The sequence below is a fragment of the Arthrobacter sp. MMS24-T111 genome, from assembly GCF_054888995.1.
In genome coordinates this window covers 2,790,449-2,848,119 of sequence record NZ_JBTZRO010000001.1, presented here as the reverse complement: position 1 = coordinate 2,848,119, position 57,671 = coordinate 2,790,449, and the positions used below count along the sequence as shown (strand labels likewise).

The 57,671-nt window shown below is 67.7% G+C and carries 44 protein-coding genes, 2 tRNA genes, 6 pseudogenes and 1 riboswitch (1 of these 53 cut by a window edge); of the genes and pseudogenes, 17 read left to right on the top strand and 35 right to left on the bottom strand.

Features of this window, described 5'->3' with window-relative positions:
* Positions 1–24: 24 nt before the first annotated feature.
* Together ACX5I6_RS13315 and ACX5I6_RS13310 are read right to left on the bottom strand one after the other, a co-directional pair.
* Positions 25–899 (bottom strand): annotated as a pseudogene (locus tag ACX5I6_RS13315) (VOC family protein).
* 100 nt (positions 900–999) lie between these two features.
* Positions 1,000–2,082, bottom strand: a complete 1,083-nt coding sequence (locus ACX5I6_RS13310) for an amidohydrolase family protein (protein ID WP_461840772.1) — start codon at positions 2,080–2,082, stop codon at positions 1,000–1,002.
* An 80-nt stretch (positions 2,083–2,162) separates the two neighbouring features.
* Positions 2,163–2,270: riboswitch (TPP riboswitch) on the top strand.
* Between ACX5I6_RS13310 and thiC the strand changes: the two genes are divergently transcribed.
* A complete protein-coding gene (gene thiC / locus ACX5I6_RS13305) occupies positions 2,266–4,116 on the top strand; it encodes a phosphomethylpyrimidine synthase ThiC (protein ID WP_461840771.1) in 1,851 nt (616 codons plus the stop codon). It overlaps the preceding riboswitch by 5 nt.
* Here thiC and ACX5I6_RS13300 read toward each other — a convergent pair.
* Both ACX5I6_RS13300 and ffh read right to left on the bottom strand, forming a co-directional pair.
* Positions 4,113–4,847, bottom strand: coding sequence for an alpha/beta fold hydrolase (locus tag ACX5I6_RS13300; protein WP_461840770.1), 735 nt, complete (start codon positions 4,845–4,847; stop codon positions 4,113–4,115). The two genes, thiC and ACX5I6_RS13300, sit on opposite strands and share 4 nt — an antisense overlap.
* A gap of 42 nt (positions 4,848–4,889) precedes the next feature.
* Entirely contained in the window at positions 4,890–6,473 is a 1,584-nt protein-coding gene (gene ffh / locus ACX5I6_RS13295; protein ID WP_285247651.1) for a signal recognition particle protein, read from the bottom strand.
* A gap of 84 nt (positions 6,474–6,557) precedes the next feature.
* Between ffh and ACX5I6_RS13290 the strand changes: the two genes are divergently transcribed.
* Complete coding sequence (locus ACX5I6_RS13290; protein WP_461840769.1) at positions 6,558–7,976, top strand: glucose-6-phosphate dehydrogenase; 1,419 nt, start codon at positions 6,558–6,560, stop codon at positions 7,974–7,976.
* A 112-nt stretch (positions 7,977–8,088) separates the two neighbouring features.
* Here ACX5I6_RS13290 and ACX5I6_RS13285 read toward each other — a convergent pair whose 3' ends face one another.
* On the bottom strand, positions 8,089–8,427 hold the full coding sequence (locus ACX5I6_RS13285) for a P-II family nitrogen regulator (RefSeq protein ID WP_018760008.1): 339 nt from the start codon (positions 8,425–8,427) through the stop codon (positions 8,089–8,091).
* On the bottom strand, positions 8,424–9,779 hold the full coding sequence (locus tag ACX5I6_RS13280) for an ammonium transporter (RefSeq protein ID WP_285247649.1): 1,356 nt from the start codon (positions 9,777–9,779) through the stop codon (positions 8,424–8,426). The genes ACX5I6_RS13285 and ACX5I6_RS13280 overlap by 4 nt, the downstream gene beginning before the upstream one ends.
* 224 nt (positions 9,780–10,003) lie before the next feature.
* Between ACX5I6_RS13280 and ACX5I6_RS13275 the strand changes: the two genes are divergently transcribed.
* Positions 10,004–11,266 carry an MFS transporter gene (locus ACX5I6_RS13275; protein WP_461840768.1) on the top strand — a complete coding sequence of 421 codons (1,263 nt, stop codon included), beginning with the start codon at positions 10,004–10,006 and terminating at the stop codon, positions 11,264–11,266.
* 42 nt (positions 11,267–11,308) lie between these two features.
* Here the strand turns inward: ACX5I6_RS13275 and ftsY are convergent, their stop codons facing one another.
* Positions 11,309–12,514 carry a signal recognition particle-docking protein FtsY gene (gene ftsY, locus ACX5I6_RS13270; RefSeq protein ID WP_461840767.1) on the bottom strand — a complete coding sequence of 402 codons (1,206 nt, stop codon included), beginning with the start codon at positions 12,512–12,514 and terminating at the stop codon, positions 11,309–11,311.
* An 82-nt stretch (positions 12,515–12,596) separates the two neighbouring features.
* A pseudogene (gene smc / locus ACX5I6_RS13265) lies at positions 12,597–16,183 on the bottom strand (chromosome segregation protein SMC).
* A gap of 226 nt (positions 16,184–16,409) precedes the next feature.
* Between smc and ACX5I6_RS13260 the strand changes: the two are divergent.
* From ACX5I6_RS13260 to ACX5I6_RS13250, 3 genes are read left to right on the top strand one after another with little or no spacing between them, the layout of a single operon-like run.
* Positions 16,410–17,432 carry a 3-oxoacyl-ACP synthase III gene (locus ACX5I6_RS13260; RefSeq protein WP_285247645.1) on the top strand — a complete coding sequence of 341 codons (1,023 nt, stop codon included), beginning with the start codon at positions 16,410–16,412 and terminating at the stop codon, positions 17,430–17,432.
* On the top strand, positions 17,426–20,134 hold the full coding sequence (locus ACX5I6_RS13255) for an alpha/beta fold hydrolase (protein ID WP_461840766.1): 2,709 nt from the start codon (positions 17,426–17,428) through the stop codon (positions 20,132–20,134). Before ACX5I6_RS13260 ends, ACX5I6_RS13255 begins: the two co-directional genes overlap by 7 nt.
* Entirely contained in the window at positions 20,131–21,126 is a 996-nt protein-coding gene (locus ACX5I6_RS13250; protein ID WP_461840765.1) for an NAD-dependent epimerase/dehydratase family protein, read from the top strand. Before ACX5I6_RS13255 ends, ACX5I6_RS13250 begins: the two co-directional genes overlap by 4 nt.
* Positions 21,127–21,145: 19 nt before the next feature.
* Here the strand turns inward: ACX5I6_RS13250 and ACX5I6_RS13245 are convergent, their stop codons facing one another.
* From ACX5I6_RS13245 to coaD, 8 genes are all read right to left on the bottom strand, one after another.
* Positions 21,146–21,565 (bottom strand): TolB family protein, encoded by a 420-nt coding sequence (locus ACX5I6_RS13245; protein WP_461840764.1) that lies wholly within the window; start codon positions 21,563–21,565, stop codon positions 21,146–21,148.
* Positions 21,566–21,644: 79 nt separating this feature from the next.
* On the bottom strand, positions 21,645–22,082 hold the full coding sequence (locus tag ACX5I6_RS13240) for an MFS transporter (RefSeq protein WP_461840763.1): 438 nt from the start codon (positions 22,080–22,082) through the stop codon (positions 21,645–21,647).
* 70 nt (positions 22,083–22,152) lie between these two features.
* Positions 22,153–22,353 carry a hypothetical protein gene (locus ACX5I6_RS13235; RefSeq protein WP_461840762.1) on the bottom strand — a complete coding sequence of 67 codons (201 nt, stop codon included), beginning with the start codon at positions 22,351–22,353 and terminating at the stop codon, positions 22,153–22,155.
* A 183-nt stretch (positions 22,354–22,536) separates the two neighbouring features.
* Positions 22,537–23,505, bottom strand: a complete 969-nt coding sequence (gene mutM, locus ACX5I6_RS13230; protein ID WP_461840761.1) for a bifunctional DNA-formamidopyrimidine glycosylase/DNA-(apurinic or apyrimidinic site) lyase — start codon at positions 23,503–23,505, stop codon at positions 22,537–22,539.
* A 5-nt stretch (positions 23,506–23,510) separates the two neighbouring features.
* Positions 23,511–24,239, bottom strand: coding sequence for a ribonuclease III (gene rnc / locus ACX5I6_RS13225; protein ID WP_461840760.1), 729 nt, complete (start codon positions 24,237–24,239; stop codon positions 23,511–23,513).
* A gap of 20 nt (positions 24,240–24,259) precedes the next feature.
* Complete coding sequence (rpmF, locus tag ACX5I6_RS13220) at positions 24,260–24,463, bottom strand: 50S ribosomal protein L32 (RefSeq protein ID WP_009356569.1); 204 nt, start codon at positions 24,461–24,463, stop codon at positions 24,260–24,262.
* Between the two features lie 36 nt (positions 24,464–24,499).
* Complete coding sequence (locus tag ACX5I6_RS13215; protein WP_081624091.1) at positions 24,500–25,024, bottom strand: YceD family protein; 525 nt, start codon at positions 25,022–25,024, stop codon at positions 24,500–24,502.
* A 122-nt stretch (positions 25,025–25,146) separates the two neighbouring features.
* A complete protein-coding gene (gene coaD / locus ACX5I6_RS13210; protein ID WP_461840759.1) occupies positions 25,147–25,647 on the bottom strand; it encodes a pantetheine-phosphate adenylyltransferase in 501 nt (166 codons plus the stop codon).
* Between the two features lie 43 nt (positions 25,648–25,690).
* Between coaD and ACX5I6_RS13205 the strand changes: the two genes are divergently transcribed.
* Together ACX5I6_RS13205 and ACX5I6_RS13200 are read left to right on the top strand one after the other, a co-directional pair.
* Positions 25,691–26,920 (top strand): aminotransferase class I/II-fold pyridoxal phosphate-dependent enzyme, encoded by a 1,230-nt coding sequence (locus tag ACX5I6_RS13205; RefSeq protein ID WP_461840758.1) that lies wholly within the window; start codon positions 25,691–25,693, stop codon positions 26,918–26,920.
* A complete protein-coding gene (locus ACX5I6_RS13200) occupies positions 26,920–27,708 on the top strand; it encodes a spermidine synthase (protein WP_461840757.1) in 789 nt (262 codons plus the stop codon). Before ACX5I6_RS13205 ends, ACX5I6_RS13200 begins: the two co-directional genes overlap by 1 nt.
* Positions 27,709–27,716: 8 nt before the next feature.
* Here ACX5I6_RS13200 and rsmD read toward each other — a convergent pair whose 3' ends face one another.
* From rsmD to thiL, 4 genes and pseudogenes are all read right to left on the bottom strand, one after another.
* Positions 27,717–28,331, bottom strand: coding sequence for a 16S rRNA (guanine(966)-N(2))-methyltransferase RsmD (gene rsmD / locus ACX5I6_RS13195; protein WP_461840756.1), 615 nt, complete (start codon positions 28,329–28,331; stop codon positions 27,717–27,719).
* A 42-nt stretch (positions 28,332–28,373) separates the two neighbouring features.
* Positions 28,374–30,641, bottom strand: a pseudogene (locus tag ACX5I6_RS13190) (ATP-dependent DNA helicase RecG).
* Positions 30,631–31,616 (bottom strand): annotated as a pseudogene (locus tag ACX5I6_RS13185) (DAK2 domain-containing protein). The pseudogenes ACX5I6_RS13190 and ACX5I6_RS13185 overlap by 11 nt, the downstream one beginning before the upstream one ends.
* A 22-nt stretch (positions 31,617–31,638) precedes the next feature.
* Positions 31,639–32,685, bottom strand: coding sequence for a thiamine-phosphate kinase (gene thiL / locus ACX5I6_RS13180; RefSeq protein ID WP_133830857.1), 1,047 nt, complete (start codon positions 32,683–32,685; stop codon positions 31,639–31,641).
* A gap of 69 nt (positions 32,686–32,754) precedes the next feature.
* Between thiL and ACX5I6_RS13175 the strand changes: the two genes are divergently transcribed.
* The gene (locus ACX5I6_RS13175) at positions 32,755–33,258 is read left to right on the top strand and encodes a DUF3515 domain-containing protein (protein ID WP_461840755.1); all 504 of its coding nucleotides are present in this window, start codon (positions 32,755–32,757) and stop codon (positions 33,256–33,258) included.
* Between the two features lie 49 nt (positions 33,259–33,307).
* Here the strand turns inward: ACX5I6_RS13175 and ACX5I6_RS13170 are convergent.
* The 6 genes and pseudogenes from ACX5I6_RS13170 to leuC form a co-directional block, all read right to left on the bottom strand.
* A pseudogene (locus ACX5I6_RS13170) lies at positions 33,308–34,455 on the bottom strand (D-alanine--D-alanine ligase family protein).
* 2 nt (positions 34,456–34,457) lie between these two features.
* Positions 34,458–35,507: an NAD(P)H-dependent glycerol-3-phosphate dehydrogenase gene (locus tag ACX5I6_RS13165; protein WP_461840754.1), complete on the bottom strand. Its 1,050-nt coding sequence runs from the start codon at positions 35,505–35,507 to the stop codon at positions 34,458–34,460.
* Positions 35,504–36,274 (bottom strand): lysophospholipid acyltransferase family protein, encoded by a 771-nt coding sequence (locus ACX5I6_RS13160; RefSeq protein ID WP_461840753.1) that lies wholly within the window; start codon positions 36,272–36,274, stop codon positions 35,504–35,506. Before ACX5I6_RS13160 ends, ACX5I6_RS13165 begins: the two co-directional genes overlap by 4 nt.
* Positions 36,275–36,283: 9 nt before the next feature.
* Positions 36,284–37,610 (bottom strand): annotated as a pseudogene (gene murA / locus ACX5I6_RS13155) (UDP-N-acetylglucosamine 1-carboxyvinyltransferase).
* Between the two features lie 147 nt (positions 37,611–37,757).
* The gene (gene leuD, locus ACX5I6_RS13150) at positions 37,758–38,360 is read right to left on the bottom strand and encodes a 3-isopropylmalate dehydratase small subunit (RefSeq protein ID WP_018760034.1); all 603 of its coding nucleotides are present in this window, start codon (positions 38,358–38,360) and stop codon (positions 37,758–37,760) included.
* 9 nt (positions 38,361–38,369) lie between these two features.
* Positions 38,370–39,842 carry a 3-isopropylmalate dehydratase large subunit gene (gene leuC / locus ACX5I6_RS13145; protein WP_461840752.1) on the bottom strand — a complete coding sequence of 491 codons (1,473 nt, stop codon included), beginning with the start codon at positions 39,840–39,842 and terminating at the stop codon, positions 38,370–38,372.
* A gap of 113 nt (positions 39,843–39,955) precedes the next feature.
* Here leuC and ACX5I6_RS13140 point away from each other — a divergent pair, with 113 nt between their 5' ends.
* Positions 39,956–40,675 carry an IclR family transcriptional regulator gene (locus ACX5I6_RS13140; RefSeq protein ID WP_285243965.1) on the top strand — a complete coding sequence of 240 codons (720 nt, stop codon included), beginning with the start codon at positions 39,956–39,958 and terminating at the stop codon, positions 40,673–40,675.
* Between the two features lie 55 nt (positions 40,676–40,730).
* Positions 40,731–41,279 carry a DUF1697 domain-containing protein gene (locus ACX5I6_RS13135; RefSeq protein ID WP_285247628.1) on the top strand — a complete coding sequence of 183 codons (549 nt, stop codon included), beginning with the start codon at positions 40,731–40,733 and terminating at the stop codon, positions 41,277–41,279.
* A 141-nt stretch (positions 41,280–41,420) separates the two neighbouring features.
* Here the strand turns inward: ACX5I6_RS13135 and ACX5I6_RS13130 are convergent.
* Positions 41,421–41,496 (bottom strand) — tRNA-Glu (locus tag ACX5I6_RS13130).
* 128 nt (positions 41,497–41,624) lie between these two features.
* Positions 41,625–41,696, bottom strand: a tRNA-Gln gene (locus ACX5I6_RS13125).
* 308 nt (positions 41,697–42,004) lie between these two features.
* On the opposite strand from ACX5I6_RS13125, the gene ACX5I6_RS13120 reads away from it, so the two are divergent.
* Positions 42,005–43,555, top strand: coding sequence for a hypothetical protein (locus ACX5I6_RS13120; protein WP_461840751.1), 1,551 nt, complete (start codon positions 42,005–42,007; stop codon positions 43,553–43,555).
* Positions 43,556–43,577: 22 nt separating this feature from the next.
* Here ACX5I6_RS13120 and ACX5I6_RS13115 read toward each other — a convergent pair whose 3' ends face one another.
* Genes ACX5I6_RS13115 through ACX5I6_RS13100 form a run of 4 tightly spaced genes read right to left on the bottom strand, consistent with a single transcriptional unit; the run spans position 43,578 to position 47,505 of the window.
* On the bottom strand, positions 43,578–44,324 hold the full coding sequence (locus ACX5I6_RS13115; protein WP_461840750.1) for an HAD family hydrolase: 747 nt from the start codon (positions 44,322–44,324) through the stop codon (positions 43,578–43,580).
* Entirely contained in the window at positions 44,324–45,838 is a 1,515-nt protein-coding gene (gltX, locus tag ACX5I6_RS13110) for a glutamate--tRNA ligase (protein ID WP_285247625.1), read from the bottom strand. The genes ACX5I6_RS13115 and gltX overlap by 1 nt, the downstream gene beginning before the upstream one ends.
* Positions 45,839–45,895: 57 nt before the next feature.
* Entirely contained in the window at positions 45,896–46,672 is a 777-nt protein-coding gene (locus ACX5I6_RS13105) for a fumarylacetoacetate hydrolase family protein (protein ID WP_285247624.1), read from the bottom strand.
* Positions 46,673–46,677: 5 nt separating this feature from the next.
* A complete protein-coding gene (locus ACX5I6_RS13100; RefSeq protein WP_461840749.1) occupies positions 46,678–47,505 on the bottom strand; it encodes an MBL fold metallo-hydrolase in 828 nt (275 codons plus the stop codon).
* Between the two features lie 138 nt (positions 47,506–47,643).
* Between ACX5I6_RS13100 and ACX5I6_RS13095 the strand changes: the two genes are divergently transcribed.
* The gene (locus tag ACX5I6_RS13095; protein WP_461840748.1) at positions 47,644–48,237 is read left to right on the top strand and encodes a hypothetical protein; all 594 of its coding nucleotides are present in this window, start codon (positions 47,644–47,646) and stop codon (positions 48,235–48,237) included.
* Between the two features lie 76 nt (positions 48,238–48,313).
* Here ACX5I6_RS13095 and ACX5I6_RS13090 read toward each other — a convergent pair whose 3' ends face one another.
* The gene (locus tag ACX5I6_RS13090; RefSeq protein WP_285247621.1) at positions 48,314–49,426 is read right to left on the bottom strand and encodes a branched-chain amino acid aminotransferase; all 1,113 of its coding nucleotides are present in this window, start codon (positions 49,424–49,426) and stop codon (positions 48,314–48,316) included.
* Between the two features lie 104 nt (positions 49,427–49,530).
* Positions 49,531–50,583: a 3-isopropylmalate dehydrogenase gene (locus ACX5I6_RS13085; RefSeq protein ID WP_461840747.1), complete on the bottom strand. Its 1,053-nt coding sequence runs from the start codon at positions 50,581–50,583 to the stop codon at positions 49,531–49,533.
* A 151-nt stretch (positions 50,584–50,734) separates the two neighbouring features.
* Here ACX5I6_RS13085 and ACX5I6_RS13080 point away from each other — a divergent pair, with 151 nt between their 5' ends.
* The 4 genes from ACX5I6_RS13080 (at position 50,735) to ACX5I6_RS13065 (ending at position 56,068) form a co-directional block, all read left to right on the top strand.
* The gene (locus tag ACX5I6_RS13080) at positions 50,735–51,928 is read left to right on the top strand and encodes a sensor histidine kinase (protein WP_461840746.1); all 1,194 of its coding nucleotides are present in this window, start codon (positions 50,735–50,737) and stop codon (positions 51,926–51,928) included.
* A 2-nt stretch (positions 51,929–51,930) separates the two neighbouring features.
* Positions 51,931–52,659, top strand: a complete 729-nt coding sequence (locus ACX5I6_RS13075; protein WP_285247618.1) for a response regulator — start codon at positions 51,931–51,933, stop codon at positions 52,657–52,659.
* Positions 52,660–52,760: 101 nt separating this feature from the next.
* Entirely contained in the window at positions 52,761–53,537 is a 777-nt protein-coding gene (locus tag ACX5I6_RS13070) for an ABC transporter ATP-binding protein (RefSeq protein WP_026264225.1), read from the top strand.
* 2 nt (positions 53,538–53,539) lie between these two features.
* Positions 53,540–56,068: an FtsX-like permease family protein gene (locus ACX5I6_RS13065; RefSeq protein ID WP_461840745.1), complete on the top strand. Its 2,529-nt coding sequence runs from the start codon at positions 53,540–53,542 to the stop codon at positions 56,066–56,068.
* Positions 56,069–56,154: 86 nt separating this feature from the next.
* On the opposite strand, the gene metG is transcribed toward ACX5I6_RS13065, so the two are convergent.
* On the bottom strand, positions 56,155–57,671 hold the 3' portion of the coding sequence (gene metG, locus ACX5I6_RS13060; protein ID WP_461840744.1) for a methionine--tRNA ligase. It continues 43 nt past the right edge of the window; 1,517 of the gene's 1,560 nt are visible here — the last part of the coding sequence; its start codon lies off the right edge, out of view; its stop codon occupies positions 56,155–56,157.

Here is a 57,671-nt window from a genome sequence, read left to right as displayed (position 1 = left end):
GCCGGTCTCCGCCGGCGGCGCAGCTCAGCGGACGGCCACCCGCAGCCGGTTGCGCCACGGATCCTCGAACCGGAGTTCGGCACCGGTGTGGTGCGCGGTCACTCCGGCGACCTTGAGGCGGTCAGCCAAGGCGCCGACGTCGTCCCCTGACGGAACTTCGATGAGGACTTCGCCCAGCCCAAGGGTGTCCTTGCGGGGGCCGGCCCCGCGGCTGTTCCAGACGTTCATGGCCATGTGGTGGTGGTACCGCCCGGCGGAAACGAACAAGGCCTGCCCGTGCCAGCCCGCCGTCTTTTCGAAACCGAGCGTGCCCACGTAGAAGTCGCGCGCCGTCTGGACATCTCCCACCTGGAGGTGGACGTGTCCCACGCCTGCGGCCGTCACGCGCTGGCCTTCGAGCGATTCCTCGGTGAGGTGCTGCTCCAGGTATCGCTGCGGGGGCAGCGCGAGGCTGTCCATCACCACGTCCGTCCCGTTCCAGGACCAGTTGCTGCGTGGCCGGTCCCAGTACAGTTCGATGCCGTTGCCTTCCGGATCGGTGAAGTAGAAGGCTTCGCTGACCAGGTGGTCGGCGCTGCCGGTGAAGGACATCGGCTCGTATTGTGCGGCGGTGGCGATGGTGGCGGCAAGGGAAGCCTGGTCTTCAAACAGCAGCGCGGTGTGGAAGAGTCCGGCCTCCCCCTTCCGGGCAGGTTCAGCCCGGGGGCCGGGGCCAGATGCACCAGGGGACGGCCAAGGCGGCCCAGGTACAGTCCGCCGTCCTGCTCGGCCACCACCTCCAGGCCCAGTGCGCGCTGGTAGTAGTCGGTCATGACCTTCATGTCCCCCACCTTGAGCATCACCGTGCCCATGGCGAGGTCGGCAGGAAGCAGGTCCTGGCTGTTGGCTGATGCGGTCATTGGAGGCTCCTTGGATTGGCGGCCGTCCCGATGGCGGCCTGTCACTTCTTAAAATTACTTGAAGCTTCAATTTATTCCAAGTCCCGGGCGCCACTTTGGGTCACCGGATAATGCGGCCGCCGAGCACGACGTGTTCCAACCCCGCGATGGTCTCCGGGACCGCCCGTGGATCCTCCCGGCACACGATCACATCGGCGCGTGCCCCTTCTTCCAGGCCGTCCGCTCCGAGCCAGCGGCGGGCTGCCCAGCACGCTGCATCCAGTGCTGCAGTCATCGGCAGCCCCGCACCATGCAGGGCTAGTATTTCGTCCGCGATGCGTCCGTGGCCGATGACGCTGCCGGCGTCTGTTCCGGCGAAGATGCGCACCCCCGCGGCGTGGGCCTCGGCCACGCGCTCCAGCCTCCGCTCCCAGAGGGACCGCATGTGGGCTGCGTACCGCGGAAACTTCGGCTCCGCTTGGGCGGCGATGTCCGGGAACGTGGCGATGTTGATGAGGGTGGGCACAATCGGCACGCCCCGCTCGGCGAACCGGGGCAGGTGCCGTGGCAGCAGCCCGGTGGCGTGCTCGATGCAGTCGATGCCGGCGTCAAGCATCTGGTCCAGGGTGTCTTCGGCGAAGCAGTGGGCTGTCACCCGGGCACCTTCGTCGTGTGCAGCCTGGACCGCGTCGCGGACGACGGCGGCCGGAAAGGACGGCGCCAGGTCACCGGCGCCGCGGTCGATCCAGTCCCCCACCAGTTTGACCCAGCCGTCCCCGTCCCGGGCCTGCTTGCGCACGGCCTCTACCAGGTCCTCGGGTTCGACCTCATGGGCGAAGCCGCGCAGGTAGCGCCGGGTCCGGGCTATGTGCCGGCCTGCGCGGATCAGCACCGGGAAGTCCTTGCCGCCCTGCATCCAGCGGGTATCGGCCGGCGAGCCCGCATCGCGGACCAGGAGGGTTCCGGAATTGAGGTCCGCAAGCGCCTGTTCCTGCGCTACGGCGGCCTCGACCGGACCAGCCGGGCCCAGCCCGATGTGGCAGTGTGCGTCCACGAAGCCCGGCAGTACCCAGCCGTCAAGTACCTGATCAGGTGCCGGTGCGGGCCGGTGGAAAGTGAGCTTGCCGTGCACCGACCAGAGTCCGTGGCGCACCCGGTCCGGCGCAGCCAGGACGGGTCCGCGGAAATGAATGATTCCTGCCATCCGGGCATCCTTTCGTTGCCCGGTCAGGCTAGCATCCTCGATTGTTACAACGGGCTTCCGGACGGCTGTGGTAGCTTCGTTGCTGACCACACGGGTGCCCTTGCAGGGGCTGAGATCGGGCTGACGCAGCCTGCGACCGTTGAACCTGTCCGGGTAATGCCGGCGAAGGAAGTGAGTATTCCCTTGAGTACGCAAAACACCCAGTTGAACCCTGCCCTTGTGCCGTCCGGTTCCGATGCGGCCAACGGTCCCGGCACCGGGTCCAGTGCCGAATCCCACGTCCCGGTAACGCAGTCGCTGAAGTCGCATTCACTGGCTTACATCGACGACGCCGATGCCGGAATCCGGGTCCCGGTGACCGAGATCGCGCTGGAGCCATCACCCAACGGGCAGCCGAACGCACCTTTCCGGACTTACCGGACGGCCGGGCCGGGCAGCGACCCCGTCCTTGGGCTGGAGCCCTTCCGCGCCGAATGGATCGTGGCGCGCGGGGACACCGAGGCCTACACCGGCAGGGAACGCAACCTGCTCGACGACGGCCGCTCGGCCGTGCGCCGCGGTGCGGCCTCGGCGGAGTGGAAGGGCGCCCGGCCGGTGCCCCGCCGCGCCGTCGACGGCCATACCGTGACCCAGATGCACTACGCCCGGCAGGGCACCATCACGCAGGAAATGCGCTTCGTGGCGCTGCGGGAGAACTGCGACGTTGAACTGGTCAGGAGCGAGGTGGCCGCCGGGCGGGCCATCATCCCGAACAACATCAACCACCCTGAATCCGAGCCGATGATCATCGGCAAGGCGTTCCTGGTGAAAATCAACGCCAACATCGGTAATTCTGCCGTGACAAGCTCCATCGCCGAGGAGGTGGACAAGCTGCAGTGGGCCACCCAATGGGGTGCCGACACGGTGATGGACCTGTCCACGGGGGACGACATCCACACCACCAGGGAATGGATCATCCGCAACTCCCCTGTCCCGATCGGAACGGTTCCGATCTACCAGGCACTGGAAAAGGTCAACGGCGAGGCCAACGCGCTGACCTGGGAAATCTTCCGGGACACCGTCATTGAGCAGTGCGAGCAAGGTGTGGACTACATGACCATCCACGCCGGTGTCCTGCTGCGGTATGTCCCGCTCACGGCCAACCGGGTGACGGGCATCGTCTCGCGCGGTGGTTCCATCATGGCCGGCTGGTGCCTGGCCCACCACCAGGAGAACTTCCTGTACACGCATTTTGACGAACTTTGCGAAATCTTCGCGAAATACGACGTCGCGTTCTCCCTGGGGGACGGGTTGCGGCCCGGCTCCACGGCGGACGCCAACGACGCGGCGCAGTTCGCTGAACTGGATACGCTGGCCGAGCTGACGCAGCGCGCCTGGGAGTACGACGTCCAGGTGATGGTCGAAGGCCCCGGCCACGTGCCGTTCCACCTGGTCCGGGAAAACGTGGAGCGTCAGCAGGAGCTGTGCAAGGGTGCGCCGTTCTACACGCTCGGTCCGCTGGTGACCGATGTCGCGCCCGGCTACGACCACATCACCTCGGCAATCGGGGCCACTGAAATCGCACGGTACGGCACCGCCATGCTCTGCTACGTCACGCCCAAGGAACACCTGGGCCTGCCCAACAAAGACGACGTGAAGACCGGCGTCATCACGTACAAGATTGCGGCCCATGCAGCGGACCTGGCCAAGGGCCACCCGGGGGCGCGCGAGCGGGACGATGCTTTGTCCAAGGCACGGTTCGAATTCCGCTGGCGCGACCAGTTCGCACTTTCGCTGGACCCTGTGACGGCGGAATCGTTCCACGACGAGACGTTGCCGGCCGAACCCGCCAAGACAGCGCACTTCTGCTCCATGTGCGGACCCAAGTTCTGCTCGATGCGGATCAGCCAGGACATCCGGGATGAATACGGCTCGGCTGAGGCGCAGGCGGCGCTCACCGAGGCAGCGTCGGGGATGCGGGCGAAGAGCCAGGAGTTCCTGGCTGCCGGCGGCAAGGTCTACCTTCCGGAGTTGCAGGTGCCCGCCGGCAGCTAAGAGGCCCGGGCCGGCTCGCTGCGGCTGACCTCGCCGATGAACTGCCTGATGGTCCGGTCGCCTTCCACCGAATCATGGGGCCGGTGCCCGCCCGCGGCAACGCGGTGCAGGGCACCGGTCTCCCGCAGGTAACCGGCAATCTCCTCGTACAGCGGCTCCCAGCCCCCGGTCAGGACCAGGGTGGGGACGCCGGGAACAATATGCAGGGGCGCTTCCCACGACGGGACCTGGAGCCGCAGCCGGCGCGCGGACCGTTTCTCCTCCGTGGTGGCAGGCTGCTGCAGGTCCGTGGCATAAACCCGCCGGACGAACTCCCGTTGGAAGTCCTCGTCACTGAGCTGGTGGCGGACCTCGAGGAGCGGCTTCATCAGGCTGATGTGTGCCGCCGTGGCCGGCAGCTCCGCGGTCAGGGAGAGGCACGCCGGTTCCACCAGGGTCAGGGAGTAGACGAGGTCGGGGCGTTCGACGGCGGCCATCATGGCAGGAATGGCTCCCTGGGAGTGCGCCACCACGTGTCCGCCGGCGGCGCCGCGGCCATCATCGGCCAGGGACCGCAGCACAATGGCAGTGTCTTCGGCAAATGATGATTCAACCGGCTCCGCGACGGCGTCATAGCCCTGCCGGCGAAGGAACAGGGCGTCGAAGGACAGCGCCATGCCGTGCTGGCGGGGCCACGCGGCGGCGCCGAAAGAACCGGCGCCGTGCACGAAAACTACCCGCTGCTTGAACATGACCCAACCCTATTCCACGGCACCGACATCCGTGGGGAACTGCTACTTGCCCAGGAACTTGTCGAAGCCCTTGGGGAGGTTCAACTGCGACGGATCGAAGTCGCCGCCCTGCTGGCCGAACGCGGCACCGGTGGGCAGCGCCTTGCCTGCATTGGCTCGCCGGGCCTCGGCATCCTTGCGTTCCTGCGCAGCCTTGGCCGGGTTGCCGGACTTCGCCTTCTTCTTGGGCGCGTTCTTGGCGTTCTTCCGCGCACCCCCACCGGCACCGGGCATACCCGGCATCCCGGGCATTCCCGGCATGCCGCCCTGGGCCATCTTCTTCATCATCTTCTGGGCCTGCGCAAAGCGTTCCAGCAGGCCGTTGACCTCGGAGACGTGGACGCCGGAGCCGCGGGCGATGCGCGCCCGGCGGGATCCGTTGATGATCTTCGGGGCGAGGCGCTCGTGCGGCGTCATGGACCGGACAATTGCCTCGACGCGGTCGATTTCGCGCTCATCGAACTGCTCCAGCTGCTGCCGGATGTTCTGCGCGCCCGGCATCATCATGAGCATCTTCTTCATGGAGCCCATGTTGCGGATCTGCTGCATTTGGGCGAGGAAGTCCTCGAGGGTGAAGTCTTCCTGGTCGGCGAACTTCTTCGCCATCCGGGCTGCTTCGTCCTTGTCCCAGGACTTCTCGGCCTGCTCGATGAGGGTGAGGATGTCGCCCATGTCCAGGATGCGCGAGGCCATCCGGTCCGGGTGGAAGAGCTCGAAGTCGTCCAGGCCTTCGCCGGTGGAGGCGAACATGACCGGCTTGCCGGTCACCGAAGCGACCGACAACGCGGCACCGCCACGGGCGTCGCCGTCGAGCTTGGACAGCACGATGCCGGTGAAGTTGACGCCCTCATCGAAGGCGAGGGCCGTGTTGACCGCGTCCTGGCCGATCATGGAGTCGATCACGAAGAGGACTTCGTTCGGGACGATGGCGCGGCGGATCTGGCGGGCCTGCTCCATCATGTCCGCGTCGACGCCCAGGCGGCCTGCGGTGTCCACGATCACGACGTCGTGCAGGGTGCGCTTGGCTTCCTCGACGCCGGCACGGGCGACGGCGACCGGGTCACCGGCAGGGTGGTCCAGCTCGGTGGACGTGGCGCCGGGGTGCGGGGCGAAGACCGGCACGTTGGCGCGCTGGCCCACCACCTGGAGCTGGGTGACGGCGTTGGGGCGCTGGAGGTCGCAGGCCACCAGCATCGGGCTGTGGCCCTGGGCCTTCAGCCACTTGGACAGCTTGCCCGCCAGGGTGGTCTTGCCTGCACCCTGGAGGCCGGCCAGCATGATGATGGTGGGTCCGCTCTTGGCAAGCCGGATCCTGCGGGTTTCGCCGCCAAGGATCTCCACGAGTTCCTCGTTGACGATCTTGACGATCTGCTGGCTGGGATTCAGGGCGGCCGAGACCTCGGCGCCGAGCGCACGTTCGCGGACCTTCCCGGTGAACTCGCGGACCACCGGAACGGCGACGTCTGCGTCCAGCAGGGCACGGCGGATCTCGCGGACCGTGGCATCGACATCGGCCTCGGTGAGGCGGCCCTTGCCGCGGAGATTTTTGAAGGTTGCTGTCAACCGGTCAGAGAGTGAATTGAACACGCGCCGTGAACTTCTTTCAAGAGATGATCGGGACTCGACTACCTAGGGTATCAAGTCAGCCGCGTCAGGTGGCATGCTGGCAAAATGACGAGCCAAACATCTGTGCAGACCTTGCTCATCCTCGGCGCCTCAGGCGACCTCACCGGCCGGCTCCTCCTTCCCGGCCTTGCCCGGCTGGCGGCGGCAGGCCGGGCGGAAGGACTCCGGCTGGTAGGTGCCGGGTCGGATCCATGGACCAAGGAACAGTGGCAAGACCGGGTCCGCTCGTCGTTCACCGCCGCAGCCGGTGCGGCGGACGGCCCGGGGAATGAAGCCCTCGAAGCACTGCAGAAGGAAACGGCCTACCACCAGGTGGATGTCACGGCCAAGGGTGCCCTGGCGTCCCTGCTCGCAGGGCTCAAGGGCCCGGTGGCCGTCTATTTTGCGCTTCCGCCCCGCATCAGCCAGCAGGCCTGCGAGACACTCCAGCCGGAGGAAGTTCCCGTGGGCACCCGGCTGGTCATGGAGAAGCCGTTCGGTTCCAGCGAGGAGTCGGCGCGCTCCTTGAACCGTACGCTGGCCCGCCTGGTTCCCGAGGACCACATCCACCGCGTTGACCACTTCCTGGGCAAGGCGACGGTGCTTAACATCCTGGGCCTGCGGTTTGCCAACAACTTCCTGGAGCCGGTCTGGAACCGGCAGCACGTGGAGAAAGTGGAGATCTTCTTCGACGAGGACCTGGCCCTTGAGGGCCGGGCCCGCTACTACGACAGTGCCGGCGCACTCCGCGACATGATCCAGAGCCACTTGCTGGAGGTCATGGCCCTCATGGCCATCGAACCTCCGGCCACCATCGGCGAGCGCGACCTCCGCGACGCGGTATCCAGCGTGCTCCGGGCCAGCAGCGTCCGTGCACCGTTCACCGCCACTACCCGCCGGGCGCGGTACACGGCGGGATCGATTGCGGGCAAGGCCGTCCCCGACTACGCAAAGGAGGAAGGGGTGGATGCCGCCCGCGGAACGGAGACCCTTGCGGAGATCCAGGTGGATATCGACAACTGGCGCTGGCAGGGCGTGCCGTTCATCCTGCGCTCCGGGAAGGCGCTGGGCGACAAGCGCAAGGAAGCGGTGGTCACCTTCCTTCCCGTGCCCCACCTGCCGCGGGGATTCACGGGGGTGGACTCCCCCAACCAGCTGCGGATCGGGTTTGGTCCGGACACGCTGGAGTTCGACGTCGACGTCAACGGCCCGGGGAACATATTCAGCCTGGGCCGGGTCACCTTGGAGGCGGAGTTGAGTGCCTCCGACCTGCTGCCGTACGGGGAGGTGCTGGAGGGCGTCCTGACCGGAGACCCGTTGCTGTCTGTCCGCGGCGATACCGCGGAAGACTGCTGGCGGATTGTGGAGCCGGTGCTCACGGCGTGGGCGAAGGATGAAGTCCCGTTGGAGGAGTACGACGCCGGTTCGGCCGGCCCGGCTTCGTGGCCCACCAACCGCGAAACGGGCGCGGGCGGCGGCGACTGACCAGGGAAGGGCACCAGGGCAGGAAACAGCACAGCGGGCGGGAACCTTTCGGTTCCCGCCCGCTGTGCTGTTGCGTTCTGTCGTTCCTGGCCCCGGGACCGGTGTGTCCTGCCTAGATGGCGGCCACTCCGCGTTCCCCGGTCCGGACGCGCACTGCTTCATGGACGTCGATGGTCCAGACCTTGCCGTCCCCGGCCCGGCCGGTGTTGGAGCTGGCGATGATCACGTCCAGGATGTCGTCTGACTGTTCGTCGGTGGCCAGGACCTCAACGCGGATCTTGGGAAGCAGGTCCACGTTGTATTCGGCTCCGCGGTACACCTCGGTGTAGCCGCGCTGGCGTCCGTAGCCGCTGGCCGCGCTGACGGTGAGTCCTTGGACGCCGTAGGCTTCCAGTCCTTCCCGGATGGTTTCGAGCTTTTCCGGCCTGACGATTGCAGTGATCAGTTTCATGCCCCCACGCTTTCCTTGCCTGCTGCCGGCTGTGCCTGCTGTGCTCCGGTTGCGGATTCCCGGTTTTCCGCCTGGGTCTTGCCCGTCACCATGTCGTGCAGCGGCTGGAAGCTGCCGCCGTGGCCGCCGACGCCGAACTCGTAGGCGGTCTCGGCGTGCAGGCTGAGGTCTGCGCCGGCGATTTCCTGGTGCTCGGAGATGCGGAAGCCCATGGTCTTGTGGATGGGGTAAGCGATGATCAGGGTCATCACCGCGGTGAAGGCGATGGAGAGCAGCGCTGCCAGGACCTGTGCCACCAGCTGGGTGGCGCCGCCGCCGTAGAACAGGCCGGCAGCACCCTGGTCCGGGGTGGCGAGGAAGCCGATGGCGACGGTGCCGATGACACCTGCGACGAGGTGGACGCCCACAACATCCAGGGAGTCGTCATAACCGAGCTTGAACTTCAGGCCGACTGCCAGGGCAGAGGCGATACCGGCGACGACGCCCAGGGCAATCGCGCCGAGCGGGGAGACGTTGGCGCAGGCCGGGGTGATGGCTACGAGGCCGGCCACCACGCCTGAAGCGGCGCCGAGCGAGGTGGGGTGTCCGTCCCGGATGCGTTCCACAGCGAGCCAGCCCAGCATCGCGGCGGCCGGGGCTGCCAGGGTGTTGATCCAGATCAGGCCGGCCTGTTCCACGGTGGCGGCGGCGCCGGCGTTGAAGCCGAACCAGCCGAACCACAGGATGGCTGCGCCGAGCATGACGAACGGGATGTTGTGCGGGCGGTGGTTCGGGTCCTTGCCGAAGCCCTTCCGGTTACCAATGATCAGGACCAGCACCAGGCCGGCAACACCGGCGTTGATGTGCACCACGGTGCCTCCGGCGAAGTCGATGACCGGAGCGAAGGTCTGGCCGAACCAGCCGTCCTTGGAGAACAGGCCGCCGCCCCACACCATGAAGGCCAGCGGCGCGTAGACCAGCGTGGCCCAGATCGGCGTGAAGATCACCCAGGCCGAGAACTTTGCGCGGTCCGCGACGGCACCGGAGATCAGGGCGACGGTGATGATCGCGAACGTTGCCGCGTAGCCCACCTTCAGCAGGTCCGCCGGATCCGTGAAGTTGTGCAGGCCAAAGTGGCTGAACGGGTTGGCGAAGATCTGGAAGAAGTTGTCCTCGTTGCTCGTGGACATCGAGGCGCCCCACAACACCCACGTGATGCCGACCGTACCGATGGCGACGAAGCTCATCATCATCATGTTCAGTGCCGACTTGGCGCGCGTCATGCCGCCATAAAAGAATGCCAGGCCCGGGGTCATGAACAGCACGAGTGCTGCCGCAACCAGGAGCCAAACGAGACCTGCGGTGAGTTCCATGGTCTACGTCCTCTCTTGCTTTCGGTGCGGACTTGTCCGCCTGCCAACGCCTTTTGCGTCCTGTAATGAGTTTGTGGGTGGCGTGTTTCGGCCGCAGAGGATTTAGATTGCGGGCCTGTTACAACAACCTCTAGGAAGTAAATGGTGCATATCCGCCTTGTTACGGTTATGTTTCCGCACCCGCGCAGCCACCCGGCTCCCTTTCCAGCAAGGACTTCATCACCATGACGGCACCACCCCCGGTTAACGGCGCCACCGCAAGGATTTTGGCCCGTCTGAGGCCGCAACGGGAGAAGCTTCCGCGGGACATCAAGGTGATGCTGGCCGCAGCGTTCCTCATCGCCCTTGGATTCGGACTTGTTGCCCCCGTATTGCCGCAATTCGCAACAACCTTTGGCGTGGGAAACACCGAGGCCGCCGTCATTGTGGCGATCTTCGCGTTCATGCGCCTTGCGTTCGCCCCAGCCGGGGGCGCGCTGATCGGTAAACGTGGGGAACGCCCCGTTTACGTTGCGGGCCTGTTGATCGTCGCGCTGTCCACGGCGGCGTGCGCGTTCGCCCAGGACTACTGGCAGCTCCTGCTGTTCCGCGGCCTGGGCGGCGCCGGCTCGGTAATGTTCACCGTTGCCTCGATGGCCCTGGTGATCCGGTTGGCGCCCCCGGAAAGCAGGGGCCGGGTATCGGGCGCCTATGCGTCGGCGTTCCTGATCGGAAACGTCTGCGGCCCGATCGTGGGCGGGCTGCTGGCGGGCCTGGGCCTGCGGGTCCCGTTCCTGGCGTACGCCGGCGCGCTGCTCGTGGCAGCCTTCGTGGTGCAGACCCAGTTGAGCCATCAGCGCCGTGGCACCGGCGAGGCCAGGGAACGCGCACCCGACATGCGTTTCGGCGATGCCCTGTCAACCGGAGCCTACCGGTCGGCGCTCCTTTCCAGCTTCGCCAACGGCTGGGCCACCTTCGGCGTCCGGATGGCAACCGTTCCGCTGTTCGCCGCGGCCGCCTTTGGGGCGGGGCCGCAGGCGGCAGGCTTGGCGCTGGCGGTGTTCGCGGCCGGGAACGCGGCCGCCCTGGCCTTCTCGGGCCGGCTGGCGGATTCCCTGGGGCGCAAGCCCATGATGATTTCCGGGCTGCTGGTGGCCGGTCTGTCAACGGCGTCGATCGGCATCACCCACGATCTGCCCTGGTTCCTCGCGGCGTCGACGCTGGCCGGCGTCGGATCCGGTCTTTTCGGTCCTGCGCAGCAGGCCGCCGTCGCGGACGTGATCGGCAACGGGCGCTCCGGCGGCAAGGTGCTGGCCGCCTACCAGATGACATCCGACGTCGGGGCGATCGTGGGACCGGTCGTGGCGGGGCTGCTCGCCGACGGCCTGGGGTTCGGCTGGGCGTTCGCGGTCACCGGCGCCATGATGCTGCTGGCGGCCGGCGGCTGGTTGCCCACCCGGGAAACCCTCCGGGTTAAACCAACTAGCTCGCATTTGTTGTCGTTTTGAGGGCTCAAAACGACAACAAATGCGAGCCAGTGGGGCGGGCAGCTAGTTCAGCAGCGCGTCAACGAAGCTTTCGGTATCGAACGGGGCGAGGTCGTCGGCGCCTTCGCCCAGGCCCACGAGTTTGACGGGCACGCCAAGCGCCCGCTGGATGGCGACGACGATGCCGCCTTTGGCGGTTCCATCCAGTTTGGTCAACACGATGCCGGTGATGTTGACCACCTCGGAGAAGACCCTCGCCTGGTTCAGGCCGTTCTGGCCGGTGGTGGCGTCCAGCACCAGCAGGACCTCGTCCACCTCGGCCAGCTTCTCCACCACGCGCTTGACCTTGCCCAGTTCATCCATCAGGCCCACCTTGTTCTGCAGGCGCCCGGCGGTATCGATCATGACGACGTCGACTTCCTGCTCAATGCCTGCCTTCACCGCTTCGTAGGCGACCGACGCAGGATCCGCGCCGTCGATGTCGGACTTCACGGTGGGCACGCCCACCCGCTGGCCCCAGGTTGCCAACTGCTCGGCGGCGGCGGCCCGGAAGGTGTCCGCTGCCCCAAGCAGGACGTCCTTGTCCTCGGCCACCAGGACCCGTGCCAGCTTGCCCACGGTGGTGGTCTTACCGACGCCGTTGACGCCCACCACCATCATGACGGCGGGCTTGTCCGCGTGCCGCTCCACGTTCAGGCTGCGGTCCATGCTGGGATCGACCAGTTTGATGAGTTCTTCGCGGAGCATGGCCTTGACATGTTCGGGGGTCCTGGTGCCCAGGACCTTGACCCGCTCGCGGAGGGCATCCACCAGCTGCATGGTGGGTTCGGTACCCAGGTCAGCGAGCAGGAGCGTTTCCTCCACCTCGTCCCAAACGCTCTCGTCGATCCGGTCGCTGGACAGCAGGGCCAGCAGGCCCTTGCCCATGATGTTGTTGGAGCGGACCAGCCGTTCCCGCAGCCGGGTGAGGCGCCCTGCGACTGGCAGCGGGGTTTCGACCGGGATGGTTTCGAGTCCGGCGGCATCGTCCGGGACGGTGGTGGTGTCCACAACGTCGGGGCCAGCGCCGCCGGGGGTTCCGCGTTCAATGGTGCCGGTGCTGTCATCCACCGCCGTGCCGCCCCCGGAGCGGACCTCGGGATCGTTCGCGTCCCGGGTTTCCGGGTAGCGGGTGATGTTCCTCCGCGTCTTGATCAGGACCGGGATCAGCGCGCCGATGACCACCACGGCAGCAAGGATGGACAGGACAATGGGAAGGATGTCATTCACTCCCCTAGCTTCTCATACGGGGTCGGCCCGGTCCGGGCGCCGGCAGGGCGCCTGACCTGCTCCGATGCCGGAGGTGCGGCTGCTACACCTCGGCCCCGATGCGCTGGCTGATGACGGTGGAGACGCCGTCGCCGCGCATGGTGACGCCATAGAGCGCGTCCGCCACTTCCATGGTCCGCTTTTGGTGGGTGATGACGATCAGCTGGCTGGACTCCCGGAGTTCCTCGAAGATGGTGATCAGGCGGCCCAGGTTGGTGTCATCCAGCGCCGCCTCCACCTCGTCCATGACATAGAACGGGGACGGCCGGGCCTTGAAGATGGCCACCAGCAGGGCCACCGCGGTGAGTGAGCGTTCGCCGCCGGAGAGCAGGGAGAGCCGCTTGATCTTCTTGCCGGCGGGACGGGCCTCCACGTCAATGCCGGTGGTCAGCATGTCGGCGGGGTCGGTGAGGACCAGGCGCCCCTCGCCGCCCGGGAACAGCCGCTCGAAGACCCTGACGAACTGGGCCTGGGTGTCCTCGAAGGCTTCCGCGAATACCCGCTGGACCCGGTCATCCACCTCTTTGATGATGTCCAGCAGGTCACGGCGGGACGCCTTGAGGTCTTCAAGCTGGGTGCTGAGGAACTGGTGCCGCTCCTCCAGCGCCGCGAATTCCTCCAGCGCCAGCGGGTTGACCTTGCCCAGGCTTGCGAGGTCCCGTTCGGCCTTCCGCAGCCGCTTCTCCTGCTCCTGCCGCACATAGGGTTTGCCTTCGCGGATCTCCTCGCCGCCGGCGTCGACAGGAGCACGCAGGGCGGCCCATTTGTCGCCGGACTCTTCGGCCGGGACCGGCACGGGGACGTGCGGCCCAAACTCCGCGACCAAGGCCTCCGGGGTAATGCCCAGTTCGTCCACGGACCGCGCTTCCACCGCCTCGATCCTGGCCCGCTGCTGGGCCCGGGCAAGTTCGTCGCGGTGCACATTGTCTGTGAGCTCCGCCAGTTCGCGGGCCAGGGCGTCGTTCGATTCCCGGATCTCCCGGAGTCCGCGGTCCCGCAGCTCCCGGTTCTCCTCCGCGAGGTCGCGTTCATGCCGGGCGAGCTCGACCGAGATATCCACATAGCCAAGGGCCATCTCCACCGCCGCGGAAACGGCTGCGGCCCGCCGGGCCTGGATGCGGCGGCGCCGCGCGCGTTCGGCCGCTTCCTCCCGCGCCCGGCGCTCCGTGGCGGCCGCGCGTTCGAGGGAGGCTGCCCGGTTGCCGGTGGCCGCCAGTTGCTCCTCTGCGCTGCGCAGGGACAACCGTGCTTCCACCTCGGCGGCGCGGGCGGCAGACGCGGCTCCGGCCAGTCGTCGCGCTGTTCGGTGGAGGGTTCCTGCTCGACAGGAGCTTCCTGGGCGGCCACGAGCCGGGCGGTGATGGCTGCGAGCGCTTCTTCCTCGGCGGCCACGTTCTCTTCTGCGCGGGCCAGGGAGGCTGCCAGTCGGTCGCTTTCGCCGACGGCGCTGCGCAGGACCGAGTTGAGGTGCCCCAGGCGTTCGGCGACGGCGGCGAGCCGGGCATCGGATTCATGCAGCCGGTCCAGGGCAGCGTCCGCAGCCTCCTGTGCCCCGGCGCGCCGGGCCTCGGCGGCGGCCAGTGCGAACCTGTTCCGCTCCAGGTCCGCCGTCACCGTCGAAAGCTCACGTCCGGCGTCGTCCACGGCTGCCTGCACCTCCAGGAGGGATGGTGCTTTGGCCGAACCGCCGGTGGCCGAGACGGCGGTGAACACGTCGCCTTCCCGGGTGACGGCCGTGACGCCGGGCTGCGAGGCTACCAGCGCCGCCGCGGCGTCCATCCCGGGGACGACGACGGTTCCGGACAGCAGGTGCCGTACCAGTGCCACCTCCACCGCCGGGCCGTCCACCAATCCGGCAGCCCACCGGGCGCCGCCGGGAAGCTCCAGGTCCGGGGCGTCCGTTGGCTGGTCCACGGCAGCGGACGCGAGGAGGAGGGCCGCCCGGCCGCCGTCGTCGTCTTTAAGCACCTGCAGGACCGCGGCCGCCGTGCCGGTGTCCTGGACGAGGACGGCCTCCGACGCCTGCCCCAGTGCAGCAGCGATGGCGGCCTCGAACCCGGCCTGCACGGTGAGTGCGGCTGCGAGGCTGCCCTGTATGCCCGGGAGGCCGGCCTCCATCACGTGCCGGGCGCCGTCCTTGCGGTCAAGGCCGAGTTTCAGGGCGTCCAGGCGCGCGGCGAGGGCGTCCCGTTTGCGGATTCCTTCGTTGACGGCGTTCTTGAGGCCTGCGATGTCGCCCAGCACCGCATCGAGCACATCGCTGGCGGCCTCGTACTCGGCGTCGAGGGACTCCTCCCCCTCCTCCACTCCAGCCACCTGGTTTTCCAGGGCCGTGAATTCGGATTGTGCCTTGGCGCGCCGTTCGGTGCCGGCGGCAAGGGATTCGCGGAGCCGGCCCAGCTCGGCCTGGGCGGACTCCACCCTGGACCGTGCCGCCGCGACCTGCCCGGCGAGGCGCGCCAGGCCTTCCCGGCGGTCAGCGGCCGCCCTCAACTGGGCGGTGAGCCGCTGGTCCTCGGCGCGCGCAGCCTGTTCGGCGTCGGCCTTCGCGGTGCTTGCGGCATCCAGGACACCGCGCCGGCGCACAATGTCCGCCTCGAGTTCGGCCAACTCCTGCCGCACCCGTGCAGCTTGGCGTTCCAGTTGTTCCGGGTCCCGCCCGGACGGGGCCGGGGCATCGTCGGAGCCCAGCAGGCGGCTGCGTTCGGTAGCCAAGGTGCCCAGTGAACGGAGCCGTTCCCGGGCGGTTGACAGCCGGTACCAGGTATCGCGGGCAGCGTTGAGCCGGGGGGTGGCCTCCGCGGCCAGCTGTTCCAGGGCGGCCTGCTGCCTGCGGCCGGCTTCAAGGTCCTGTTCGACGGCGGTCCGCCGGGCCTTGAGTGCGGCTTCGTCGGCCACGTCCTGTTCGAGGGCATGCTGGAGCTGGACAAGGTCATCGGCCAGGAGGCGTGCCCTGGCGTCCCGGACATCGAACTGCACACGCTGGGCGCGGCGGGCCACTTCCGCCTGCTTGCCCAGCGGCGTGAGCTGGCGCCGGATCTCCCCCGTGAGGTCGGTCAGCCGTTGGAGGTTGGCCTGCATCGCCTCCAGTTTGCGGACTGTCCGCTCCTTGCGCCGCCGGTGCTTGAGGATGCCGGCGGCTTCTTCGATAAATCCGCGCCGGTCCTCCGGGGTGGCGTGCAGCACCCGGTCCAGCTGCCCTTGGCCCACAATGACGTGCATTTCCCGGCCCAGCCCGGAATCGGACAACAGTTCCTGGATGTCCAGCAACCGGCAACCGGCTCCGTTGATGGCGTACTCGGATCCGCCTGTCCGGAACAAGGTCCGCGAAATGGTCACTTCGCTGTACTCGATGGGCAGGGCGCCGTCGGTGTTGTCGATGGTCAGCGAGACATGGGCGCGTCCCAGCGGCGGCCGGCCGGACGTCCCGGCGAAGATGACATCCTCCATCTTGCCGCCGCGAAGCGTCTTGGCTCCTTGCTCGCCCATGACCCACGCCAGGGCGTCAACCACGTTGGACTTGCCGGAGCCGTTGGGACCCACGACGGCGGTGACGCCGGGTTCGAAGTCGAAGGTGGTGGCCGACGCAAAGGACTTGAACCCCCGGACGGTGAGGCTTTTGAGGTGCAAGGCTTTCCTGGTCTCCTGGCGGGGTAGGGAACGATGCTGGAACCGGCTCCCTATAATCTACTGCGCAGAAGCGACATTTCCCGTCCAGCACTCCGCGGCCGGCGGCGGCGCCCCCGGCCAATATGCATGATCGGGGGCAGCAAAGGCATAGTTAAGCTCTTGGGCCTGCACTGATGTGGGTACAGTCACCGCGTGGCTGCAGGACAAAAACGAAGAGGGGCTTGAATTGGCAGGTAACGCAACCTTCCGGCACAGCAATACCGCGCTGCTTTCCGTAAGCAGCGTCGAGGCTCCGCGGATCGTCAGCTCCACGGATTTCGACCGCAGGCTGGCCTCCACCCTGCAGCGGCTGAAGTTTCCGCCGCGGCTGCTTGAGCGCGTGGCCGGTATCACGCACCGCCGCTGGTGGGCTGCGGGAACTTCGTTCGATGATGCTGCCATTGAGGCCGGCGCCAAGGCTTTGGCCGAGGCAGGCATCGAAGCGTCGGAGGTGGGCCTGTTAATCAACACGTCGGTGACGCGGCGGAACCTGGAACCCTCGGTTGCGGTGAAGATCCATCACGGACTCAGCCTGCCGTCGTCGGCGATGAACTTCGACCTCGCCAACGCCTGCCTGGGGTTCGTCAACGCGCTGACCCTCGCCGCCAACATGATCGATTCCGGCCAGATCCGGTACGCGGTGATCGTTAACGGCGAGGATGCCCAGCTGACCCAGGAAGCCACGCTTGCCCGGCTGCAGCGCCCCGAAACGACGCGTGACGACTTCAACCGGGAATTCGCCACGCTGACGCTCGGTTCCGGGGCGGCCGCCGCCGTCCTGGGTCCGGCGGACCAGCACCCGGGCGCCCACCGGATCGTGGGCGGTGTGATGCGGGCCGGCACCGAGCACCACGAACTCTGCGTGGGCGGCATCGACGGCATGGCTACCGACACCAAGGGCTTGCTCGACGGCGGCCTGCAACTTGTGGTCGATGCTTGGCACGAGGCCCAGCCGGAGTGGGACTGGGCGGAGATGGACCGCTACGTCACGCACCAGGTGAGCAACGCCTATACCCAGGCGATCATCAACGCGATCGACCTTGATCCGGACAAGGTACCCATCACATTCCCGCACTGGGGCAACGTGGGCCCGGCGTCGTTGCCGATGACGCTGGCCGCCGAGACGCAGACCCTGGGAAGCGGTGACCGGGTCCTGTGCATGGGCGTCGGTTCGGGCCTGAACACCGCAATGCTGGAAATCGTTTGGTGATCGCGGCCTGGCCTGGCGTGGACGCCGAGTGGTCGCGCCGGATCGATGTTCCGTCCACCGCGGCCGCGGACCCGGCAGGCACGGTGCACCGCTGGCATGTGCTCGATAACGGCCCGCAGCTGGAGCGGCTGGGCCTGGCCCCGGCCGGAACCCTGCTGTGCGTCCACGGCAACCCCACTTGGTCCTACCTTTGGCGGCGTTTCCTTGCCGCCGGAACCGATCCGGTCCATCCTTGGCGCGTGGTGGCGGTGGACCAACTGGACATGGGCTTCTCCGAACGCACCGGCGTGTTCCGCCGCCTCGCCGACAGGATCAGCGACCTCGGCGACCTCACCGATGTGCTGGGCCTCCAAGGTCCGGTGGTCACCGCCGGCCACGACTGGGGCGGCGTGATCAGCCTCGGCTGGGCCCTGGCCCATCATCACCAGCTCGCCGGTGTGGTGCTCACCAACACCGCCGTCCATCAACCCGGCAGTTCGCAGATCCCGCCGGCGCTGCGTCTGGCGCTTCACCCCGCCGTGCACAAGTGGGGAACCACGACGTCGGACGCTTTCCTGCGGGTGACGCACTCGCTCGCCAGCCCGCCGCTGCCCGCGGATATCCGCGCCGCCTACATGGCCCCCTACCGCGGGGCTTCCCGCCGTGAGGGCGTGGGAAACTTTGTCGCCGACATCCCCGTGGACCCATCCCATCCCAGCCACCCGGAGCTGGCCCGTGTGGCGGAGGGCCTGCGCGGCCTGGACGTCCCCGCCCTAATGTTGTGGGGCCCGCGGGACCCGATCTTCTCCGACCGGTACCTCAAGGACCTCATCCAACGGATACCCGCAGCCAAGGTGCACCGCTACGAGGGCGCCGGACACCTGCTCGCGGAAGACCGGGACATCGCACCGGCCGTCTTCGACTGGCTCACCGCCAACATCGCCGGCAGCGGTGCCGGGACGGACGGAACCGCTGCGGCCGGCAGAGCCGGGACGCAGGGCACCGGACAGGGCGACCCCTTACCCGCCGGGCAGGACACGTTCCGCCCCCTTTGGGCACTCCTCGGTGAACTGTCGGCCGGTCCCTCCGGTACCGGGACCGCGATTTCCGAGATGGCGCCCGACGGCACTACCGCCCGCTCGCTCACCTGGGCACAACTGGAAAAGAACGTTGCCGACGTGTCTGCAGGACTCGCCGGAATAGGCGTCGGCAACGGAAGCCGCGTAAGCCTGATGGTCCCGCCCGGCGTGGACCTCACGGTGGCGCTCTATGCCTGCCTGCGCCTGGGAGCCGTGGTGGTCGTGGCAGACGCCGGCCTGGGCACCAAGGGGCTGAGCCGTGCCGTGAAGGGTGCCACCCCGGATGTCCTGGTCGGGATCGACAGGGCGCTGGCCGCAGCCCGCGCCCTCGGCTGGGCTGCCAGGCTCGTCAGCGTGCACGACCTGCCCGCGGCCCGCCGCCGCATCCTCGGGGCGGAAACGTCCCTCGCCGCCTTGGCACGGGCAGGTGCCCGGAGTGGACACCGCACCGTCGATGAGCCGGACCCGGACCAGGCCGCAGCCGTCCTGTTCACGTCCGGTTCAACCGGACCCGCCAAGGGCGTCCTCTACACGCACCGGCAGCTGGCAGCGATGCGGGACACCGTGGCGGAAACCTTCGGGATCAATCCGGGTGACCGGCTGGTGGCGGGCTTCGCGCCCTTCGCCCTGCTGGGGCCGGCCCTGGGCGCCGTCTCGGTGACGCCCGCCATGGACGTCACGGCCCCGCGTACCTTGACGGCACGTGCCCTCGCCCAAGCGGCCGCGGCTGTCGACGCAACGGTGGTCTTCGCCTCCCCGGCGGCACTGCGCAACGTCCTGGCCACCCAAGACGGCCTCACCACCGGCGGCGCCGCGGCGTTGGCCCGCGTGGAACTGCTGCTCTCCGCCGGCGCCCCGGTTCCTGAACCCCTGCTCGCCGGGGTGCAGCGGCTGCTGCCCCGGGCCTCGCTGCACACACCGTACGGAATGACCGAAGCCCTTCCCGTCACCGACATCAGCCTCGAACAAATCCGGGCTGCCGGTACCGGGAACGTAGCGGGGGCCGGCAACGGGGTCTGCGTGGGCCTGCCCGTCCATGGCGCCCGGGTTGCCGTCCTGCCACTGGCGGCGGACGGCACCGTTTCCGCGGACGGCACCACTCCCGGGGCCGAACCCGTGACGGCGCCCGGCGTCACCGGGGAGATCCTGGTCAGCGCCCCGCATGTCAAGGACTCTTACGACCGGCTCTGGCTCACCCAGCAGGCGAGCGCGGCCACGACCGGCTGGCACCGCACCGGGGACGTGGGACACTTCGACGCCGAGGGACGACTGTGGGTGGAAGGGCGCCTGGCACACATCGTGACGGCTCCGGGGTCGGTGGTAACGCCGGTAGGCCCCGAACAGGCCATCGAATCCCTCGACAGTGTCAGAATGGCCGCCGTCGTTGGGGTGGGACCGGTGGGGACCCAGGCCGTCGTCGCGGTCGTGGAAACCATGCCGGCCGTCCGCAAGGCAGGTCCCGCGGATCCCCAACTGGCCGCACGGGTGCGGGCGGCGGCGGCCGCAGCCGGCGTGCCCCTTGCAGCGGTCCTGGTGGTGCCCGCCCAGCCCACGGATATCCGCCACAACGCCAAAATCGACCGGACCCGGCTTTCCCTGTGGGCGTCGAAGGTGCTCGCCGGCGGCCGTCCGGGGACGCCATGAAAGTCCTGGTCACCGGGGCGAGCGGGCTCCTGGGCCGGCAGGTGGCCGCGTTGCTGGTACGCCGGGGGCACGCCGTGGCCACCTTCCAGCGGCGTCCCTCCAGGGTCGACGGCGCCGCGGACCGTTGCGGCTCCCTCACCGATGATGCAGCGGTCCGGGACGCGGTGCGGGACATGGCCGCGGTGGTCCACCTTGCCGCCAAGGTTTCCTTCACAGGCCGTGCAGCGGACTTTGAGGAGGTGAACATCCAGGGGACCCGGCGCCTGCTTGATGCCGCCCGCGAAGCCGGGGTGCGGGACCTGGTGTACGTGTCCTCCCCCTCGGTAGCCAACACGGGAGCCGCGATCGCCGGGCAAGGCGCGGAGCCGGCGGACCCCGAACACGCGCATGGGAACTACGCGCGCACCAAGGCCCGCGCCGAGCTGCTGGCCCTCGCAGCGGACGCCCCGGACTTCCGCACCACCGCGGTGCGCCCGCACGTCGTATGGGGTCCGGGAGACACCCAGCTGGTGGAGCGTGTGCTGGACCGGGCCGCGCGGGGCCGGCTGCCACTGCTCGATGCCGGCGCTGCCCTGATCGACACCACGTTCGTTGACAATGCGGCGGCCGCCATCGTGGCGGCACTGGACCGCATGGGGCACGTCCACGGCAAGGCCCTGGTGGTCACTAACGGGGAACCCCGGCCTGTCGGCGAGTTGCTGGCAGGCATCTGCGCTGCCGGCGGAGTGCCGGCTCCGTCGTGGTCCGTGCCCGGCAGGCTTGCGCGGATCGCCGGCTCGGTGGTGGAACGGGCCTGGCTCCGGTTTGGCCGCCAGGAGGAACCTCCCATGACGGCCTTCCTTGCCGAGCAGCTGTCCACGGCGCACTGGTTCGACCAGCGCGAAACCCGGAGGCTCCTGGACTGGACCCCGGAGGTATCGCTGGACGAGGGACTGGCGCGGCTGGCCGGCTACTACCAGCCAGGTTCAACGGCGGGCACGCGGCGCACCTGAGTACCGCGGAGGCGGCGCGTCAGCGGACGACGGCGGGCGACCAGGCATGCTCGATGAACAGCTGGGGTGCCGCGCCGGGGTCCAGGGAGAGGGACCAGATGTTGCTGTCCGGACCGGCGCCGTCCCTGGGCATCCCGTACAGGATGGTGCCGTTGTCGAGCCACTCGGTTTGGTCGTCCAGGTCTCGTTGCTCACCCAGGACGGCGACGTTCCCGGTGGCAAGGTCCAGGACGGCGGGCTGCCGGGCTCCTGCCAGGGTTCCGGATGTGCATTTCTTGAAGGCGATCCGTTGCCCGTCGGGTGAGATCGAAGGGCACTCGACGCCGGACGCGGCGACGGTGAGCGTCCGGGCGGCGATGTCCCCGTGGACCAGCCAGATATTGCCCTGCGACGAGGCGGTGGCATAGAACTCATTCGGCTTGCCAGGGCTGAAGGTCACGCCCCAGCTATTCCGGTCCGCAGCCTTGCGGCGCTAAGTGTGGCTATGACGACCGCAAGCAGCAAGAGCAGCCGCTTCCTCACGGGGCGGGCACCCCTGCGGTGCTGCCGCGGAACAGCAGCGCCGCTCCGGCGATGGCTGCCGCCAGCAACACAGCCGCGATGGCAACGGCCATGCCCGGCCCGGCGGCGTACCAGAGGACGCCGAATCCGGATGCGGCCGCCATCCGGCTGATGGCCACCACCGTCTGCGCGGCGCCCAGGGCGGTGCCCAGCCTTTCGGGTGCTGCCAGCCGGCTGACAAGCGCCGCCAGGACACCACCAGTTGCGGCGTAGAAGAGCCCCAGGAGCAGCAAACAACCGATGGTGGCGGGGATCCCTGCAGTTGGCAGCCCGGCCAGCAGGAAGCAGGCCAACAAGGCACCGTGGCCGGCCAGGAAGACAGGCACATTCCCCCACCGGTCCGCGATCCTGCCAACCGGCACGGCGAACAGCAGGAAGGCGGCGTTGGTGCCCACGAACAGCAGCCGATCACGGCGAAGGCGAGTGAGACGCCAAAGACGGTGCTGAAGCCATTGGGGATCAGCATCAGGACCAGGAAGGCGATGAGCGGGCCGGCGTCCCCCCGATGTAGTCCAGCAGCCGGTGGATGCCAAAGGAGTGCGCAAGGTGCTCCGGCTGGGCCTCCGCCGCAATCATGGCATCCCGCGGCGCCGTGCGGATTCCTTTGCCAATTCTGTCGCCGGTGACGATGCCGGCAACGGACTCGGACGATATGTCCGTCATCATGCTGACCACACCCAGCCAGATGATCACCGGCGACAACCGGAAAGCCGGGCGGACCGAGGCGGAACCGGCGCCGGCCTGGTCCTGTTGGCCGCCCTTGCGGTCCGAGATCGAGGTGTAGAAGGGCTGCCTGTGCTTCCCGGGGCGGGAGGCGGTGCGCGTGCAGCGGGCCCCACCTGTGGAAACCTACCAGCGGCCGTTCCGTGGCCGGGGCTGGCACACCGGGCAGGTGTGGGACGAGCGGTTCATGAATTGCTCGCGCCGGATAAACGACTGGATTCCCGCTGCGGCACAGCGTTTGCAGGGCTCGCCCTGGCGCCCGTAAGCGTTGAGGGACCTGTCGAAGTAGCCGGAAGCTCCGTTGACGTTGACGTACAGGGAGTCGAAGCTGGTGCCCCCGGCCGCCAGGGCGTCCAGCATCACCTCCCGGGCGCTGTCCAGGACCCGCTGGGCCTCGCCGCGGCGGAGGGTATCGGTGGCCCGCGCAAAGTGCAGTTTTGCGCGCCACAGGGCTTCGTCGGCGTAGATGTTCCCGATCCCGGACACCAACCCCTGGTCAAGGAGCGCCCGTTTAAGGCCGGTTTTCCGTTTCCGGAGGCGCTGGTAGAAGAGGTCGAAGGAGAATGCGGGGTCCAGCGGATCCCGGGCAATATGGGCTGCCTCCGCTGCGATCAACGGAAGCGGCGATTCGGCGAGCCCGCCGGGGCCGCCGTCCTCCGTAGGCACCAGGGCAGTAACGAAAAGGCCGCCGAAGATCCGTTGGTCAACGAACCGCAGCTGGTCCGGCATGCCCTCACGTGGACTGAGCCCCAACCGTACTTTGAGGTGTGTTTCGTCAGGAACGCCAGGGCCCTGCATCAACAGCTGGCCGCTCATCCCCAAGTGGGCCATCAGTGCCACCGCCGGTGCCTGGTGCTGTTCGGCGTGTCCCGGCCCGGCGATGCCGTTGTCCGTCAGCGGCATCCACAGGAATTTGCCGCGGCGCACGACGTCGGACACTGTGGCGCCTTCAAGGTTGCCGATGAAGTCCCCGGCCCCGAGGGCGTGGCGGCGGATGGAGCGCGGGTCCAGGACATCGACGGTTTGGATAGTCCTGCCGCGAACCCAGCGAACCAGGCCGCGGCGCACCACCTCAACCTCGGGCAGTTCGGGCACGGACGCTACTTCGCGGCTGTGGAGCCGGCGGACGTACCCGCGGCATCGTGGGCTTCAGGCCCGGAAAGCACCCGCCAGGCGTCGGCCGCGGCTTCCTGCTCGGCTTCCTTTTTGGAGTGTCCGGAGCCCTTGCCGTAGGCGTTGCCGCCAATGTTCAGGACGGCGGTGAACGTGCGGGCGTGGTCCGGGCCCGAGCCATCCACGGCGTAGTGGATGCTCCCGAGCTGCCGGCTGGCAGCCAGTTCCTGGATGCTGGTTTTCCAGTCGGTTCCGGCGCCCAGGACGGCGGCATCCTTCAGCATCGGGCCGATCAGCCGCATGACCAGCCTGCGGGCGGTCTCGATATCGTTGGAGACATAGGTGGCGCCGATCAGGGCCTCCATGGTGTCCGCGAGGATGGAGGCCTTGTTCTTCCCGTGGGTGAGCTTTTCACCCTGCCCCAGGTAGATGTATTCGCCAATACCCAGGCTGCGTCCAATGCCGGCCAGGGCACGGGTGCTGACGACGGCGGACCGGCGCTTGGCGAGCTCGCCTTCGGGCAGGTCCGGGTTGTCCCGGTACAGGGCATCGGTCACCGAGAAGCCCAGGATGGAGTCCCCCAGGAACTCGAGCCGCTCGTTGGTGGGTATGCCGCCATTCTCGTAGGCATACGAACGGTGGGTGAGCGCAAGACGAAGCGTCCCGGCGTCAATGGAGACACCGAGACGCTTCAGAAGCTCTTCAGTTGACGACATCAGTCAGCCTGTTGGGCCGATTAGACGTCAGCGACCTTGCGGCCCTTGTACTCAAGGAACAGCGCGGTGCCAGCAGAGTCGGTAACGACCTTTGCCTGGTGCGGCAGGCTGTAGGTGACCTGGCCGTTCTCAACGGTCTTCACCAGGTGGGGGGCGGTCGCCTTCCACTGCGAGCGGCGGGCGCGGGTATTCGAGCGAGACATTTTCCGCTTGGGAACAGCCACGGCTAACTCATTTCTCTCTAGACAAACACGTACAAATCAATTTTGCCGGTCAGGCTTAGCCATATCAGCTAGGGCAGCCCAGCGAGGATCCAGGACCTCGTGGTGGTGCCCCGGCTCGTCTTCCAGGCGAACTCCGCATTCGGAGCAAAGGCCCTGGCAGTCTTCCCGGCACACCGGCTGGAACGGCAGGTTGGTGACAACCGCGTCCCGCAACACCGGTTCAAGATCGATTACATCGTGCTCGACTCGACGTTGCTCTTCATCTTCTTCTCCGTCCGAAAGCTCAGCGCCTTCATAGAAGAAAAGTTCTTGCACATTGACCTCAAGGTCATACGCAAGGGGATCCAGGCATCGGCCGCATTCGCCGGTTACTTCGACGGCTGCGGTTCCTGATACCAGAATTCCTTCGTGTACGGCCTCCAGCCTCAGGTCGAGCTCGACATCCGAGCCTTCCTGAACACCAATGAGCGCCACACCAAGATCACCCGGTGCGGGTACATGTTCCTTCAGTGTCCGCATGCTTCCCGGGCTGCGCCCGAGGTCCTTGACGTCGAACGCCAGGGGCGAACCAGCATCTCTTTTAATGAGAACTCCTGTTGAACATATGACCGACGTACCATCTTAGCCTGAAGAGCCATGGTGACTCAAACCGGCATGCGGCGGCGCCGAAGTACCCATCCAGCCTACCGTCTCGGCTGCTGATCCGGGCCAGGCTCGCCGGTCACCAGGCGGCGGTGCACCGAGCGGGGCACGTAATCGTTAACACTGCCGCCCAGTGCCGCCACCTCCTTGATCAGGGTGGACGACAAGTGGACGTAGCTGGCTTCCGCCGGGAGGAACACCGTTTCCACCCCGCTCAGCTGCCGGTTCATCGTCGCCATGGGCAGCTCGTAGTCAAAATCCGACGACGAGCGCAGCCCTTTGACAATGGCGGACACCCCCCGGTGGCGGCAGTATTCCGCGAGGAGTCCCGCGCCGACAGGCTCCACCACGATCCCCTTGAGCGAAGCCAACGTCTCGCGCGCCATGTCCAGCCGCTCCTCCAGGGTGAACATGTACTTCTTGGCGTAGTTGGTGGAGATGGCCACGATGACCTCATCAAAAAGGCCGGCAGCCCTGGCAATGACTTCGAGATGGCCGTTGTGGATGGGGTCGAAGGATCCGGGGCACACAGCGCGTCTCATGCTCCGAACCTACCGCATGGAAAGCCCGGGATACCATGACTGGATGCATCCTCCACGGGAACTTTCCACGCCCCTGGCACCTGCTCCCTGGCAGCGGACAGCGCTCGGCGCCAACCTGCTGGCGCCCGACGGCCGACTGGGGGTCACCATCTTCGAAGAGATGACCACCCTTGCCGTCCGGACGGGTGCCATCAACCTGGGCCAGGGCTTCCCGGACGAGGACGGGCCGCTGGAGATCAGGGAGGCGGCGCGTGCGGCCATCGCCGCCGGAGCCAACCAGTACGCACCCGGCAGGGGCATCCCCGAACTCCGCGAGGCGGTGGCCGCGCACCAGGAACGCTTCTACGGGTTGACGCCCGACCCCGCCACGGAGGTCATCATCACCACCGGGGCCACCGAAGGCATCGCGGCCTCGCTGCTGGCTTTCGCCGGGCCCGGTGACGAAGTCCTGACGTTCGAGCCCTTCTATGACTCCTACGGCGCGGTCATCGGCCTCACCGGCGCAACCCATGTGACCGTGCCGCTGGCCGCCCCGGACTTCATGCCTGACCTCTCCGCCCTGGAGTCGGCCTTCAGTGACCGCACCCGGGTGGTCCTGCTGAACAACCCGCACAATCCCACCGGCGCCGTTTTTCCGGAGGCCGTGCTGCAGCGCGTCGTGGACCTTGCAGCCAGGCACGGCAGCATCATCGTCACCGACGAGGTGTACGAGCACCTGACGTTCGGCGTCCCCCATATCCCGGTGGCAACGCTGCCGGGAGCCGCTGCGAACACCATCACCATCTCCTCCGCGGGGAAGACGTTCTCACTGACGGGATGGAAGGTGGGCTGGCTGACCGGTCCGGAGGACCTGGTGGCCGCCGCGCGTACGGTGAAGCAATTCCTCACCTACAGCTCCGGGACCCCGTTCCAGGCGGCAATCGCCACGGGCCTGGGCCAGCCGGACGCCTTCTTCCACGGCATCGCGGCCACCCTGGAGAAAAAAAGGGACATCCTCAGCGCGGGGCTCAGGGACGCCGGGTTCGATGTCTTCACGCCCCGCGGCACCTACTTCGTCAACGTGGACACCGCACCGCTCGGCATCACCGACGCCCTGGACCTCGCCCGGCGCCTGCCGGAATTGGTGGGAGTTGCCGCCATCCCGGTCCCCGTGTTCTGCCACCCCGAGGGCGCGGAACGTACAAGAAGCCTGCTGCGCTTCGCCTTCTGCAAGAAGACCGATGTCCTGGAGGAAGCCGCCTCGCGGCTGGCAACGCTCCGCGGCAGGCTCTGATGTCCGGCGGCGCCGTGGGAACGGCGAGCCGGTTCCTGCGGACCACCGGCCAGCACGCCACCATCGAACCGGACTCGTTCACGGACGGCGGCTATGTGCTCAGCATCGGCGGAGCGGAGCAGTCCCATGTCAACCTCAGCCGGCCCGACGAAATTTTCTACGAGTACCTGCGCAGGATCGGCCACCTGGTGGATCTCGCCGCACCGGCAGGGGAACCGGTGAAGGCGCTGCACCTGGGCGCCGGTGCGCTGACCCTTGCACGCTACATCCAGGCCACCCGCCCCGGCTCACCGCAGTACGCGGTGGAGCTGGAACGCGAACTGCTGGACTTTGTCCTGCGGCACCTGCCCCTGCCCGAAGGCACGGACCTGACCACCATGATCGGCGATGCCCGGGAGGCACTTGGCACGCTGGCCCCGGGACTGACGTTCGACGTCGTCATCCTGGATATCTTTTCCGGGCCGGAGGCGCCGGCCCACATCGCGTCCAGTGGTTTCTACCGGGAGGCCCGGGGCCGGCTGAGCCCGGACGGGGTGCTGATCGTCAATGTGGGCGACGAGGCCGCCCTGACGCTGGTCAGGAGCCAGGTGGCAGCCATGCGCGAGGCCATGGCCGATGTTGCGGCGTTCGGGGAAGCCGGAATGTTCGAGGCACGGTACCCGGGAAACGTCATCCTGGCAGGAACGCAGGGCCCTTGGCCGGAATCGTGGACTACAGAGTTGGCCGCACGCGGCCCCCACCCTGCGCGGGTCCTGGCCGGCGTGGACCTGGACCCCTTCACGGCCTAAGCCAGGCCCTACCCCTCGGAAACGTCCGGCAGGTCGTCGGCGGATATGGCATCGGGCACCGACGGCTCGGCGAACCACAACCGGGTCTCGCCGTACTTTTTGTCCGCAAACCGTGCCACGCCGTCGGGCCACTCCGGCTCCGGAGAACGCGAGGACCGCTCCACCACCACCACAGCCCCTGCTGCCAGGTGGCCGGCGAGCTTTTGGAGCACCGCGGCCAGCGCCGCTTCATCCAGTGGATAAGGCGGATCCAGGAACACGAGGTCCCAGGCAGCGGTGCCGGGCGCGCGGTCAAGGAAGGGCTCCACCCTGGCCCGGTGCACGCTGACGGTCTTGCGGCCAAGTACGCCGTCGATGAGGTCCGCGTTGCGCTGGCACACCGCACTGGCCTTCGCGTCGGACTCCACCAGGTCCACGGCCTGCGCTCCCCTGCTGGCACTTTCCACGCCCAGGGAACCGGAGCCCGCGTACAGGTCCAGAACCCTGGCGCCCGAGATCACGCCAAAAGCGTCCAGCCGGGAGAACAGCGCTTCCTTGACGCGGTCGGTGGTGGGCCGGGTCAACGAACCCGGGACCGCGTTCAGCGGGGTACCGCCCGCGGCGCCGGAGATTATCCGGGTCATTGCTGCTGCCGCCGTCTGCCCGCGCCCTGGGGCCCAGCCGTGCTAACCGCGTTCAAGGAACGCCTCCTTCTCGGGGTTGAGGTACTTCTCGATGGCATCGGCGAGTTCGGGATGGCCTGCCAGCAACGGGTCCCCGACGACGATGTGCTGGGCGTCTTCCCTGGCCCGGGCGATGACGTCTTCGTGTTCGAGGACGCGCAGGAGTTTCAGGGTGGAGCGTCCGCCGGACTGGGAAGCGCCCAGGATATCGCCTTCGCGGCGCAGCTTAAGGTCTTCCTGCGAGAGGACGAACCCATCCGTGGTGGCCGCTACGGCTTCCAACCGCCGCCGGCTGGGATGCCCTGGCTCCAAAGCGGTGACCAGCAGGCAGGTACCGGGCAGTCCGCCACGTCCGACGCGCCCGCGGAGCTTGCGCGCTGCGAGATCCCGAACCTGTCGGCGTCCAGGATGACCATCAGGGTGGCGTTGTGCACATCCACGCCCACTTCGATCACGGTGGTGGAGACGAGCAGCTTGATCCGGTTGGCGGTGAAGCCGGCCATCGTCTCCGTCTTCAGCTCCGGCTCCTGGCGTCCGTGCAACGGGGCGAGCGGCACGCCTGCCAGCGACGGCTCGGCCTGCAGGTGCTCCACGACGGCGGTGACGGACGCGAGCTCCGCCCTTCCTCGCCGTCCGCCCCCGCAGGTGCGGCCTCGCCGGGGCTGAAGTCGCCGTCGTCGTCCGTCCCGATCTTGGGACAGACCACGTACACCTGGCGCCCGGCATCGATCTCCTCGCGGGCGCGCGCCCAGATCCGCGCCGCCCAGGCGGGATTCTCCGCGAGGCCCACGAGGTGGGTGGTGATCGGGGCCCGGCCTTTGGGCAGTTCGCTGAGGGTTGACGTCTCCAGGTCCCCGAAAACCGTCATGGCAACGGTCCGCGGGATGGGGGTGGCTGTCATGACCAGCAGGTGCGGGGGCTTGCGCGCCTTGGCCCGCAGGGCGTCGCGCTGCTCCACGCCGAAACGGTGCTGCTCGTCCACTACGATGAGTCCGAGGTCGTAGAAGGAGACGTTGTCACCCAGGAGCGCGTGGGTGCCGATGATGATTCCGGCCGTCCCGGAGGCGGCATCCAGCATGGCTTGCCTGCGCGCCGCGGTGGGCATGGAGCCGGTCAGCAGAGTGACCTGCACGGAAACGCCGCTTCCGCCGGCCAGACCGCCCAGCAGGCCGTCGCCGGACAGCGCGCCAAGGCTGCGCCGGATGGAGTCATAATGCTGGGCCGCGAGCACTTCGGTAGGGGCCAGGAGCGCGGCCTGCCCGCCGGCGTCGATGACCTGCAGCATGGCACGCAGCGCCACGACGGTCTTGCCCGAGCCGACCTCGCCCTGCAGCAGCCGGTTCATGGGGGTGTCGCGCGCCAGTTCCGCGGCGAGGGTTTGGCCGACGGCGGATTGGCCGGCTGTGAGCGTGAACGGCAGGTTGGCGTCGAAGGCGGCCAGGAGGCCGTCGCCCACCGGGCGGCGGGCCGTGGCTTCCTCGGCAGCGAGCTGGGCGCGGCGCCGCGCCAGCGCTGACTGCAGCACCAAGGCCTCGTGGTAGCGGAGGCGGTCCCGGGCCCTGCGCCAGTCGTCGGCGGACTCGGGTACGTGGATCAACCGGTAGGCGCGGGACACCGGCAGAAACCCTTCACGGGCGGAAACCTCGGTTGGCACCGGGTCCGGCAGGGCGTCGAGGTCGAGTGTCTCCAGGAGCGTGGCGATGGTCTTCTGGATCTTCCAGCTGGGAAGCTTGGCGGTTGCCGGGTACACCGGGATGGGCATGGCGGCGAGTTTCTCCGGGTCCTGGCCACTGTCGGTGAACGGATCTTCGTCCACCAGCTGGAAATCGGGGTTTGTCAGGCCCAGTTGTCCCTTGAAACTGGTGACCTTCCCGGAAAACAGGGCCCGCCGCCCCTGCAGGAGTTCTGTTTTGGCTTTGTACCCGTTAAGAAGCTGATTTTGAGGGTTCCGGGCACCTTTCCGCGGAAGTCCCGGCCGCCCACCAGCCGGAGCCCCTGCTGACCGTCGTCGTCGGAGACGATGACGTCGGTGATGGTTCCCCGGCGGGCCTGCATGGTGCGCGTGCTGCTGGACAGCACCCGGGCGATCAGGGTGACGTCCTCGTCCAGCGGCAGCTCACTGATGGGGGTCAGCTCACCGCGGCTCATGTAACGGCGCGGGAAGTAATTCAGGAGTCCGTCCACGGTGGTGATCCCGAGGTGTTTCTCAATGACCGCTGCCGAGCGCTTGCCGATGCGCCGCTCCAGGGCCAGGTCGAGCTCAGCGTTCATGCCCGCCGGTGTTCACTGCGTCCATGTCCGGGTCCCGGGGCAGCGCAAGTTCGCTGACGCTGATCTGGGACGGCTCGCCCAGGGACCTTATGACGGCGACGGCCTGGTCCGGGTGCGGCACGTGCACATGCACCCGCCACCGGTACTTCCCGTCCGGGTCAACTCCGCCGCCCACCTGGCTCATGATGACGGACTCGCCGATTTCGTCCAGGCGCTGCCGGAGGGTGGCGGCGTCCAGCGGCGACAGGCTGATGGTGCACATGACTTCCACGCCGTCGGCGTCGGGCATGGCGGTGTGGATGTGGGGATCGGAGACGTCGTAGCCGTGCAGGCCGTCGAGGAGTTCGTTCTGCAGTTCCTCGCCCAGGACCGCCGAGCGCAGGCAGTCCAGGATGAGCAGCATTCCCACCCCGCCGGCATCGACGACGTGGGCGGACTGCAGGGCATCGAGCTGCTCTTCGGTGTGGATCACCGCTGCCAGGGCCCCCTCCACCGCGGCGTCCAGGGCAAGGCCCAGCGCGTGGTTGCTGTCGTCCCCGTCCTGGGCCGCGTCCACGGCGGCCGCGGCGCGGGCGGCTGCTTCCATGACGGACAGCATGGTTCCGGGGACGGGATCGCTGAGGGCGGACCAGGCGCGGATCTGGGCGCGGTTCAGTGCGGCCGACAGGAGCGTGGACGTCACCCTGGTGTGGCCGGCCAGGGGCTCGGCCGCTGCGCACAGGAACACGGAGAAGAGGGTGCCGGAGTTTCCCGGGCTTCCTCCATGGCCGCCTGCCCTGCCGTGGCGAGGACTTCACCGACGTCCACCGGAGCGGGCTGGTCGTCGGCGAGCACCAACGAGCGGGCTGCGGCGCGAACGGTGAGGTAGAGGTTGGTACCGGTATCGCCGTCGGCCACCGGGAAGATGTTGATGGCGTTGAGCCGGTCGCTGTGGTTGCCCAGGGCCGTTTCCGCCTTGCCCAGCCACCTCTTCATCGCCAGCGCGTTGGCGGCAACCTTAGTGTGCAAAGTGATCCCATCCCCCGGTGTCCGCGGCCCGGCCCGCTATCAGGACGCCCGGGCCTTCGTCGGTTCCGAGTGCATGTACCGAGCCTATCGCAGTGAATCCGGGTGGCAGCTGAATACCGGCCGGGAAAGTGGCCAGCAGGCCGTGGTCCTCGCCGCCGGCCAGCACCCAGGGTGCCGGGTCCGCGTCCAGGAGGGTCGCGGCCGGGCGCAGCAGTTCGGCAAGGTGCGCCAGCCGGGCGGGATCGAGGTCAACGGCGACGTTGCTGGCGGCCGCCAGCCGGTGCCCGTCCCGCAGGAGTCCGTCCGAAATATCAAGCATGGCAGTCGCCCCCGCCGCCCGTGCAGCCGGTCCCGCCCCCAGGGGCGGCCGGGGCCGGCACTGCAGCTCGGGGTAGATCCGTTCGGCGGGGCCGAGGGTGTCCGCGGCGATGCCGGATTCCAGCAGGGCCAGGCCGGCAGCGGCGTGCCCGACGGTTCCCGCCAAGGCCAGGATGTCTCCCGGCCGGGCCCCGGAACGCAGGACAGCCCGGCCGCCGTCGAGCGATCCCAGGACGGCGACCGTCACGGAAATTTCGCGGCCTCGGCCCAGGTCCCCGCCGGCAACGGAACACCCGGTGGCTCCGAGGGCCTGGATTCCGGCTCTCAGGCCGTCCGCCAGGTCTTCCACCCAGCTGACCGGCGTGTCCACCGGCAGGGTGAGGCTGACCACCATCGAGGTGGCGGTGGCACCCATCGCGTTGATATCGCTGAGGTTCTGTGCGGCGGCTTTCCACCCGACGTCGAATCCTGTGGTGCGGTAGCCGTTGGGCCAGAGGAGGCGGAAATCCTGGTCCTGGACTTGGGTGTCGATGCTGACCACGGCCCTGCCGTCCGGGGCAGCGACGATGGCGGCATCGTCTCCGGGGCCCAGCAGCGTGCTTGCCGTGTGGGAGCCCGCCATCCGCAGGCGCGGGAAGATCCGGGCCAGCAGGTCTGATTCGGAAAGGCCCGCGACGGTGGGCTGGCGGTCAACGCGGTTTCGGAGGTCTTCAGGCACGCCACTACGCTACCGCGACCGGCCGACATCGTGTCCTGGCGGGGGCGCCGGCGGCGATAGGCTGGAACCATGCACCATCCCCAGCTGCCCCTGACCGCCCGCGCCACCAGGATGGCAGTTCTTGGGGCAGTCGCCACCCTTTCCATGACTGCGTGCTCCCCCGTAGTCGACGTTACCGCCGCCAAGGACGCGGCAAACCCTGCCTGCGCGCCGATGATGGTGGCCCTGCCGGATGCGCTTGGCGATTCCCGGCTGCGGAAGACCAACAGCCAGGCAACTGCCGCGTGGGGTGATCCGTCGCTGGTCATCCTCCGCTGCGGCGTCAACGTGCCGGGTCCGACGACGGACCGCTGTGTGACCGTCAACGGCGTCGACTGGGTCATTAAGGAAGGCGATCCGGTGTGGACGCTGACCACTTACGGCCGGGAACCGGCCACCGAGATCCTGATGGACCCGGACAAGATCAGCTCCGCAACCGTCCTCGCGGACCTGGCAGGCGCCGCCGCGAAGGTCCCGTCGGTGCGGAACTGCGTGGGCCAGGAAGACCTGCAGGACCTCCCGCAGAGCAAGTAGGTTTTGCAGGCCCACCCACCGGGTTGGGCCCGCAGTCCAGCCCGAGGCCTCAGCGAAGGCCGGTCTTCCGGTGCAGCGCCAGGTGGATGAGCTCATCGATCAGGTCTGCGTAGCCAAGTCCCGAGGCCGCCCACATTTGCGGGTACATGCTCTTGGGCGTGAACCCGGGCATGGTGTTGATCTCATTGATGATCAGCTCGCCGTCGGGGGTGTAGAAGAAGTCGACCCGGCTCAAGCCCTCAGCGCCCACGGCATCGAAGGCCAGCGCTGCCAGCTCACGGACCCGCGAGATGGCTTCCGCCGGAATGTCCGCCGGGCAACTCAGCGCGGCAGCATCGTCCTCGACGTACTTGGCGTTGAAATCATAGAACTCGTGGGTGCCGCCGGCGACCGATATCTCCCCCGGCATGGAGGTCCGGGAGCGTCCGTTCCCCTGCCTTCCAGGACCGCGCACTCAATTTCGCGTCCCACGATTCCGGCCTCGATGACCAGTTTGAGGTCGTGCCGGCGTGCTTCCTCGATCGCGGCGTCGAGCTCGTCGAGGGAGTCCACTTTGGAAATACCCATGGACGAGCCCGCGCGTGCGGGCTTGACGAAGACGGGGAAACCCAGCCGGTCCACCTGTTTCCGGACGGATTCGGGGTCATTGCGCCACTGCCTGTCGGTGACCGCCACGTAGGGGCCAACGCGGAGCCCGGCGGCTTCGAAGACCACTTTCATGTAGTGCTTGTCCATGCCGACGGCGGAAGCCAGGACGCCGGCACCCACGTAGCGGGTGTCCGACAATTCCAGGAGCCCCTGGATAGTGCCGTCTTCGCCGAAGGGTCCGTGCAGGAGCGGGAAGACAACGTCCACGGCACCCAGTTCCTGAGGTACTTCATTGGGGGAAGCGACAATCAACTGGTGTTCGCCGCCGATCTCCGCCAGGGTCACGGTCTGGGCAGACGGCGATACTTCCGGCAACGATGAAGCCGCCAAGGACCATTGTGCGGTGTCGGCCGGTGCCAGGACCCATTGCCCGGTCTTGGCGATCCCGATCGGGATGACCTCGTACTTGTTCCTGTCGATGGCGCCGAGCACGCCGGCTGCCGTCACGCAACTTACGGCGTGCTCGCTGGAACGGCCGCCGAACAGCACGGCTACCCGCGGCTTCCTGCTGCTCGCCGTTTCCCCTGTGGTGGGTGTGTCTTGGGACATGGTCAGTAATCGCCTTCAGGTTTCAATTCCCGGGACAGCAGGACGGGCCCCAGTTGGTCAACGGACAGCTTGCCTGCCAGCACCGCGACGACGGCGGCGGTGATGGGCATTTCGACGCCGAGCTTACCGGCAAGTTCGTGCACGGCCTGGCCGGACTTGATGCCTTCGGCGGTCTGGGTCATTTTGCGGCCCACCTCGTCCAGGGTCAGCCCTTGGCCGAGGAGCCGGCCTGCGGTGTGGTTCCGGGACAATGCGGACGAGCAGGTCGCCACAAGGTCACCGAGCCCGGCAAGGCCGGCCATGGTCTTGGCTTCACCGCCGAGCGCCAGGGCGAGGCGGGAGGTCTCCGCCAGGCCGCGGGTAATGACTGAGGCTTTGGTATTGTCCCCCATTTCCTTGCCTTCGCAGATGCCCACGGCCAGCGCTATCACGTTCTTGACGATGCCGCCGATTTCGACGCCGACGACGTCCGACGTGGTGTAGGGACGGAAGTAAGGTGCCGTGCAGGTCCTGGCGAGCCACCCGGCGGTCGCGGAATCCGCGCAGGCCACCACCGACGCCGTCGGCTCTTCGCGCGCGATTTCCATGGCCAGGTTGGGCCCGGAGACCACGGCGATGCGTTCGGGCGGCAGGCCCAGTTCCTGGCTGATGACCTCGCTCATGCGGGCATCCGTGCCAAGTTCGAGGCCCTTCATGAGGGACACGACGACGGCTCCGGGCTCGATCATCTCCTTCCATTCCCGCAGCTGCGGGCGGAGGGATTGGGCAGGGACGGCCACCACCACAAGATCGGCCCCGGCCAGCACCTCCCGGACGTCGGTAGAAGCGGTGATGCTGGCGGGCAGGACGATGTCCTTGAGGTAGTCGCTGTTGCGGTGGGCCTGGTTGATCTGGTCCACCACTTCGGCGCGCCTGCCCCACACCTTGATTTCGCGCGGGCTCCCGGCGGCGCCGGCTGCGTCTGCGAGGATCTTGGCGAAGGTGGTCCCCCAGGAACCGGCGCCCAGGACAGCCACGGTCCGGGCCGATCCCGGCCTTCGATCAACGGTCACTGTGCTTCCGTTTCCGGGCCGGACTGCTGTCCGCGGTCGATGAATCGTCCGTGCTTGGCCTGTTGCTGCTTGGCCGGATCCCAGCGTTGAGCCGGCGGCTCTTCGCCGCGGAGGCCGGCCAGCAGGCCCGTGATCGCGGCCATGATGACCTCGGTGGCTTCGGTCAGTGTCGCTTTGTCCAACGGGCGGCCGCTGAAGGCGCTGAGGTCCACCGGGTCCCCCACCACTACCCGGGAGAGCTTCCGCGGGAACAAGTGGAACCGCTTGCCGTAGCGGGGGAACACTTCGTGGGCGCCCCAGTGGGCGATCGGCACCACGGGGATTCCGCCTTCAAGGGCGAGCCTGGCGGCACCGGTATGGCCTTTCATGGGCCAGAGTGCGGGGTCGCGGGTCAGCGTACCCTCCGGATAGATGATGATCGCTCCGCCCTCGGCCACGATTTCCTGGGCCACCTGCAGCGACCGGTTCGCGCCCGTCGTCGAACGCTCGACGGGGACCTGCTTGGTGGCGTTCAGGAGCCAGCCCAGGCCGGGGACCTTGAACAGGCCGGCCTTGGCCAGGAAGTGCGGGGCACGCCCCTGGTTGTAGAGCATGTGTCCCACAACCAGGGGATCGATTTCGGTGCAATGGTTGGGTGCGGCAATGAAGCCGCCGGCAGGCAGTTTCTCGGTGCCTTCCCATTTCTTGGCCATCATGAGGTTCAGCAGCGGACGGGCGATCCCGGCGATGAAAACAAACGTGGCCCTGCTTTTGGCAGTTTCCTTCACGGTCCGCCGCTACTTCGTGGTGGCGATGTCGAAGTCGGCACCGAGGCCGGCGAGCTTTTCGGTGAAGCGCTCGTAGCCGCGGTTGATGATGTCGATGCCCGTGACCCGGGAGGTTCCGGTGGCGGCCAGGGCGGCAATGAGATGGCTGAACCCGCCGCGCAGGTCCGGCACGTCGATATCCGTTCCCTTGAGCTGGGTGGGACCTGAGATAACGGCCGAGTGCAGGAAGTTGCGCTGGCCGAACCGGCACGGGACGCTGCCGAGGCACTCACGGTGGACCTGGATGCTGGCGCCCATGCGGATGAGGGCGTCGGTGAAGCCGAAGCGGTTCTCGTACACCGTTTCGTGGACGATTGAGACGCCCTCGGCCTGGGTCAATGCGACCACCAGCGGCTGCTGCCAGTCCGTCATGAATCCGGGATGGACGTCCGTTTCAAGGACCAGCGGGGTGAGCTTGCCGCCCTTGTGGTAGAACCGGATGCCGTCCTCGCCGATGTCCATTCCGCCGCCCACTTTGCGGTAGGTGTTCAGGAAGGTCATCATGTCGCGCTGGGATGCGCCTTCAACGAAGATGTCACCGCGGGTGACCAAGGCGGCCGAGGCCCAGGACGCGGACTCGTTGCGGTCCGAGAGCGCGCGGTGGTTGTAGCCGCCGAGGTCGCGGACGCCCTCGATTCGGATGGTCCGGTCAGTCTGGACGCTGATGATGGCGCCCATCTTCTGCAGCACGGCGATCAGGTCGATGACCTCCGGCTCGGTGGCGGCACCGGAGAAGCTCCGTGATGCCTTCCGCGCGGGTGGCGCTGAGGAGGACCTGCTCGGTGGCTCCCACGGACGGGTACGGCAGCGAGATCTTGGCGCCGTGCAGTCCCTTGGGTGCGGAGATGTGGATCCCGCCGGGGCGCTTTTCCACGACGGCGCCAAACTGGCGCAGGACGTCCAGGTGGTAGTCGATGGGGCGGTCGCCGATCTTGCAGCCGCCGAGGTCGGGGATGAACGCTTCCCCGATGGCATGGATCAGTGGACCGCACAGCAGGATGGGAATCCGGGAATCGCCGGCGTGCGCATCGATGGCGGTGCTTGAGGCCGTCTTCGCCGACGTCGGATCGAGGGTTAGGTCGCCGCTGACCGGGTCTTTCTCCACGGTCACGCCATGCAGCTGCAGCAGGGACGTGACGACCTCGACGTCCTTGATCTCCGGCACGTTGCGCAACACCGAGGGTTCGTTGCCCAGCAGTGCTGCCACCATGGCCTTCGGTACAAGATTCTTTGCCCCGCGGACGCTGACGCGGCCTGTAAGCGGGACTCCGCCGCGGATTGTCAGAACACTACTCATATACCGGTTTCCTCACGATCACTAGCCCACAAATCCTTGCAAAGGCTCCAACCAAGCATAGGAGGTCGTGTTACCGAACCGAAATAAGCGGGCGCCGGCGGCAGTCCGTGGCGGGGTATTTCCTGCCGCCGGGCCCGTTCCTGCGTGCTAGGACAGCCGGGCGGGAAGCGTCTTCGGCTTGAAGCTGGGGCGGGTGGCCTCGTAGGCCGTGATGTCGGCTTCGTGCTGGAGGGTCAACCCAATGTCGTCCAGGCCTTCGAGGAGCCGCCAACGGGTGTAGTCGTCGATCTCGAAGGGCGCCACGATGGGACCGCACACGACGGTCTTGGACTCAAGGTCCACCGTGACTTCGGTTCCGGGCGCGTTTTCGAGCTCCTTCCAGATCAGTTCAATGTCGTCCTGCGCCACCTGGGCGGCCAGCAGGCCCTGCTTGCCGGAATTGCCGCGGAAGATGTCGGCGAAACGGGAAGACAGGACGGCCTTGAACCCGTAGTCCTTCAGCGCCCAGACGGCGTGTTCGCGGGAGGATCCCGTGCCAAAGTCGGGCCCTGCAACGAGCACCGAACCGGTGGTGTAAGGCTCCTGGTTGAGGATGAACGAGGGGTCTTTCCGCCAGGCGGAGAACAGGGCGTCCTCGAACCCGGTCCGGGTGATGCGCTTGAGGTACACCGCCGGGATGATCTGGTCGGTGTCGACATTGCTCTGGCGCAGCGGGACGCCAACGCCGGTGTGCTTGGTGAACTTTTCCATGGTGCTGTCCTAGGCTGCGTGGCTTGCGGATGGGGTTTCGACAGGCTCAACCACCGGCTCGGGAGCCGGGTCAAGGTCCGACGGCGAGCTGAGCGTGCCTCGGACTGCCGTGGCTGCTGCCACCACCGGGGAAACCAGGTGGGTGCGGCCGCCCTTGCCCTGCCGGCCTTCGAAGTTCCGGTTGGAGGTTGAGGCGCAACGCTCCCCCACTTCCAGCTGGTCCGGGTTCATGCCTAGGCACATGGAGCAGCCGGCAAAGCGCCATTCGGCACCGAAGTCCTTGAAGACCTTGTCCAGGCCCTCGGCCTCCGCTTCCAGACGGACGCGGGCAGAGCCCGGGACCACCAGCATCCGGATGTTGGGGTCCTTTTGCCGGCCGCGGATGATGTCGGCAGCGGCGCGCAGGTCCTCCATCCGGGAGTTGGTGCAGGAGCCCAGGAAGACGGTGTCCACGCGGATGTCCTTCATGGGCGTGCCGGCTTCGAGTCCCATGTACTGCAAGGCGCGCTCGGCAGCGGCCTTGGCGTTTTCGTCGCCGAAGTCCTCCGGTGACGGCACGGACTCGGACAGGGATACACCCTGGCCCGGGTTGGTGCCCCAGGTGACAAACGGCTCCAACGTGTTGGCATCCAGGTCCACCTGCACGTCGAAGGTGGCGTCGTCGTCGGTACGCAGCGTGTTCCAGTACTCGACGGCGGCGTCCCAGTCCGCGCCTTCAGGCGCGTGGGGGCGGCCCTTCATGTACTCGTAGGTGGTCTGGTCCGGCGCCACCATGCCGGCCCGGGCGCCGGCCTCGATGGACATGTTGCAGATGGTCATCCGGGCTTCCATGGAGAGCGCGCGGATGGCGGAGCCGCGGTATTCCAGTACGTAGCCCTGGCCGCCGCCGGTGCCGATCTTGGCGATCACGGCGAGGATGATGTCCTTGGCGGTGACGCCCGGGCGCAACGTGCCCTCGACGTTGATGGCCATGGTCTTGAAGGGCTTCAGGGACAGGGTCTGGGTGGCCATGACGTGCTCCACCTCGGAGGTGCCGATACCCATGGCCAGCGCGCCGAAGGCGCCGTGGGTGGAGGTGTGCGAGTCGCCGCAGACCACCGTCATGCCGGGTTGGGTCAGGCCGAGCTGCGGGCCGACCACGTGGACGATGCCCTGTTCGGCGTCGCCCAGGCTGTGCAGGCGGACGCCGAACTCGGCGCAGTTGTTGCGCAGGGTCTGGATCTGGGTCCGGCTGGTGAGGTCGGCAATCGGCTTGTCGATGTCCAGCGTGGGGGTGTTGTGGTCCTCGGTGGCAATGGTCAGGTCCGGCCGGCGCAGCGGGCGGCCGGCGAGCCGCAGCCCTTCGAAGGCCTGCGGGGAGGTAACTTCGTGGACCAGGTGGAGATCGATAAAGAGGAGGTCGGGCTGGGCGTTGGCTCCTTCGCCGTCGCCTTTGCGCACCACGTGCGCGTCCCAGACTTTCTCGGCCAATGTCTTTGCCATGGCCATCTCCCTTCACTGCTGTTTGGCTGATGAGTCCAACTGAATCAGGACGGCTCCGCACTGCGCCAGCCGAAAGATTTGCATCTCAGATATTGAGACGGCAATATCATTACATGGACAATTCTAGTGGAGTCGGCGTCATTGATAAAGCAGCCCAGGTGCTCGATGCACTTGAGGCCGGCCCCACCACGCTGGCGCAACTCGTGGCCGCCACCGGACTGGCCCGGCCAACCGTCCACCGGCTCGCCCTGGCGCTCGTCCACCACCGGCTGGTCAGCCGCGATATCCAGGGCCGGTTCGTCCTTGGCAGCCGGCTCGTGGAACTTGCCTCGGCAGCGGGCGAGGACCGCCTGATCGCCTCCGCGGGCCCCGTCCTGATGCAACTGCGGGACGCCACGGGCGAAAGCGCCCAGATCTTCCGCCGGCAAGGCGACTGGCGTGTGTGCGTCGCCTCCGCCGAACGCCCCATCGGCCTGCGCGACACCATCCCGGTGGGCACGCAGCTGTCCATGAAGGCAGGCTCTGCCGCCCAGGTACTGCTCGCCTGGGAAGACCACGACCGGCTCCTCGAGGGCCTGCAGTCAGCGCGCTTCACGCCCACCGTCCTGGCAGGCGTACGACGACGCGGCTGGGGACAGAGCCTTGGCGAACGTGAGCCCGGGGTCGCCTCCGTCTCCGCGCCGGTGCGGGGACCGTCCGGCCGGGTGATCGCCGCCGTCTCAATTTCCGGCCCGATCGAGCGGCTGACCCGCCAGCCGGGACGCCTGCACGCAGAGGTGGTCTGCAACGCCGGCCGCATCCTCACCGAAGCACTGCGCAAGACAAACGACTAAGGCCACCCACCGCGTTGTCCGCTCCAGCGGACGGCGCGGCCACTAGGCTGTGGCCATGGGCAGCTACGCAGTTTTCCTCCGTGGAATCAATGTTGGCGGAATCAACATCAAAATGGCGGACCTTCGGGACGCCTTGAAAGCTTCGGGTTTCGCGGATGCCAAGACACTGCTGGCCAGCGGGAACGTAGTGCTGACCAGCAGCCTGGACGCAGCCGGCGTCAAACGCGAAACCGAAAAATGCCTCCGGACAGCGTTCGGCTATGAAGCCTGGGTGGTCGTCGTGGACGCCGGACGGGTGGCCGAACTGGTGGATGCCTGCCCGTATCCGGAGGACGACAAATCCACCCACACCTACATCACCTTCTCCTCGGATACCGCAACCCTGGACGAACTGGAAGCGGCCGGCGCAGCCATTGACGGCCAGGACCAGAAGCGCCTTGGACCTGAAGCGCTGGCGTGGCTGGCGCCGGTGGGCGGCACCCTGGAAAGCCCCTTCAGCAAGATCAGCTCGAAGGCCAGGTTCAAGTCCGCTACCACCACCCGCAACCTGCGCACCCTGGTCAAAGTCCGGGATGCAGCGGCCGCTATGGCGTCGGACTCCTAAACGGCTCCAGCGGACGCCCCCCCGCAAGGAGGACCACTCCCCGCCGGGCGGCACGGGGTTCAGTCCATTGAGCGGGGACTGTCCGCCAGCCATTCCGGGTAAATTAAAAATGGTCCCGGGCTGGTGCCCGGGACCATTCCTTGGTGACCCCAGCGGGATTCGAACCCGCGTTACCGCCGTGAGAGGGCGGCGTACTAGGCCGCTATACGATGGGGCCGCGTACTTTCCGGCAGCGTTTCCGCTGCTCGGCTCAGTGAGTATTTCACACACTTTGCCGTTGTTTCAAATCGGTGAACCGAGTGGAAACGTTCTGTTTTGCCTGCCCGAACGGGCTTCAAACCAGAGCTGGGATACCAGGACTCGAACCTAGAATGACGGTACCAGAAACCGTAGTGTTGCCAATTACACCATATCCCAATGGCACTTTCGGGCCGGATTCCAGGGCGTTTTCCCTGCTCCGTGCGCCTCAGCACGAGAAATTACTTTACCCGAGACTTCGGGCTCGCACAAATCCGCCGCGGGCTGCGCCTCCGGGCTTCGCAAAAGCGAACCGCCCAAACCCTTGCCCGGCATCCAAAGTTATGGTTACCCTCGAGTAAGTTACCGATCGGTAACAAGCCCCCTGCCCTGTTCCCCCGGGCACCCACGAGGTCAAGGGACCACCCTGCCAACCACGGTTTCGCCACCGGACACCGCTGTCCGGCGGAAGTTAGGAAGTGTCAGCGTTGACAACCCGTACAGCAGCCATTGCAACCGCCGCCCGCAAGCCCCGGCCACAATTGATCGCCATCATGGCCCTCTCCCTCCTACTGGTCCTCTTCCTCGCTTTCTATACCTACCTCACAGGCCAGATCGCCAACGGCTCTGCCCAACTGATGGACGGGGCGGAACAGGCCGCAGCGGGCGCCGCCCAGCTCAAGGACGGCTCGGGCCGGCTGGCAGCGGGCGCAGGCGCTGCGAACAAGGGCGCAGCACAAGTCCAGGACGGATCGCTGAAGGTCAAGGACGGGACCACCCAACTCAACAACGGAGCCCTCGCCCTGCAATCGGGTGCGGGCAAGATCTACTCAGGTGTCAGGGACCAGCTCGCCCCCGGCGTGGACAAGCTTCATGCCGGCACCACCAAGCTGCAAAATGACGTCCTGAACAAACTCGTCCCTGGCGTCTACCAGGTGGATGACGGAGCCCGGAAGCTCCAGGCCGGCGCCGTCGCGCTGTCCGCCGCGCTCACCCCCACCGCGGGCGGCAACGCCCCCAACAACCTTGCCGACGGCGCCGGACAGCTGGCGGCGGGTACGGGCCGGCTCGCGGCCGGCGCAGGTCAGCTCGACGCCGGCGCCACCAGCCTGAGCGCAGGGACAGCGGCGTTGAAGAACGGAACAGCGCAGCTGACGGGCTACCCCGGCGCGGGGAACGATCCAACCAAGGGAGACGGGTTGGCCGCGCTCAGCCAGGGGCTGGACCAGCTGGAAGCAGCGGCGAACGGGCCCCAGGGCCTGGTTCCCCTGGCCGTCATCAAGGACCAGATCGCCAAGTTGGCCGACGGCGGCCGGCGCGCCTACGCGGGAGCGGGGCAGCTCGATGCGGGAGCAGCAAAGCTGAACGACGGAGCCGGGCAGCTCAAGGCCGGAACCGGCAGTCTGACCGCGGGAGCCGCCCAGCTGGATGACGGGGCGGGCCGGCTGAAGGCGGGCTTCGCCACCCTGGCGGAGAAGCTCAACGCCACCGACCCCCAAAACCCCGGCGTGGTGCTGGGTACCTCGGTGCTGGCGGATGGCACGGCGAAGATCCGGACCGGCATGGATGGCGTCCCCGGCGATCCGGACAGCCCCGGCCTGATCTACGCCGCCAACAACCTCCAGGACGGCACCACCAAGCTCAGTGCCGGCGTCAACGGCGGCGGCGATCCTGCCAACCCGGGACTCCTGGCCGGGACCGAGGCGTTGTCGGAGGGCACCACCGCGCTGAGCCAAGGCACGGGACAATTGCAGTCGGGATCCGCCCAGCTGGCGGATGGAACCGGGAAACTCGCCGACGGCAACGGCAAGCTTGATGACGGTTCGGGCCAGTTGGCGGACGGTGCCGGCACGCTTGCCGAGGGCAATGCCAGGATCGCGGCCGGAACGCAGGAACTGCACACGAAGGTGGCCGCCGTGTCGCCGTCGTCCTGGCTGGACAGCCCCGTCACGGCATTGCTGCTGATCGCCCTGCTGGTGGGAGCCGCCGTTGGCGGATATCTCCTCCTTCGCCGCGCCGCCCGGCTTAAGGCCGCCTGATGGACGGCCGCCCGGACAGGACTTAGGCGAAGAGCGGGAGGAGATCCGCCAACGTGGTGACCGCGGTTCCACCAAAGTGGGCCGCGGTCTCGGCGTTCCGGTTGAGCCAGACGCCAACCAGTCCGGCCGCCGTCGAGCCTTCCGCGTCCAGCAGCCGGTTATCGCCCACGTACATCGTCTCGGCCGGGACGGTGCCCAGGAGCCGGACGCCTTCCAGGTAGATGGCGGGATCCGGCTTGGCCACGCCCAGGGTGTCAGTTCCGACGAGGTGCTTCACGCGTTCAAGGCCGGCACCGTCCAGCTTGGCGCGCTGGTAATCGTGGACGTTGTTGCTGACGGCGCCGTACGGGATCCCGGCAGCGTCCAAGACGTCAAGAAGCGGCGAAACATCCGGGAACGGCTTCACATAGGACGGCTGCTTTTCCACGTACGCGGCCAGCCAGCGGTGCGATTCATCGCCGTCGCCCAGTTCCACGCCAAAGTGGCCCAGTGCGGCGCGGCCCCGGAGGAGGCGCTGTTCGTTGAACGTCAGCTCGCCGGCCAGGTAGCGGTCGTAGTAGTGCGTGGTCTCATGGGTGAAGATCCGGCCGAACCGCTCCCACCCAGCCTGGTCCAGGCCGGGCAGGAGGTGTTCACTGACCTCGCGCAGGGCGGTGGTCATTGAGTACTCAAGGTCCACCAGGGTGTCGTCGATGTCGAACAGGACGCCCCTGACCACTCCCCCCGGCGTGGGCCGGGCACCCGACCGGGCTTCGCTCGGTGCCGTCATCAGCCGCGGAAGGCGCGGAGCCTGCGCAGGGAGGACTCCTTGCCCAGGATGACCATCGATTCGAACAGGGGCGGGGAGATCCGACGGCCGGAAACAGCTGTCCGGACGGGCCCGAACGCGAGCCGCGGTTTGATGCCAAGGTCCTCCACCAAGGCCTGCTTCAGGGCTGCCTGGATGCCCTCCGCTGTCCAGTCTGCCACCGGTTCCAGGGCGGCAAGGGCGGCATCCAGCACCTCGGAAAGGTTCTCGGGAAGGCCCTTGCGGGCGTCAGCGGCGACGTCGACGGCGTCGTCCGCCTTGAACAGGAAGGCCAGCATGTCCGGCGCCTCACCCAGCAGAGTGATGCGTTCCTGGATCAGCGGTGCGGCTTCGGTGAGGATTTCTTCCTCGCGGTCAGTGAGGATCTCCCCCACCAGGCCTGCGTCGCGCAGGTAGTGCGCCACCCGGTCGCGGAAGACCTTGGGCTCCAGCATCCGGACGTGCGTGCCGTTGATGGCCTCGGCCTTCTTCAGGTCGAAACGCGCGGGGTTGCCCAGGACGTCGTGGATGTCGAAGTGCTCCACCAGCTGTTCGACGGTGAAGATGTCTTCGTCGGCGCTCAGCGACCAGCCAAGCAGGGAAAGGTAGTTGAGCAGCCCTTCCGGGATGAAGCCCCGCTCGCGGTGCAGGAACAGGCTGGACTCGGGATCCCGCTTGGAAAGCTTCTTGTTGCCCTGGCCCATGACATAGGGCAAGTGGCCGAACTCCGGCATGTACTCCGCGACGCCCACGGCGTACAGCGCCCGGTACAGGGCCACCTGGCGCGGAGTGGAGCTGAGCAGGTCTTCGCCACGGAGCACGTGGGTGATCCCCATCAGGGCGTCGTCCACAGGGTTGACCAGGGTGTACAACGGGGCACCGTTGGCACGCACCACGGCGAAGTCCGGCACCGATCCGGCCTTGAACGTGATTTCGCCGCGGACCAGGTCGGTGAACGTGATGTCCTCGTCCGGCATGCGCAGGCGCAGGACGGCCTGCCGGCCTTCGGCCCGGTACTGTGCCAGCTGCTCCTCGGTCAGGTGCCGGTCGAAGCCGTCGTAGCCCAGCTTCGGGTCCCGGCCGGCGGCGCGGTGGCGCGCCTCGATCTCCTCCGGGGTGGAGAAGGACTCGTAGATGAATCCGGCGTCATGCAGGCGCTTGATGACGTCCTGGTAGATGTCGCCACGCTGGGACTGCCGGTACGGTTCGTGCGGGCCGCCCACCTCGACGCCCTCATCCCAGTCGATGCCCAGCCACTTCAGCGCGTCAAGCAGCTGGTGGTAGCTCTCCTCACTGTCCCGGGCTGCGTCCGTGTCTTCAATCCGGAACACCAGGGTGCCCTTGGTGTGGCGGGCGTAGGCCCAGTTGAAGAGCGCGGTCCGGATCAGTCCGACGTGCGGGGTACCCGTGGGCGAGGGGCAAAACCGGACGCGAACGGGGGTCTCAGCGGTGACTGGCGGAATGGAGGCGGCAAGCGACGAAGAAGCGATAGTCATAGTGGCTTCAACTTTACCCGCCTGCCCGCCCTCCGGCCTTCCGCGCGGCAGCCGGGGTCAGCGGCGGACGATCGGGTTGGAGAGCCGGCCGATGCCTTCGATTTCCACCTCGAAGCGGTCGCCTTCCTTGACCAGTCCCACACCGGCCGGTGTTCCGGTCATGATGACGTCGCCGGGCAGGAGGGTGAACGCGTGCGAGACGACGGACACGAGCTCCCGGACGCCCCGGATCATCTGGCTGGTGCTGCCGTCCTGGCGGATTTCCCCGTTGAGCCGGCCCTGGATCTGCAGGTCCTCGGTGTCCAGATCGGTCTCGATCCACGGGCCCAGCGGAGCGGAGGTATCGAAGCCCTTGGCCCGGGTCCACTGCAAATCCGTCTTCTGGACATCGCGGGCAGTGAGGTCGTTGCCGCACGTGTAGCCAAAGATGACATCGTCAACGCGGTCTTCGGGGACGTCCTTGCAGATCCGCCCGATCACCACGCACAGTTCGGCTTCGAAGGAGACTTCTTCGGAAAACTCCGGCAGCACCACGGGGTCGTTCGGACCCACCACCGCGGTGTTGGGCTTCAGGAACAGCAGTGGCTGGGCGGGCACCTCGTTGCCCAGCTCGTGCGCGTGCTCCACGAAGTTCCGGCCCACCCCGATGACCTTGCTCCGCGGGATGATGGGCGCCAGCAGCCGGACGTCCTCCAGCTTGTGGCGAACGGAAGTGCGCTCCACACCGTTGAAGAAAGGGTCGCCGTGGATGACAGTGATTTCCTCACTCCCGGTATCACCTTCCACAACGCCGTACAGGGGATCGGAATCGACAACAAACCTCGCAATACGCATGGCTCCTACCCTACCGTTTCGCCGGCGCCGTCCTGCCTGCCGCGTTCAAGCCCGCGAAGGTAGGAAAGCTGTGCGGCCACGGACAGTTCGGCGGCGCGCCGGACGGAAGGGTCGACGCCGGCATAGACGGCGTCCGCCACCTCAAGCACGGATGCGTCCCCGCCGAGGGTGCGGAGCGCGGCACGGATCTGGGCCAGCCGTTCCTCCCGGTGCCGCCGGTAGTCCCGGACGATGTCCCGCAGGGACGGCAGCACCGGGCCGTGGGCCGGCAGCACAGTCGCGTTCCCGAGGGCCTCCAGCCGTTCCAGAGTAGCGAGGTAATCCCCCAGCGTGCCGTCCGGAAAGTCCAGGACGGTGGTGCCCCGGCCCAGGACGGTGTCCCCCGTCAGCACCGAGCCGTGCTGCCCGTCGGCCGCGAGGTAAAAGCACACGGAATCCGAAGTGTGGCCGGGGGCAGCCAGCACCGTGATGTCCACTCCCGCCGCCTGGATCAGTTCTCCGTCGGCCAGCGGCGCTCCGCCGCCATGGCAGTGGCCGGGGTCAGCCGCCCGCACCGGCGCTCCGGTCAGTTCGTGCAGGCGGGCCGAACCGGCAGTATGGTCCGCATGCCGGTGCGTGACAAGGACCAGTTCGACGACGCCGGCACCGGCCAGTGCCTCCAGGTGCGGTTCATCGTCGGGTCCTGGGTCAACCACCACGACGGCGGAGTGGCCGGGGGCGCGCAGGAGGTAGGAGTTGGTGCCGTCCAGGCTCATGGGGCCCGGGTTGGGTGCCAGGATGAACTGGGTGAGGCCGGAGCTGCGCTGCAGGCCGGGGCCGGTAACTGGGGTCACTGATCCATCCTTGCACCAAGCCCCGCCCTCCCCCACCCCCTTTTCCCTGAGTGCACCGGCGGAATAGATCGGCCGCCTGCGGGGGTTGGCAACCTGTGACAGCACAACGATCTCCACCAGGAAGCCGGACCCCGCCCCATGAGCACACCATCACTCGCCGACCTTCTCGCCCGCGCGGACGCGGACGGCCACGACCATTCGGCGACCGAAAAGGCCACCGGCCTCCTGCACATCCACAACCACGCGACCGGCAGCATCATCTGGTTTCCCACCTGGAAGAAGTTCCGCGAGACAACCGACTGGACGGACGCCGTCACCGGCATCACGGCGGAACTGTCTGCCGCCCCCGCGCCCGCTGACCAGGCCGGCGCCGCACTGATCGCCGCAGACCTGGAAGCGCTGCTGGACCAGGCCTCCCGCTCGGCTGACGCCGCCGTCTTCGTCCAGGAAAACCTCATCCGCCACCTGACCCGGACGTGGGCTGTCGGCGACGCAGTGGCACAGGCCGGCGGCAAGGACCTGTTCAGCAGCGGCTCCGCCCCCGCCGTCTACGCCGGCTACCCCTACGACGTCTATGCCCAGGACGGCGGCGTCTTTGCCACCACGCTGTGGAACGACCTCATCGATGCCCGGCGCAACCGCGTCCTGGCGGAAGAAGCTGCCCGCAAGGCACTCAAGCCCGTGTCCCGCAAAGCGATGAAGAACGCTGCCCGGAAGGCCGCGCGCCGCTGACCCAGCACCGCCTGCGGCAACGCAAAACGGCGCCTTCCGGACCTAAGTCCGGGAGGCGCCGTCGTACGCGGAGAACCTAGGCCAGGCGGGTCAGCCAGCCGTGCGTGTCAGGTTCGGCTCCGGTTTGGATGCCCAGGAGCTTTTCGCGGATGGCCATGGTGGTTTCGCCGGCTTTGGCGTCCTCGGAGCCGATGAACTCGGTGGCGTCCTTCAGTACCCCTATGGGCGTGATCACGGCCGCTGTGCCACATGCGAACACTTCGGCAATGTCGCCGGAGGCCACGCCGTCGCGCCACTCGTCAAGGGTGATCTTCCGCTCGGCCACGTCGCGGCCCATGTCCTTGGCCACCTGGATCACGGACATCCGGGTGACGCCCTCCAGGATGGTGCCGGTGAGGGCGGGCGTGACCAGGGAGCCGTCCTTCATGACGAAGAAGACGTTCATGCCGCCCAGCTCTTCCACGGCGTTGTCATTGGCCTGGTCGAGGAACAGGACCTGCTTGCAGCCGTTGGCTTCGGCCTCCTGCTGCGCGATGAGCGAAGCGGCGTAATTGCCGCCGCACTTGGCGTCGCCGGTGCCGCCGCGGCCGGCGCGGGCGTACTGGCGCGAGATCCAGATGGAGACCGGCTTGAGTTCACCGCCGAAGTAGTTGCCGGCAGGAGAGGCGATCACCCGGAAGGACACCTCGCGGGCGGCGCGGACACCCAGGAACGCCTCGGTGGCGATCATGAAGGGGCGCAGGTAGAGGGCTTCGCCGTCGCCGGAGGGCACCCATTCCTTGTCGGCAGCAACCAGTTCGCGGATGGCGCCGAGGAAGTATTCAGCCGGCAGTTCGGGCAAGGCCAGGCGGCGGGCCGACTTGTTCAGCCGGGCCGCGTTCGCCTCGGGCCGGAAGGTCCAGACGGAGCCGTCAGCGTGCCGGTACGCCTTGAGTCCCTCGAAGATTTCCTGGCCGTAATGGAACACAGCGGCGGAAGGGTCAAGGACGATCGGGCCGTAGGGCTCGATCCGGGCATCGTGCCAGCCGCCGTTGCCGTCCGCGTCAACGCTGTAGTCGACGATGGCGGTGTGGTCGGTGAAGTAGTTGCCGAATCCCGGGTTTGCCAGGATGGCTGCACGCTCTTCGGCGGACTTCGGGTTCTCCGAAGGCTGCCGGGTGAATTCGACGCCATGGGCGGTCTGAGTCATGGTTCCTCCACGATCGGCCGCCCCGGGGTTCAGCGCTGAACAGCGAGGCGGCATTTGGTGATTCGAGTCAAGCTTACGCCCGAAGCCGGGGCCCCCGGCGTGGGCTAGAGTCCGGCGGCGATGGCGTCGCCGACGGCGCTGGTGCTGCGGGCGGTTCCGTCGCGCTTTTCGACGTCGGCAACCACAGCGGCTTCGATCCGGCGAGCGGCTTCGGCGTACCCCAGGTGGTCCAGCAGGAGTGCCGCGGAGAGGATGGCGGCGGTGGGGTCGGCCTTGCCCTGGCCGGCGATGTCCGGCGCCGAACCGTGGACCGGCTCGAACATGGAGGGCGCGGTGCGGTCCATGTTGATGTTGCCGGACGCCGCCAGGCCGATGCCGCCGGTGATGGCGGCAGCGAGGTCGGTGATGATGTCGCCGAACAGGTTGTCGGTGACGATGACGTCGAAGCGGGACGGGTCCGTGACCATGAAGATGGTGGCGGCATCAACGTGCAGGTAGTCGTGGGTGACGCCGGGGAATTCCTGGGCGACAGCCTCGACGGTGCGCTTCCAGAGATGCCCGGCGAAGACCAGGACGTTGTGCTTGTGGACCAGGGTGACGTGCTTGCGTTCGCGGAGGCTGGCGCGGCGGAAGGCGTCGCGGACCACGCGCTCCACGCCGTGGGCGGTGTTCAGGGACACTTCCGTGGCGACCTCGTGCGGGGTTCCGGCACGCAGTGTGCCGCCGTTTCCGACGTAGGGCCCTTCGGTTCCTTCACGCACCACGATGAAGTCGATGGTCCCGGGGTTGGCCAGCGGGCTGCCGACCGTTCCGTAGAGCCGCGACGGCCGCAGGTTAACGAAGTGGTCCAGGCTGAAGCGGAGCTTGAGGAGCAGTTCGCGTTCGATGATTCCTGAGGGGATGCGCGTGTCGCCCGGGGCGGCGCCCACGGCACCGAAGAGGATCGCGTCGCGCGTCTTCAGGTCCGCCAGGACGTGGTCCGGCAGGGTTTCGCCGGTGGCGAGCCAGTGCTCGGCGCCGAGCTCGTAATGTGTCGGCTTGAGCTGCACGCCCTCCGCGGCCACGGCCTTCTCGAGGACTTTGAGGGCCTCGGCAATGACTTCGGGGCCGATGCCGTCGCCGGGAATAACTGCAAGATCGATGGAGGATGCGCTCATGTTTTCAGGGTAGCCAAGTCATCCATATGGTGGGCAAGCCGTCCCACATTTCGGACACGTCGTCAGCGGGCGGCGTGGCGGGCGCGGCGGCCGGAGAAGGATCAGCCCCAGGGATGAGGCACTCGCCACCACGACAGCATAGAGTTCCGGGGTGGAATTACGGCACAAGGTTTATCGCTGGATCCGGGTCAACACTTTCCGAGTTGACCTGGTCCTCATGCTGGCGGTCCTGCTGATATGCGGTCCCGTTTACCTCATGGCGGACCGTCCCTGGCACTTCCTGCTGTCCTGCGCCCTGGTGGTGCCGCTGGCGTGGCGGCGCACCAGGCCGGTGCACGCGGCCGGCGCCACCGTACTGGCGTGCCTCGTCTTGTGGGCAACCGGGCTGGAGCCGCTGGCCGGGCTGCTGGCTGTTCCGCTGATTATCTATGCCGTTGCCGCCTACGGTCCTGCCCGGGCCAGCCGTACGGTCCTGGCACTGGGACTGCTGGGCGGCGTGCTGCTGACCACCCGCAATCTCAGCAGCACGGCTGAGACAGGCGTGCTGGGCCTGACCATCAGCGCTGTCTACACGGTCCTGATCTGGATGCTGGTCCTGTTCAGCTGGACCCTCGGAGACCTGACGCGCGTGCGCCGGCAGCAAATGCAGACCCTGGCCGACCGTGCCCGCCGGCTCGAAATCGAACAGCAGCAGGAACGCTCCCTGGCGGCAGCCGATGAACGGGCGCACATTGCCCGTGAGATGCATGACATCGTGGCGCATTCCCTGTCCGTGATCATCACGCAATCTGACGGTGCGCGGTACGCCGCGGCTGCCGACCCCGCCGTGGCCACGGAGACGCTGGCCACGGTTGCCGCCACGGCACGGACGTCACTGGCCGAAATGCGCCGCCTCCTGGGTGTGCTGCGGCACGGCGATGAGTCCACCACCCGCCCGTTGCCCGGACTTGCGGACCTCGATGAACTGTTCCTGGGGTTCCGTGCGGCAGGCCTTCCGCTGGACGTCGAACAGTTGGGGTCTCCGCGGCGCACCCTGCCTCCGGGCGCCGAACTCACGGCATACCGGGTCCTCCAGGAATCCCTGACGAACGTCCTCAAGCATGCAGGTCCGCAAGCCCGGGCCCGGGTCTTGGTGCGGTGGCAGCCGCGCGGGCTGCAGCTTGAGGTGCACGACGACGGCCGGGGCGCTTCTGCCCATCCGGCAGTCGGAGCCGGGGAAGGCGGCGGTAACGGGCTGCGGGGCATGCGGGAGCGGATCAGCCTTTACGATGGTTCGTTGGCGGCCGGCCCGGCCGCGGGCGGGGGCTTCCAGGTTTCGGCCTTCCTTCCCTACACCGAGGCTTGAGCATGACTTTGCCACTAGACCGCGACAGCACCGCTCCTATCCGCGTGGCGCTGGTCGATGACCAGCAACTGGTGCGCTCGGGATTCAGCATGCTGATCAACTCCCAGCCGGACCTTGACGTCGTGGTCGAGGCCGGGAACGGGCTCGAGGCACTCCAGGCCCTCGGAGCAGCAGCCGCGGACGTCGTCCTGATGGACGTGCGCATGCCGGGAATGGACGGCATCGAGGCCACCCGCAGGCTCATCGAACGCGCCGCTTCCGCCCCGGCCGGGTCTGCCAGGGCTGAACTTCGCATCGTCGTGCTCACGACCTTCGACCTGGACGAGTACGCACTGGCGGCCATCGAAGCCGGGGCCAGCGGTTTCCTCCTGAAGGACGCACCACCGGAGGAACTGCTGGACGCCATCCGCACGGTGCACCGCGGGGACGCCGTCATCGCCCCCTCCACCACCCGCCGGCTCCTGGACCATGTAGCTCCGCTGCTGCGCGCACAGGGCAACGAACGGCCCGAGGACCAGGAAGCCGTCGAACGGCTCACAGCCCGCGAGCGCGAAGTCTTCACCCTCATGGCCCAAGGTCGGTCCAACCCTGAGATCGGGGCAGACCTGTTTGTCTCCGAAGCAACCGTCAAAACGCACGTAGGGCACATCCTGGCCAAGCTTGGGGCACGCGACCGGGTCCAGGCAGTCGTGATCGCCTACGAGACCGGGGTGGTCACTCCCGGAGGCTGACGCTCGGCACGGTGGTGTCAGACCTGGGTATGAGTCCGGCCCCGGCAGGACCAGACCACCGGCCGATTCCCGGGCGCCGGGCCCGGCCATAGCGTGGAACCATGACAACTTCCGCGCATGCCCATACTGCTTTGAACAGGCAAAATATCCCATCCGCTCCCGCCGTGCAGGCCCTCTCCCTGGCCAAGACGTACGGCCGCGGCGCCACCCGCGTCAGCGCCCTGCGCGAGGTCAGCGTCACGTTCGATGCCGGCCGCTTCACCGCAATAATGGGCCCTTCCGGCTCCGGAAAGTCCACCCTTATGCACTGCCTCGCTGGACTCGACAGTGCCGACTCCGGCCAGATCCTGGTTGGCGGAACAGACATTACGGCCCTCAATGACAAACAGCTGACAGCGCTTCGCCGCGACCGGATCGGATTCGTGTTCCAGGCCTTCAACCTGGTGCCCACACTGACCGCCGAACAGAACATCACATTGCCGCTGGCGCTGGCGAACAAAGCCACGGACGCGGCCTGGTTCGACACGGTGGTGGCCACGCTCGGCCTCAAGGACAGGCTCCGGCACCGGCCGCATGAGCTCTCCGGCGGCCAGCAGCAGCGGGTCGCCGTAGCCCGGGCCCTGCTGACCCGTCCCGACGTGGTGTTCGGGGACGAACCCACCGGCAACCTTGATTCGACCGCTGGCGGCGAGGTCCTCGCACTGCTGCGCCGCAGCAGCCGGGAAATGGGCCAGACCATCATCATGGTCACCCACGATCCGGTGGCGGCCAGCTACGCCGACCGGGTGGTCCTGATGAACGACGGCGGCCTGGTGGGCGAGATCGCCGAGCCCACCGCCGGGTCCGTCCTGGCCGCCCTCGGCAAGCTGGGAGGCTGAGCGTGCTGCGCGTTGCCTTCTCGCAATTCCAGTCCCACAGCCGCCGCTTCATAGCCGTCGGCCTGGCAGTCATGCTCTCCGTGGCGTTCCTGTCCACCACCCTGATGGTCGGGGCGAGTACTCGTGCTTCGCTGGGTGCCAGCCTCGGGGAGGCCTACAGCAAGGCCGGCCTCATCGCCACCCCGGACACGGGAACCTTCAACGATGCCGCGCTGGCAGCAGCCCGTGCGGTGCCCGGCGTGACCGAGGCCTATGGCCGGATGCAGGCGTACGCCGAGTTCACCGCAGGCGGCCAGGAGGTGTTGGCGGAAGCCCGGAACCTGGCGCCGATGGCCTTGGAAACCGCGACCGTGACCGACGGCACCCTCCCGGAGAGGGCTGACGGCGTCGCCGTGGACGGGGCTACCGCCGCCCGCTACGGGCTGCGCGTCGGCGACTCCCTGACCCTCAAGGCCCCCGACGCCGCCACAACAGTGGCCATGACCGTCACCGGGATCCTGCGCGGCAGCAACGACCCCTTCGCCTCTGCCCTCCCGCAGATCCTCGCCGGGACACCGGCCGTCAGTGCCCTGGCCGCCGGCGCCCGGGACGCTCAAGGTGGTACCGGCGCCGCTGGCTACGGAAGCATCCAGCTGGCCCTGGCTTCGGGCTCCGACGCCGCCGCAACCAGCAAGAACGTGGCGGCGGCGCTCACCGGTGCCGGCGCCGGGGTGCAGGTGAAGACAGCAGACGAACAAGTCACCGCCCAGGTGGCGATGATGACCGGAGGCCAGGATGAACTGACGATCATCCTGCTGGCATTCGCCGGGGTCGCCCTGATTGTCTCCGGACTGGTGGTGACCAACACCTTCGCGGTGCTGGTGGCCCAACGCACCAGGGAACTGGCGCTGCTCAGGTGCCTGGGGGCGGGCCGGAACCAGGTGCGCAACTCGGTCCTGGCCGAAGCCCTGGTGGTGGGCCTGGTCTCCTCCGCCGCCGGTGTGCTCGCCGCCGTCGCCCTGATGGCTGCCCTCATCGGCTGGGCCGGGACGCAGCCGGACATGGCTTTTGCCACCATGGCCGTCCCGCCGTCGTCCGTCATTGCGGGGCTGGCGGCAGGCACACTCCTGACCCTGGGCGCCGCCCTGGTTCCCGCGAAAGCTGCCACGGCCGTGGCTCCGCTTGCTGCCCTGCGGCCGGTTGACGATGCCGGAATCGGGAACCGGCGGGGCCGCGTGCGGCTGGTGCTGGGCCTTGCCGCCCTTGCCCTCGGGGTTCCGTTGCTGGCCCTCGGCGCCGCGGGCGTGATGCTGGTGGTGGCCTTCGCCGGCGGCGTGCTCTCCTTCGTGGGCGTCCTGCTCTGCGCCACCCTGTTCGTGCCGCGGCTGGTGGGCCTGGCGGGACGGTTGGCCTCTCCTGCCGGCGTCCCCGGGAAGCTGGCCGCCCTCAATGCCGTCCGCAACCCGGCCCGGACCTCCGTCACTGCTGCCGCCCTCTTGATCGGCGTCACGCTGGTGTCCCTGATGATGACCGGGGCTGCCACTGCCCGGCAGGCGTTCGATGACGCCCTCGCCGGCACCTACCCCGTGGATATGGTGATCACCGGGGATGCCCTGACAGCCGCCGAGCGTGACGCAGTGGCACGGGTGGACGGCGTCGCAACCGCGGCTTTGCTGCCGGCAGCGGGCACCTTGGCCGGCGAAGGGATGGGCAGCCCCGTCTATGCCCTCGACGCGGCAGAGGCCGGCCGGCTGCTCCGCGACACCGCGCTCACCCTTGAGCCGGGCAGGATCTACCTTCCGGAAGGCTCCACGGCCGGACCTGTTGAGGTCACCGGGCCGGCCGGGCCGGCCTCCCTGGAAGCGGTGGTCTTGCGGACCCGCAACATCCCGGCACTGGTCTCCACCGACACCGCCCGCCAGTCGGGCCTGACGGGCGGTGGCGTTGCCCCAACAGACAGTGCGCGGACAGATGGCACCGGTCCTGCGGCCAGTGCCGTGTGGCTGCGCCTGGCCGACGCTCCCGGCGGCTACCTGTCCGCGGACCGGATCAAGGACATCCAGTCCGCTGTTGCTGCGGCAGCAGGCGTGTCCGCGGGTGCGGTCAGCGGCGCCGCCATCGAGCGGGTCACCTTCAATGAGGTCATCGACGTACTGCTCTTGGTGGCCACGGGCCTGTTGGGGGTGGCGGTGCTGATCGCGCTGATCGGCGTGGCCAATACACTGTCGCTGTCCGTCCTCGAACGGACCAGGGAAAACTCCCTGCTCCGGGCGCTGGGCATTACCAAGGGCCAGCTGCGGGGCATGCTGGCCCTCGAGGCAGCCCTGGTGGCCGGCGTCGCCGCAGTGATTGGTGCTGCCCTGGGCAGCATCTACGGCTGGCTGGGCGCGCGGTCGGCCCTCGGCAGCCTGGCCGAGGTCACCCCCTCCGTCCCCTGGCTGCAGTTGCTGGGCGTGCTGGGGGTGGCCGTCGTCGCCGGCCTGCTGGCGTCGGTCATTCCTGCCCGGCGCGCGGCACGGCTGTCACCCGTCGAGGGACTTGCCACCGCATAGCCGTGACGGCGGGCCAGTGCGCCTGCAATGGGAAAGGGCAGGTGGCGCGGAAGTCCGCGCCACCTGCCCTCATCCGCACCGGAACCTCAGGCTTCGGCCGGTTCCTCGAATTTGGGGAAGACGGGAACCGGGGCGGGCAGCGCCGTACCGGGAACGATCGGGGTCGCGATCGCGGTGAACTGGCGTGCGTCCCCCTCAGGCTGGCCCAGGGCGTCCAGGAGCTTCGCGGTGGCGCCGGGCATGACCGGCTGGGCGAGGATCGCCACTATCCGGAGCACCTCCAGCGTCACGTACAGCACCGTGTTCATGCGCTCGACGTCGGTCTTCCGGAGCACCCAGGGCGCCTGCTCGGCGAAGTAGGCGTTGGTGTCCCCCAGCACGGCCCAGATGGCCTCCAGGGCGCGGCTGAACTCCTGCTTGTCGAACGCGGCCCGAGCGGCGTCGAGCAGGCCGTTGGCCTGGGCCAGGATGGCAGTGTCGGCGGCTGTGAGCTCGCCGGGGGCGGGTACGGCGGCGCCGCAGTTCTTGGCCACCATGGACAGGGAGCGCTGGGCGAGGTTGCCGAAGTTGTTCGCCAGGTCCGAGTTCATCCGGCCCACGATGGCCTCATGGTTGTAGCTGCCGTCGGCCCCGAACGGGACTTCGCGCAGGAAGAAGAAGCGCACCTGGTCCAGGCCGTAGCGGGCCACGAAGTCGGCGGGAGCCACCACGTTGCCCAGTGACTTGGACATCTTGACCCCGTTGTTGTTCAGGAAGCCGTGGATCATGACGCGCTTGGGCAGTTCCAGCCCGGCGCTCATCAGGAACGCCGGCCAGTAGATCGCGTGGAAGCGTGAAATGTCCTTGCCGATGACGTGCACGTCGGCGGGCCAGTACTTCCGGAACTTTTCGGACTCGACATCCGGGTAGCCCACGCCGGTGAGGTAGTTGGTCAGCGCATCCACCCACACGTACATGACGTGCTTGTCGTTGCCGGGGACGGGGACACCCCAGTCGAACGTGGTCCGGCTGATGGAGAGGTCCTCCAGGCCGCGCTTGACGAAGCTGATGACCTCGTTGAACCGGTACTGCGGGGCGCCAAATTCGGGGTGCGCCTCGTAGAGCGCCAGCAGTTTGTCCTGGTAGGCGGACAGCCGGAAGAAGTAGCTCTCCTCCGCCGTCCACGTCACCTCGGTGTCCGTCTCTTTCGAGTAGCGCACGCCGTCGTCCTTCACCACCGTGTCATCTTCGCCGTAGAAGGCCTCGTCCCGGACGGAGTACCAGCCTTCGTACTTGGAGAGGTAGATGTCGCCGTTGGCTTCCATCTTCTTCCAGATGGCCTGGGATGCGGCGTAGTGGTCCTCGTCCGTGGTCCGGATAAACCGGTCGTAGCTGACGCCCAAGGCAGCGTGTGCCGCCTTGTAGATCTCGGCGTTCCGGGTCACCAGTTCCTTGGGCGTAATGCCTTCCTTCTCCGCGGCCTGGGCGATCTTCATGCCGTGCTCGTCCGTGCCGGTCAGGAACATCACGTCGTAGCCGTCCAGCCGCTTGAAGCGCGCCATGGCGTCGGTGGCTATGTACTCGTAGGCGTGGCCGATGTGCGGCACGCCGTTGGGGTAGGTGA

Excerpts from the sequence above, each read along its gene's own strand:
- ACX5I6_RS13310 (WP_461840772.1), bottom strand. The coding sequence starts at position 2,082 with ATGGCAGGAATCATTCATTTCCGCGGACCCGTCCTGGCTGCGCCGGAC.
- ACX5I6_RS13115 (WP_461840750.1), bottom strand. The coding sequence starts at position 44,324 with ATGACGGCACCGAGCGAAGCCCGGTCGGGTGCCCGGCCCACGCCGGGG.
- ACX5I6_RS13105 (WP_285247624.1), bottom strand. The coding sequence starts at position 46,672 with ATGCGTATTGCGAGGTTTGTTGTCGATTCCGATCCCCTGTACGGCGTT.
- leuD (WP_018760034.1), bottom strand. The coding sequence starts at position 38,360 with ATGGAAAAGTTCACCAAGCACACCGGCGTTGGCGTCCCGCTGCGCCAG.
- ACX5I6_RS13250 (WP_461840765.1), top strand. The coding sequence starts at position 20,131 with ATGAAAGTCCTGGTCACCGGGGCGAGCGGGCTCCTGGGCCGGCAGGTG.
- ACX5I6_RS13085 (WP_461840747.1), bottom strand. The coding sequence starts at position 50,583 with ATGAGCGCATCCTCCATCGATCTTGCAGTTATTCCCGGCGACGGCATC.
- ACX5I6_RS13090 (WP_285247621.1), bottom strand. The coding sequence starts at position 49,426 with ATGACTCAGACCGCCCATGGCGTCGAATTCACCCGGCAGCCTTCGGAG.
- ACX5I6_RS13205 (WP_461840758.1), top strand. The coding sequence starts at position 25,691 with ATGCATCCTCCACGGGAACTTTCCACGCCCCTGGCACCTGCTCCCTGG.
- ACX5I6_RS13070 (WP_026264225.1), top strand. The coding sequence starts at position 52,761 with ATGACAACTTCCGCGCATGCCCATACTGCTTTGAACAGGCAAAATATC.
- ACX5I6_RS13300 (WP_461840770.1), bottom strand. The coding sequence starts at position 4,847 with ATGTTCAAGCAGCGGGTAGTTTTCGTGCACGGCGCCGGTTCTTTCGGC.
- rnc (WP_461840760.1), bottom strand. The coding sequence starts at position 24,239 with ATGTCGTCAACTGAAGAGCTTCTGAAGCGTCTCGGTGTCTCCATTGAC.
- ACX5I6_RS13140 (WP_285243965.1), top strand. The coding sequence starts at position 39,956 with ATGGACAATTCTAGTGGAGTCGGCGTCATTGATAAAGCAGCCCAGGTG.
- ACX5I6_RS13285 (WP_018760008.1), bottom strand. The coding sequence starts at position 8,427 with ATGAAACTGATCACTGCAATCGTCAGGCCGGAAAAGCTCGAAACCATC.
- ACX5I6_RS13275 (WP_461840768.1), top strand. The coding sequence starts at position 10,004 with ATGACGGCACCACCCCCGGTTAACGGCGCCACCGCAAGGATTTTGGCC.
- coaD (WP_461840759.1), bottom strand. The coding sequence starts at position 25,647 with ATGAGACGCGCTGTGTGCCCCGGATCCTTCGACCCCATCCACAACGGC.
- ACX5I6_RS13290 (WP_461840769.1), top strand. The coding sequence starts at position 6,558 with ATGACGAGCCAAACATCTGTGCAGACCTTGCTCATCCTCGGCGCCTCA.
- ACX5I6_RS13235 (WP_461840762.1), bottom strand. The coding sequence starts at position 22,353 with ATGATGACGGACATATCGTCCGAGTCCGTTGCCGGCATCGTCACCGGC.
- ACX5I6_RS13095 (WP_461840748.1), top strand. The coding sequence starts at position 47,644 with ATGAGCACACCATCACTCGCCGACCTTCTCGCCCGCGCGGACGCGGAC.
- gltX (WP_285247625.1), bottom strand. The coding sequence starts at position 45,838 with ATGACTATCGCTTCTTCGTCGCTTGCCGCCTCCATTCCGCCAGTCACC.
- ACX5I6_RS13135 (WP_285247628.1), top strand. The coding sequence starts at position 40,731 with ATGGGCAGCTACGCAGTTTTCCTCCGTGGAATCAATGTTGGCGGAATC.
- ACX5I6_RS13200 (WP_461840757.1), top strand. The coding sequence starts at position 26,920 with ATGTCCGGCGGCGCCGTGGGAACGGCGAGCCGGTTCCTGCGGACCACC.
- ACX5I6_RS13280 (WP_285247649.1), bottom strand. The coding sequence starts at position 9,779 with ATGGAACTCACCGCAGGTCTCGTTTGGCTCCTGGTTGCGGCAGCACTC.
- ACX5I6_RS13175 (WP_461840755.1), top strand. The coding sequence starts at position 32,755 with ATGCACCATCCCCAGCTGCCCCTGACCGCCCGCGCCACCAGGATGGCA.
- ACX5I6_RS13075 (WP_285247618.1), top strand. The coding sequence starts at position 51,931 with ATGACTTTGCCACTAGACCGCGACAGCACCGCTCCTATCCGCGTGGCG.
- rsmD (WP_461840756.1), bottom strand. The coding sequence starts at position 28,331 with ATGACCCGGATAATCTCCGGCGCCGCGGGCGGTACCCCGCTGAACGCG.
- leuC (WP_461840752.1), bottom strand. The coding sequence starts at position 39,842 with ATGGCAAAGACATTGGCCGAGAAAGTCTGGGACGCGCACGTGGTGCGC.